Raw genomic sequence first — 49786 nt, forward strand, 5'->3', positions numbered from 1 at the left:
GTTTTCGCCCCGGGTGATCGTGCTGTAGGTGGTGGGGGGGCGCGGGGGGGGGGGGGGCCCCCCTCCGCCGTCTCGGTCCCAGGGGGCTCAGGCGTCGCGGCGGTGCCGTCCGCCGGTGCTCTCCCCGGTCTCGGCGGCCGTCGCGGCCAGGCGCTCCTCCTCGGCCTTCTCGGCCGCCTCCATCTCCGCGAAGACGTCGATCGGCGCCGGGGCCTTCGCCAGGAACACCCAGGTCAGCCAGACGGCCAGCAGGAACGGCGGGATCTTCAGGGCGACCAGCACCCAGCCCAGCTGGGTGGTGTCGGCCCACCAGTACAGCGGGAAGAGGATCGCGCACTTGGCGAGCAGGATCGTGCCCCAGGCGTAACTGGCCTTGGCGTACGCCTTCTTGCGGCCGGGGTTGCGGGTGCGCCAGGAGAGGTTCTCCTTGAACACCGGCCCGAGGATCAGCCCGATCAGGGGGACGCCGCACAGCGTCGTGATGATGTAGGCGAGGGCGAGGCCCAGCGTGTAGAGCATGCCGGGCAGGTAGAAGTCCTTGGCGTTGCCGGTCATCATCGCGAAGACGACACCGAAGGCCACGCCGAAGACACCGCTGAAGGCGTGCTTGACCGTGTCCCGCTTCACCAGGCGCACCACGACGAGCACGACGGACACCGCGAGGGCCGCGAGGGCGGACATGTGCAGGTTCTTGTCGATCGTGTAGATCGTGACGAAGAGCAGGCCCGGCAGGACCGTCTCGATCATGCCGCGCATGCCGCCGAAGGCCTCGAACAGCGCGGCCTCCGTCACCGCGCGGGAGTCGTGCCCGGCGTCAGCGGTGGTGTCTTCGGTCGGCTTGTCGAGCGACGTCACCGGCTACTCCCGTCCGAGGGGTCTCAGTTCGTATTTCGGATTGAACAGCACCCGGCGGCCCCGGCTCATGGCGATCCTGCCGGAGGCGATCAGCCGGCGTCCGGGCTCTATGCCGACTATGGAGCGCCTGCCGAGCCACACCACGTCCAGCGCGGCCGTGCCGTCGAACAGCTCGGCCTCCAGGGCCGGGACTCCGGCGCGCGGCCGCAGGGTGACCGTGCGCAAGGTACCAGTAACCGTCACGATCTGACGGTCCCGGCAGTCACCGATCTTGGTGCATCCGGCGGTCTCGGCGTCCTCACGCAGCTCCTCGGACTCCAGGTCCTCCTGCGACGAGGAGAGCCGGTCGAGCATGCGCCGGAACCGGCCCACCGCCTTTTCCGAACGAGGAACAGCAGTCATGTCTTGAAGCGTACCGGGCCCGGCCTCCCGAACCGATAGCCCGCCCCCGGCTCGGTGACGATGCTCACGGGACGCCGCCGGTACCGCTGGAAGGGCCCGGCGATGCGCTCCTCCGCCGCGTCGGGGACTCCCGGCCCGCGGCCGGACACATGGGCCCGGCCCGGTCGGCGGGGGCGCTGTGGGGCGGGTGAAGCGGCGGCGGCGTCCTTGACGCCACCGCCGCCACCCGTGGGGGGTGGTCAGGCCGGGTTGTCGCCGTGGGTGAGGGTCTCCCAGGCGACGAAGAGGTTGTTGGTACCGGAGGGACGGTTGCGCTCGTTCAGCGCCTCGGTGTTGGTCATGGCGTGGCCGAGCCGGTTGGCGAGGGCGTTGTGCCCGACCTCGGTGACGGGGCCGAGGCCGAGGTGGAGCGATCCGCCGCAGAGCCAGGAGGGCACGGCGGCGCCGAGCTCGTACTTGGCCTGGAGGCCGAGCGCGTGCCGCAGCCGCTCGCCGACGTCGGTGCCGTAGAGGTCCTGGCCCTGGATGCGGCTGGTCTCGGCGACATGGGAGATCGCGGAGATGCCGTATCCGGTGTGGGTGAGATCGCGGCAGGTCTCCTGGGTGAGGCCGTTCACGAAGGTGCCCTGTCCCTGCCAGTAGTCGACGATCTTCTGCCGGGTGTCGAGGTTCTGGCTGGGCACCGTCTTCGGCAGGGCGCCGTCGGAGTCGAGGTAGACGTAGGCGGCGGTGCGGGTGCGGAACTTCGCCATGGCCTTGTCGTAGGACGCCTTGTCCTCCAGGAAGACGGAGATGCCGACGGCGGCCTCCATCATCGACAGCTCCCAGTTCCCGTTGGAGTTCGAGCCGTTGATGATCTCGGGCAGGTAGACGGTGCGCAGCATCGTGGCGAACCGGCCGGAGTTCGCCCAGCTCCCTCCGTAGGTGTACTTGATGATCTCGGCGGCCTTGGGCCAGGAGGAGCCGGCCCAGCCGGTCTGCAGGGGCGCGTTGCTGTTGGTGTGGTCCCTGATCACCGCGGACCAGGCGTCCATGAGCTCGATCGCCTTGCGGGCGTGCCGTTCGTCGCGGGTGATGTACCAGGCGAGGGCCTGGGTGTAGGCGGCGATGGCGTCCTCGCGCTCGTCGGTGCAGCCGTTGTTGGGGTTCGAGTACGACCCGCACTCGACGACGGCACGGGGCTTGGCGGCGCGGTTCAGGTCGGCGTACTTGCTCGCCATCATCCGGTCGTAGGCGCCCTTCCAGGGCTGGGCGCCGGCCTGGACCCGGGAGCGGGCGAAGTCCAACTGGGCCTGGGAGACGGTGACTCCGGGGTGGGCGAAGGTCGCGGGAGCGGCGCCGGCGGGCCGGACGAGGGCCGTGGCGAGGAGGGCGGCGGCGACGGCGAGGAGAGCGGTTCTGCGCATGCGTGGGGGGCCTTCCGTTCTCGTATGTGAACGCGAAGCGCCTTTATGAACAGGCGCGCTGAGCCGAGACGGTAGGTACAGACCAATAAGGCGTCAAGGGTTCACGCATGAGAAGGGATGCGGGCATGCGAAAGGGCCGCACCCCGACGGGGTACGGCCCTCCACCGGCCTCGGACTCAGCGGACCTCGGTGATCTCCGGTCCGCGCTGGAGCTGACCCATGCCGCCGGAGAAGCGGGAACCCGCCTCCTCCTGCTGGACGCCTTCGGCGACCATCTGCGCGTCGTCGGGCAGCTTGAGGACGATCGGGTCGCGCGGGGCCATCGGGCCCTCGCCACGGACCACGACCGTGTCACGGAAGATCTGCTCGAGCAGGCCGGCCGCCTGCGGCTGCACCGCGCCCTGGCCCGAGATCACCCCGCGCAGGAACCAGCGGGGGCCGTCCACACCGACGAACCGCACGACCTGGAAACCGCCCGTGCCGTCCGGCAGCTGCACCGGCACCTGGGCCCGCAGCTCCCAGCCGAGCGGGCCCTCGACCTCGTCGACGATGCCACCCTGCTGGGTGATGCCCGAGCCGATCTCCTCGCGCACCTCGCCCCAGATGCCCTCACGCTTGGGGGCGGCGAACGCCTGGAGCTGGATGGCGCTGTCGCGCAGCACGACGGTCGCCGCGACGATGGCGTCGCCCGCGACCTCCACGCGCAGTTCCATGCCGTCGACGCCCGGTACGAACAGGCCGCCCAGGTCCACCCGGCCCTCGCCGGGGTCCCTCACCTCGGAGCTGTCCCACGGCCCGTCGGGACGCGGTCCCGGCTCGAGCCGTACGCGCTCGCGCGTGCCGTCGTCGTCCGCCTCAGTGTCGATGTCGACGACCTGCTCGGGCTCGCCGGCCGCGTCCTCGGCGGCACCCTTCTTCTTGCGACGTCCGAACACGTCACTGTCCTTCCCGGTCGGATACGACCGAAGCGTATCGATTCCCACCCGTAGCGCCGCCAACGGCGGCCCCATCGCCTGTATCGCTTGTGGCGCTTTCGCCGCCCACCTCGGCATGACCGCCGGTGGACCCGAAGCCCCCCTCGGCCCGTGCCGCATCGGGAAGCTCCGCGACCTCCTGGAAGCGAACCCTCTCGACCTGCTGGACAACCAGTTGGGCAATCCGGTCGAAGCGCTCGAACCGCACGGACTCGCGCGGGTCGAGATTCACCACGATCACCTTGATCTCCCCACGGTACCCGGCATCAACCGTCCCCGGGGCATTCACGAGGGCGACACCGAGGCGGGCGGCCAGCCCCGAGCGGGGGTGCACGAACGCCGCATAGCCCTCGGGCAGGGCGATGGACACCCCGGTGGGCAGCACGGCCCGCTCCCCCGGCTTCAGCTCCCGGCTCTCCGTCGTCCGCAGGTCGGCGCCCGCGTCACCGGGGTACGCATACGCCGGAAGCGGTACGTCCGGATCGACGCGCCGGATGAGGACGTCCAGGGGGGCGCGGCTCACGGGTTCACCTCGAAGGCGCGGGCCCGGCGCACCTGGTCCGGGTCGCTCATGGCCGCCTGGATCTCCTCCGGGCGCCCGTTGTCGATGAAGTGGTCGACCTTCACCTCGATGAAGAGGGCGTCGGCGCGGACCGCCACGGGGCCGTCGGGCCCGCCGATCCGCCCGGTGGCGGTGGAGTAGATCTTGCGGCCCGCGACCGCCGTCACCTCCGCCTCCAGGTACAGGACCGTGCCGACCGGCACCGGCCGCACGAAGTCGGTCTCCAGGCGTCCGGTCACGGCGATCGTGCGCAGCAGCCAGTTCAGCGAACCAAGGGTCTCGTCGAGGGCGGTGGCGAGCACGCCGCCGTGTGCGAGGCCCGGGGCGCCCTGGTGGGCGGGCTGCACGGTGAACTCGGCGGTGATGCTGACGCCGTCCCCCGCCCGTGCCTGCAGGTGCAGCCCGTGCGGCTGCTCGTCGCCGCAGCCGAAACACTCGCCGTAGTGCGCGCCCAAGAGCTCGCCGGGCGCGGGAGCCTCCGGGTGCCGTACGGGTTCCACGGCGTCGGCCGGAGGCTGAAGAGCTGGGGAAGTACCTCTCACAGGCGCAGACCTTACCCGCGCGTCGGCCGAGTCCCGACACCGTGCCAAGCTTGGATCCATGCAGCTCTCCGCCACCCCGTACGAAGAACGTCTCACCGCCCCGCGCTCGTGGTGGCTGGTCTCGTTCCTGGTGGGGCTCTCAATGGCCCTGGTCCTGCTGCCGTTCGGCACCCTGCCGATGCTCGCCGGCCTGGTCGGCGGCACCGCCGCGGCGGCGGTCGTCGCCAGCTCCTACGGCTCGGTCCGCATCCGCGTGGTGGGCGACGCGCTGATCGCGGGCGACGCCCGGATCCCGGTGCGGGCGCTGGGCGAGGCGCAGATCCTGGACCGCGAGGAGGCGCGCGCCTGGCGGACGTACAAGGCCGACACCCGCGCCTTCCTGCTGCTGCGGGCCTACATCCCGACGGCCCTGCGCGTGGAGGTCACCGACCCGGAGGACCCGACGCCGTACCTGTATCTGTCGACTCGGGAGCCGGAGCGGCTGGCCGACGCGATCCGGTCGGCCCGGGCCGCGGCCTGATCTTTGCCTGCGGCAGGCGGAACTTTGACCGGCCGGTGACGGCCCGGCCGCGGCGGGGGCTCAGTGCGGGCCGCCCAGCCCCTTGTGGCCGCGCTCGGGCAGGATCTCGTCCAGGTCCAGGGGCTGCTCCGGCCGCTCCAGCGGCGGCAACTGCGGCAACTCCTCCCAGGGCACCCGCACCTTGCGCAGGTCGGTGCGGATGCGCGCCGCGAGCTTTCTGGTGTCCCGGCGGTTCATGACCGCGCCCACTGCGGCGCCGACCATGAAGGGCATCAGGTTCGGCAGGTTGCGCACCATGCGCTTCATGATCTGCTGGCGCAGTTCGCGTTTCATCTGGCCGCCCAGCGCCGCGTTGATCGTGACGGGCTTGAGGGGGTCGATGCCGCGTTCCTCGGTCCACGAGGACAGATAGGCGGTGCTGCGCTCCCGGAGGTTCCCGGGCGGGCGTACGCCGTACACCTCGTGCAGTTCGGCGATCAGCTTCAGCTCGATCGCGGCCACGCCGGTGATCTCGGCGGCCAGTTCGGTGGGCATCGCGGGCGGCACCGGGAGCATCGCCGCGGCTCCTACGCCCGCCCCGACGGTGGAGCTGGCGTTCGCGGCGCCCGCCACGAGCTTGTCCGCGATCTCCTCGGGCCCGAGGCCCGGGAACTGGCGGCGCAGCGTCGCGAGGTCGCGTACGGGGATGCGCGGGGCGTACTCGATGAGGCGGTCGGCGAGGTACCCGAGGCCGGCTCTGGCGCGGCTGCCGCCCTTGCGGACGCCTTGCGCGGCCCTTTCCCGCATCACCGCCGCCCGGCGCCGGGTCGCGGGAGCCTGCGCCGGGGCGGGCACAGCCATGGCGGACGCCGGATCGAGCGAGGCTCCCTCGTCGGGTGAGCCCCGCTCGTCGTCACGCGCGCCGTGCGGGCCGTCGGACGGCCCGGGGTCCGCTCCCCGCAGGAAGCGGCGCTTCCGAGGAGGGGTCGAGCCGGTCATGCCCGACCCGCCCTCAGTCGCAGTCGCGGCAGATCGGCTGGCCGTTCTTCTCGCGGGCCAGCTGGCTGCGGTGGTGCACCAGGAAGCAGCTCATGCAGGTGAACTCGTCCTGCTGCTTGGGCAGCACCCGGACGGCCAGCTCCTCGTTCGAGAGGTCCGCGCCGGGCAGCTCCAGGCCTTCTGCGGCCTCGAACTCGTCGACGTCCACTGCGGAGGTCGACTTGTCGTTACGCCTGGCCTTGAGCTCCTCAAGGCTGTCCGAATCGACGTCGTCGTCGGTCTTGCGTGGGGTGTCGTAATCCGTTGCCATGTCGCTCTCCCCCTCTGGGTGTCTGCGGTGTCTCCAGCGCACGTAACGCGTGAGAGGCCGGACTTGTGCCCGACCCGAGGCGGAGATTTTGCCTCACATCAAGGTCTGTTACTCAATCGACACCCAACCGGACTCCTCAAGAGTGATCGGCTTGGATGGCGAACGGGACCGTACACGGTCCGAATGCCGCTGTTCAAAGGCATCTCACCGTGTACTTCCCGTGATCAGGACCCCCGAAAACCCGGATTTTCCCGGCTTTCCGACCGGTCGCATGATCACGCACAGTAGATGGCCGGAAAACCGTCCCTGTGATCGATCACACACGGGTTCCCTTCCGGAGCGGTGTGAAAATTCCGCGCAAAGCGAACAAGCCCACGGAGTGCCGTGTGTCGGGCCGTGTCGGTGCACATGCTCTCAGACCGGGAACGTCACCCGCATCACGAGACCACCTCCCTCCCGCGGCTCCGCCGCGATGTGCCCGCCGTGCGCCCGGGCCACGGACCGCACGATGGACAGTCCGAGACCCACGCCCTTGTCGCTGCCGGTGCGCTCGGTGCGCAGCCGCCGGAAGGGCTCGAAGAGGTTGTCGATCTCGTACGCCGGCACGACCGGCCCGGTGTTCGTCACGACCAGCACCGCCTGCCCGTGCTGGACGTCCGTGGTGACCTCCACCCAGCCGCCCGCCGGCACGTTGTACCGGACGGCGTTCTGCACGAGGTTCAGCGCGATCCGCTCCAGCAGTACGCCGTTGCCCTGTATGACCGCGGGTTTCCGCTCGCCCTGGATCGTCACGCCCTTGGCGTCGGCCTCCGCGCGGACCTGGTCGACGGCCTGCTCGGCCACCTCCGCGAGGTCCACGGGCTTGCGCTCGATGATCTGGTTCTCACTGCGGGCGAGCAGCAGCAGGCCCTCCACGAGCTGTTCGCTGCGCTCGTTGGTGGCCAGCAGCGTCTTGCCGAGCTGCTGGAGCTCCACGGGCGCGCCCGGGTCGGAGAGGTGGACCTCCAGGAGGGTCCGGTTGATGGCGAGCGGGGTGCGCAGCTCGTGCGAGGCGTTGCCGACGAAGCGCTGCTGGGCCGTGAAGGCCCGCTGGAGCCGCTCCAGCATCTCGTCGAAGGTGTCGGCGAGCTCCTTGAGCTCGTCGTCCGGGCCGTCCAGCTCGATACGGCGGGACAGGTCCGAGCCGGCCACCGCGCGCGCGGTGCGGGTGATCCGGCCGAGCGGCGACAGCACCCGGCCGGCCATGGCGTAGCCGAACGCGAAGGCGATCACGGCGAGACCCAGCAGGGCCAGCAGGGAGCGGCTGAGGAGGTTGTCCAGGGCGGCCTTGCGCTCATGGTCCATGCACGCGTTGATCGCGTCGTTGAACTCGGCGAGGGACAGATCGCTGGTGGCGATCCCCGGGCAGTTGTTGCTGGTGACCTTGAGGCTCTGGAACTGGACGATCTTGAACAGCGGTTCGTTGCCGGTGCGCAGCGCCTGGGCGGCCAGCAGATAGATGATCGACAGCAGCAGGATGCCGGCGATCAGGAACATGCCGCCGTACAGCAGGGTGAGCCGTATGCGGATCGTCGGGCGCAGCCAGGGGAACGGCTGGTCCGGCTTGCGCGGGTCCCAGGTCGGCTTGGGCGGCGCGGCGGGCGGCGCGGGTGTCGCTGCCATCGCCGGTCAGATCCGGTAGCCGGAGCCGGGCACGGTGACGATCACCGGCGGCTCGCCGAGCTTGCGGCGCAGGGTCATGACGGTCACCCGCACCACGTTCGTGAACGGGTCGGTGTTCTCGTCCCAGGCCTTCTCCAGCAGTTGCTCGGCGGAGACGACGGCTCCCTCGCTGCGCATCAGCACCTCCAGGACGGCGAACTCCTTCGGGGCGAGCTGCACCTCCTTGCCGTCGCGGAAGACCTCGCGGCGGTTGGGGTCCAGCTTGATGCCGGCGCGCTCCAGGACGGGCGGCAGCGGCACGCTGGTGCGGCGGCCGAGGGCCCGGACGCGTGCGATCAGCTCGCTGAAGGCGAAGGGCTTGGGAAGGTAGTCGTCGGCGCCGATCTCCAGGCCCTCGACGCGGTCGCTGACGTCGCCGGAGGCCGTCAGCATCAGCACGCGCGTGGGCATGCCGAGTTCGACGATCTTGCGGCAGACGTCGTCGCCGTGCACCAGGGGGAGGTCGCGGTCGAGGACGACCACGTCGTAGTCGTTGACGCCGATGCGCTCCAGGGCGGCCGCACCGTCGTACACGACGTCGACGGCCATGGCCTCCCGGCGCAGTCCGGTGGCCACCGCATCGGCGAGCAGTTGCTCGTCCTCGACGACGAGTACGCGCACGTCGCTTGTCCTTCCTGTGTCCACCCGCGTAGCGCGCGGCGGCGCGCGCGGGCAGGGATGTGGGTCGGGTCCGTAGGCCTCCATCCTGCCCTTTTCGGCCATAAGTCGGCGGTAAGACGGGGGGAGGGCGACGAGGACCGGCGCGCAACCCGGGAAGACGGGGGCGCCGGCGCGGGAATGCCAGATTTTTCGCGCGGGTTGAGGTTTCCGAGGAAGACGGCAGGGGGAGGACGGCATGTACACCCCGCGATCACGCTCTGCTTGTGCCGCACCACGTGCGGTACGGGATGATCCGCTTCCGCAGAGTGGTGGTGGGTGTCCGGCACCGTCGCCGCCCGGCTCGGGCAGCGCTGGGCATCCACTGGAGACGTGATCGTCCCTTCCGACGGCACACCCCCGTGCCACCGACCCACGACCCAGGACGAGGGGGCGCAGCATGGACGCTTTCACCGCAGGACTTCTGCAGCGCATAAAGGCGACCGAGTCCGACCTGACGCGGGCTCGCGACGAGGGCGACGAGTTCCTCGTCGAGGTCGAGCAGGGAGAGCTCGACGACCTGCGCCGCCTCGCGGCCGAGCATGGCGTGGAGGTCGGCGCGACCACCGTCTGACCGCCGCAGCGCACACACGAGGGCCCCGGTGAATCCAGCACCGGGGCCCTCGCGCGTGCGGACGGCGGCTCAGTCGTGCCAGGCGCCGAACTCCTCCAGGAGCCGCTGGAGGGGCTCGAAGACGCCGGGGGTGGCCGCCACCGTCAGATCGCGTGAGGGGCGCTCACCGGGGCGGCCACCGGTCACCGCGCCCGCCTCCCGCGCGATGAGGTCGCCCGCCGCGACGTCCCAGGCGTTCAGCCCGCGCTCGTAGTAGCCGTCCAGGCGGCCCGCCGCGAGATCGCACAGGTCGATCGCGGCCGAGCCCGAGCGCCGGATGTCCCGCAGCAGCGGGATGAGCCGCCGGGCCACCTCGGCCTGGTGGGTGCGGACCTCGCTCACGTAGTTGAAGCCGGTCGACACCAGCGCCTGGTCCAGGGGGGCCGTGGGACGGCAGGTGAGCCGGCGCTCCCCCTCCCACGGGCCGGTCGCCCACGCTCCCCCGCCGCGCACCGCGTGACAGGTCTCGCCGCGCATGGGCGCCGCGACCACCCCGGCGACCGTCTCGCCGTCCTGTTCGGCGGCGATGGAGACCGACCAGGTCGGCAGGCCGTAGAGGTAGTTGACCGTGCCGTCCAGGGGGTCGATCACCCAGCGGACGCCGCTGGTGCCCTCGGTGGCGGCGCCCTCCTCGCCGAGGAAGCCGTCCTGCGGGCGGCGGGAGGAGATCACGTCGGTGATCAGCTTCTCCGCCGCGATGTCCATCTCGGTGACCACGTCGATCGGGCTGGACTTGGTCGCCGCGACGGCCAGGTCGGCCGGGCGCCCGTCGCGCAGCAGGTCGCCGGCGCGGCGGGCGGCCTCGCGGGCCAGGGCGAGCAGGTCCGAGGGCTGGGCGTCGGTCACGGGGCTCCTCATGCGTAGGGGCTGTCGGCACCGGCCGCGGCGGGCCTGGGGGTGCGGGCCGGGCAGCAGCCCACCGGGCACAGCTGGTGGCTCGGGCCGAGGGCGCCTAGGGCGCAGGGCCTGACCTCCTCGCCCCGCTCGACGGCGGCCCGCTCCAGGACGAGGTCGCGGACGGCGGCGGCGAAGCGCGGGGCGTCGCCGACGGTGGCGGAGCGCCGCATCGGCAGGCCCAGCTCCTCCGCCTTGGCCCTGGCCTCCGTGTCGAGGTCGTAGAGGACCTCCATGTGGTCGGAGACGAAGCCGATGGGCGCGATCACGACCGCGGGGACGCCGGCCGCGTGCCGCTCCTCCAGGTGGTCGCAGATGTCGGGCTCCAGCCACGGGATGTGCGGGGCGCCGGAGCGGGACTGGTAGACGAGCTGCCAGGGGTGGTCCTCGCCGGTGCGCTCGCGGACCGCGTCGGCGATCGTGCGGGCCACGTCCAGGTGCTGGGTGACGTACGCGCCGCCGTCGCCGTGGGACTCGACCGGGCCGGAGGTGTCGGCCGCGGACAGCGGGATCGAGTGGGTCGAGAAGGCGATGTGGGCGCCCGAGCGGACCTCCTCGGGCAGGTCGGCGAGGGACTCGACCACGCCGTCGATCATCGGCTCCAGGAAGCCGGGATGGTTGAAGTAGTGCCGCAGCTTGTCGATCCGCGGGAGCTCCAGGCCCTCCGCCTCCAGGGCGGCCAGCGCGTCGGCGAGGTTCTCGCGGTACTGGCGGCAGCCCGAGTAGGACGCGTAGGCGCTGGTGGCGAGGACCAGGATCCGGCGGCGGCCGTCGGCCACCATCTCGCGCAGGGTGTCCGTCAGGTACGGCGCCCAGTTGCGGTTGCCCCAGTAGACCGGCAGGTCCAGTCCGTGGTCGGCGAAGTCCTTGCGCAGGGCGTCCAGCAGGGCGCGGTTCTGGGCGTTGATGGGGCTCACACCGCCGAACCCGAAGTAGTGCTCGCCGACCTCCTTCAGACGTTCCCTCGGGATGCCCCGGCCGCGGGTGACGTTCTCCAGGAAGGGGATCACGTCGTCCGGGCCCTCGGGGCCGCCGAAGGAGAGCAGGAGCAGGGCGTCGTAGGGGCTGGCATCACGCGGATCTGGCATGGGTCGATCCTGTCATCCGGCACGGACAGCGGGGCAGCCGACCGGGTGCCCCGCTCAGCCGGACGAGTACATTAGGGTCACCTAACTCGCACGTCGTGCCGGACATCCGTACACGGTGTCGAGCTTTTTCCGTCCGAGCCGCCGCTGTGCGCTGCTGCTCCCGCCCGCCCGGAGTCCGCCGTGCCGAGCCCCTATCGCGCCCTGTTCGCCGCTCCCGGCAGCAAGCGCTTCACCACCGCGGGTCTCCTCGGGCGGATGCCGCTGTCGATGATGGGCATCGGCGTGGTGACGATGGTGTCGCAGCTGACCGGGCGCTACGGCCTGGCCGGCGCCCTGTCGGCGACCATCGCGCTCTCCGCCGCCGTGGCCGGACCCCAGGTCTCCCGGCTGGTCGACCGGCACGGGCAGCGGCGCGTGCTGCGCCCGGCCACGCTGCTCGCGCTCGCCGCCGCCGCCCTGCTGCTGGTCGCCGCCCACTTCGCGTGGCCGGACTGGGTGCTGTTCGCGGCCTGCGTCGGCATCGGCTGCGTGCCCAGCGTCGGGGCGATGGTCCGGGCGCGCTGGGCCGCGCTGTACGGGGGCACGGAGAAGCTGCACACCGCGTACTCGTTCGAGTCGGTGATCGACGAGGTGTGCTTCATCTTCGGGCCGATCCTCTCCATCGGCCTCTCCACGGCATGGTTCCCGGAGGCCGGGCCGCTGCTGGCCGCCTGCTTCCTGGCGGCCGGCGTCTTCTGGCTGACCGCGCAGCGCGCCACCGAGCCCGCCCCGCACCCCCGGCAGCGCCAGGGCGGCCGCACCGCTCTCTCCGCGCCGGGACTCCAGGTGCTCGTGGCCACCTTCGTGGCGACGGGCGCGATCTTCGGCGCCGTCGACGTGGTCACCGTCGCCTTCGCCGAGGAGCAGGGGCACAAGGGCGCGGCGAGCGTGGTGCTCGCGCTGTACGCGGCCGGTTCCTGCGCGGCGGGCCTCGTCTTCGGGCTGCTGCGGTTCGCGGGGGCGCCCGAACCTCGCTGGCTGCTGGGCATATGCGCGATGGCCGTGAGTATGATCCCCCTCCTACTGGTCGGGAACCTGCCGTTTCTGGCCGTGGCGCTGTTCGTCGCCGGCATGGCCGTCGCTCCCACGATGATCACGACCATGTCGCTGATCGAGCAGCACGTACCACGCGCGCAACTGACCGAGGGCATGACCTGGGTGAGCACCGGGCTCGCGGTCGGGGTCGCGCTCGGCTCGTCCGTGGCCGGCTGGGTGATCGACGCGGCCGGAGCGGACGCCGGGTACGTGGTCCCGGCGGTGTCCGGGGCCGCCGCGGTCGCGGTCGGTTTCCTGGGGTACCGCCGGCTCAGCAGGCCGGCGCCACGTCGGGGAGGCACCGTTGGGCAGCACGGCGAGCGCGAAGAACGGCACGTGGCGTAACTGGGGCGGCAATGTGGCGGCGCGCCCCGCGCGGGAGGTCTCTCCGGCGTCGGTGGAGGAGCTGGCCGGGGCGATACGCCGGGCCGCCGAGGACGGCCTGAAGGTGAAGGCGGTCGGCAGCGGCCACTCCTTCACGTCCATCGCGGCCACCGACGGCGTGCTGGTCCGCCCGCAGCTGCTGACCGGCATCCGGAGCATCGATCGCGAGGCCATGACCGTCACGGTGGAGGCCGGCACCCCGCTGAAGCGGCTGAACAGGGCGCTGGCGCGCGAGGGTCTGTCCCTGACCAACATGGGCGACATCATGGAGCAGACGGTCTCCGGCGCCACCAGCACCGGCACCCACGGCACCGGCCGCGAGTCCGGTTCGATCGCCGCCCAGATCAAGGGCCTGGAGCTGGTCACGGCGGACGGCTCGGTCCTCAGCTGCTCCGCCCAGGAGAACCCCGAGGTCTTCGCGGCGGCCCGGATCGGCCTCGGCGCGCTCGGGATCGTCACCGCGATCACGTTCGCAGTCGAGCCGGTCTTCCTCCTCCAGGCCCGCGAGGAACCGATGCCGTTCGACCGGGTGCTCGCCGAGTTCGACGAACTGTGGGCCGAGAACGAGCATTTCGAGTTCTACTGGTTCCCCCACACCGGCAACACCAACACCAAGCGCAACAACCGCAGCGCGGGACCCGAGCAGCCGGTGTCCCGGCTGAAGGGCTGGTTCGAGGACGAGTTCCTCTCCAACGGCGTCTTCCAGGTGGCCCAGTGGACCGGCCGCGCGGCACCCGCCGCGATCCCGGCGATCGCCCGGATCTCCAGCACGGCGCTGTCGGCGCGGACGTACACGGACATTCCCTACAAGGTCTTCACATCGCCGCGCCGGGTCCGCTTCGTGGAGATGGAGTACGCCGTCCCGCGCGCCGCCGTCGTGGACACGCTGCGCGAACTGAAGGCCATGGTCGACGGGTCGGGGCTGCGGATCAGCTTCCCCGTCGAGGTGCGCACGGCCCCCGCCGACGACATCACGCTGTCCACCGCGTCCGGCCGCGACAGCGCGTACATCGCGGTCCACATGGCCAAGGGCACGCCGTACCAGCGGTACTTCACCGCCGCCGAGCGCATCTTCACCGGGCACGAGGGGCGCCCGCACTGGGGCAAGGTGCACACCCGGGACGCCGAGTACCTCGCGAAGGTCTACCCGCGCTTCGGCGAGTTCACCGCGCTGCGGGACCGCCTGGACCCGGACCGCCTCTTCCAGAACGGCTACCTGCGCCGGGTGTTGGGGGCCTGACCGGGGGCACCCGCACGCACGGAAACCATTCGCTCCGTTTCTGCGCATCGCGTGAAGTGCGCCACGTCCATGATCCTCGAAGGGCTCAACGGACGGCCGGGTCACGCTTCTTGCCAGAACTTGGGCGGCGTGCCAATCCACGCACGTGGCCCAAATGGAGTACTGTTGCGAGCCCTGGGTCCGGTCTCCCGCCTGGGCGTCCGTGGCCACCAAGGACCGCCGGGAGGGGGCTAGTTGCACAGGGTGACGGAGTTCGTCACTTAGCGTTGCGAATAGGTAACCGTGCCATAACGGCGATCCAGGGCCCTGGCCCGACACGCCGGGCAACTCGGCAAGGTTGTGGCAGGCTGCACCCGGGCAGGCCACACTCGACTAGCGGAAGCAGCGACGCACGTGACGTCGGCAGGCACCACCCGGGAGGTCCCCATGCCCGAACTGCGTGTCGTGGCCGTCTCCAATGACGGCACACGGCTGGTGCTGAAGGCTGCCGACGCGACGGAGTACACCCTTCCGATCGACGAACGCCTGCGCGCCGCCGTGCGCGGCGACCGTCCCCGCCTCGGCCAGATCGAGATCGAGGTGGAGAGCCATCTCCGCCCCCGCGACATCCAGGCGCGTATACGAGCCGGTGCGACCGCGGAAGAGGTCGCCCAGCTCGCCGGCATCCCCGTCGACCGTGTCCGGCGCTTCGAGGGCCCCGTGCTCGCCGAACGCGCCTTCATGGCCGAACGCGCCCGCAAGACCCCGGTCCGCCGCCCCGGTGAGAACGCGGCGGGGCCCCAGCTCGGCGAGGCCGTCCAGGAGCGGCTGCTGCTGCGCGGCGCCGACAAGGACACCGTGCAGTGGGACTCCTGGCGCCGCGACGACGGCACCTGGGAAGTGCTGCTGGTCTACATGGTGGCGGGCGAACCGCACTCGGCGAGCTGGACGTACGACCCGCCGCGGCGGCTCGTCCAGGCCGTCGACGACGAGGCGCGCTCGCTGATCGGCGAGTCCGACGACCTCGCCGCGCCCGAGCCGAGCTTCCCGTTCGTGCCGCGGATCGCCCGGCTGCCGCGTGAGCGTGCGGAGCGCTCGATGGACCGCGCGTTGGACCGTGCGCTGGAGCGGCCGAGCCTGCCCGCGCAGGCGTCCGAGCCGGCCGAGGAGATGACGGAGGAACGGGACTCGCTGACCAGCCTGCTGGAGGCGGTGCCGAGCTTCCGCGGCGACCTGGTGGTCCCGGAGCGGCCCACCGAGCCCGACCCCGAGGAGCCCGTGGTCGAGCCGGACGCCGAGGAGCCGCCGGCGCCCGCCGCGTCGGCCGGGTCCGCGTACGCGGACGTCCTCATGCCGCGCTCCGTCGGCAGCCACCGCGACCGGCTCATCGGCGCCACGGACCGTCAGGCCGAGGCGGACGGTGTCCGCCCGGGCCGCCGTGCCGCCGTGCCGAGCTGGGACGAGATCGTGTTCGGCACGCGGAGGAAGAAGCAGGAGTAGCGGGCGGGCGGGACTCGTTCACTCGTCGAACGTCTTTGTGTGAGGGCCGCGTCGGACGGGACGCGGCCCTCACTCGTGCGGGTCGCTACTGCGGGTCGGGGCCCACCGCCACCGGCCGCGCGGGGTCCGCCGACCACTCCGACCACGAACCCACGTACAGGGCCGCCGGAACGCCGGCCACCGCGAGCGCCAGCGCCTCGTGGGCCGCCGACACGCCCGAGCCGCAGTACACACCGACCTCGGTTCCCTCGACGGCGCCCAGTTCCTTGAAACGGGCGGCGAGTTCACCGGCGGGCAGGAAACGGCCGTCCGGGCCCACGTTCTCGTTCGTCGGCGCCGACACCGCACCCGGGATGTGCCCGCCGACCGGGTCGATCGGCTCGACCTCACCGCGGTACCGCTCCCCCGCCCGCGCGTCCAGCAGCACGCCCGACCGCGCGAGCGCCGCGGCGCCGTCCGCGTCGAGCAGCCCCGTCGCCGACGGGACCGGCTCGAAGTCGCCCTCCGCCGGGGCCGGTACGGCCGTCTCCAGCGGTCCCTCCCACGCGGGAAGCCCGCCGTCCAGGACCCGGACGTCGGGGTGCCCGGTCCAGCGCAGGAGCCACCAGGCACGGGCCGCCGCCCAGCCCTGCCCGCCGTCGTACACCACCACGGGACGTGTCGAGGACACGCCCGCCCGCCGCATCGCCCGGCCGAACACGGCCAGGTCCGGCAGCGGATGACGGCCGCGCGGGCCCGGCTCGGACGCCAACTCCCGGTCCAGGTCGACGTAGACCGCACCGGGAATGTGCCCGGCCGCGTGCGCCGCGCGGCCGTCGAACGGCGGTTCACCGGACGCCGTGGCGAGCGTCAACTGCCAGCGGACGTCGAGCAGCACCGGCGGGGCGTCGCCCGTCAGCGCGGTGGCCAGTTCTGATGCGGAGATGATGGCGTTCATGCTCCCCATCCTCGCGCACAGGGTGGCCGCGACGGCTCACGCCGGTTAATCTGCCCGCCGGACAGGCCCGATCACGAGGCGTATGGGATCGGGCACAAGGTGTACAGCCGATCGGGATCCGTCGTCCGTCGCACGGGAACGGGCGGTATCGCACACAGGCGTCCACGTCCGCCGGCCGCCGTGCGGCGGCGCGCCCGTCTCCCGCGTGGCCACGGTGGTGCGAGCATCGGCACGGGGGTCCGGACAGCGGAAGCGACACGGCCGGCGCCAGCGGCCGAGGAGAGAGTGACGATGACCGAGGCACGGGGGTCGGCCGGCCCGCACGGCGCGACGCACGCCCGGCACGCACCCGGCACACCCTGCTGGGTGAGCCTGATGGTGCACGCACCGGACGCCACCCAGGAGTTCTACGGAGCCTTGTTCGGCTGGGAGTTCCAGCCCGGCCCCCGGCAACTCGGACCCTATGTGCGTGCGCTGCTCGACGGGCGCGAGGTGGCCGGAATCGGCCAACTGCCGCCCGACCTCCATCTCCCTGTCGCCTGGACGCCGTACCTCGCCTCGCGGGACGTCGACGCGACCGCCGAGACGGTACGGCTGTGCGGCGGCACGGTCGGGGTGGGGCCGCTGGACGCCGGGGAAGCCGGCCGTATGGCGATCTGCTCCGACCCCGCGGGCGCCGTCTTCGGCATCTGGCAGGCCGCCGCCCACCTCGGCAGGGCCGTCTCCGGCGTGTCCGGCACCCCCGCCTGGAACGAACTGCGGACCTTCGAGTCCGAGAACATCGCCAAGTTCTACGCCACGGTGTTCGGTTACGAGGAGGAGATGACCGGCGGCGACGGAGTCGACCACGTCACCCTGCGCGTCGACGGCCGTCCCGTCGCGGACGTCCACGGCCTCGGCAGCGCGCTCCCCCGGGACCGGGGCCCCCACTGGCTGACGTACTTCACCGTGCCGGACACCGACGCGGCGGTGGACCGGGTCGTCGCACTCGGGGGGCGGTCACTGATCGCGTCCCACGAGACCGAGCACGGGCGGGTCGCGACGGTGGCCGACCCGGAGGGGGCGCGGTTCGCGCTGGTGAGCAAGTCCGGCCCCGCCAACGGAGCGTGGTGAGGGCGGGGCCGGGCCGGGGGCGGGCGGCAGGTCGCGGACGCCGCGGATGCCGACGTACTGGAAGACGACGGTGAAGACGCCGAGGATCGGGGCCATGACGACCTCTCAGACGACGTCGAACTCGTTGCCCTCGGGGTCCTGCATGGCGACGGCGTAGAACCCGGCGTCCGGCTCGTCCTTGATCCGCAGCACGGTGGCGCCGGCCTTGCCCAGCCGCTCCACCGTGTCCTTGACCCGCTGGGTGCGGACGCCCAGCGGGACGTCACGGCCCCCGCCGGCCTTCAGGTCGAAGTGCCACCGGTTCTTGACGACCTTCGCCTCCGGGACCTGCTGGAACCAGACCCTCGGCCCCCGCCCCGCCGGATGGACGATCGACTCCGGAACGTCCCCGGCACCGTCCGGCAGTTCCTCCTCGGGCACACCCATGGCAGCCCAGTACGCACGCCAGGTCGCGTGCCCGTCCGGCGGCGGCTCCGGCACATAGCCCAGGGCCTCGGACCAGAAGGCCACCATCCGCTGCGGATCGGAACAGTCGATCGTCAACTGCACGGTCATCTCCATGCCGGGAGGATGGCAGGAGGGTCTGACAACGGGCCGTCGCCCCAGGTGGGTGCGCCTAGGCCGAAGGCGCCTCAGCACGGCTGTCGTAGGTGGCGCGGGCGGCCTCGATGTCGTTCAGGTAGCGGGTGCTCCACTCCAGCAGGGGTGCCGTGGCCTCGCGCAGGGTGGCTCCCATCGGGGTGAGCTCGTAACTGACGTGCGGGGGCATGACGTTGTGGACCGTGCGGGTGAGGATGCCGTCGCGTTCCGTGTGAACGGGAGGTAGAGCCGGGTGCGCTCGGTGAGCTGGATAGTTGCAGTCTGGCCGGTGACGGAAGTGTCGGCCACCTCCACATCGACCTGCGCTTTGGTATAGCCGCCGTCGACTTCCTGGTACCGCTGTCCCTTCTGCACCAGTGCGGCGAGATCATCCTGCACCTGCGCGGTCATGGAGCGCGTGGCACGGACGTGGGCAGTCGCGGCTCTGGCCGTCGGACGAGTCGTCGTCAGCATGTCGGCCCGCTGCTGCAGATAGCCTTCGGCAAGTCGAGTGAGAGCGATGGAGTCGGTGTTCGCCGCCGAAGCCGCTGCCGGAGAGGCAGGCTGGGCGTTCGCCGGGGTGCCGGTGAGCACAAGCATCGCCGCCGTGGCCGAAGTCGCGGCTCCGACGAGTACACGTCTGTGATGCGCCATGCGCATGAAACCCCCTTGATCACGGCTGACTGGTCGGGTCAGCCTGCAGATCAAGAGGGTCCAGCCGAGCGCTGGGTTCCTACTGGCGCGTTCCAGACCCCGGAATGTCTGATTGCTGGTCAGTGAAGGGGCTGCTTGTGGCCGGCCGGCAAGACAGACGCCTTCAGGTGGCCGTGACCGGCAGTACGTCCGGTGACAGGGCCGCCGCCCGGGCCGTCGCCGCCGTCATGCGGCGGCGGTGGTGGCGGCGGCACAGGACCTCGTAGCCGATCGTGTCGGACTGGTCGACGTCTCCGACGACGACCTGGGCGCCCTCGACGACCATCTCGCCGCCTATCGTGCGGGCGTTGTGGGTGGCGCGGGCGCCGCACCAGCACAGGGCCTCGACCTGCAGGACCTCGACGCGGTCGGCCAGTTCCACCAGGCGCTGGGAGCCGGGGAAGAGCTTGGTGCGGAAGTCGGTGGTGATGCCGAAGGCGAAGACGTCGAGGCTCAGCTCGTCGACGACGCGGGCGAGTTGGTCGATCTGTTCCGGGGCGAGGAACTGCGCCTCGTCGGCGATGACGTAGTCGGCGCGGCCGCCCCGGGAGAGGTGGTCGACCACATAGGCGTACAGGTCGGCGCCGTCCTCGACCTCCACCGCGTCGGTGACCAGCCCGAGCCGGGAGGACAGCTTGCCCTCGCCCGCGCGGTCGTCGCGCGTGAAGATGATGCCGGCCAGGCCGCGCGCGGACCGGTTGTGCTCGATCTGGAGAGCCAGCGTCGACTTCCCGCAGTCCATGGTTCCGGAGAAGAACACCAGCTCGGGCATGGGGGGTCGAGCGCCTTTCGGAGAGGGGAAGCGGAGAGGACGAGGAGCGTCAGGAGCGTACTTCGAGCAACGGGACCAGCTGCTCGGCGGGGGTCATCGAGCCGTGGTTGCCGACCATGGCCGACTCCTTCGGTTCCCGTTCGGTCGCGATGATCAGGACGTCGTCCCGCGCGGCCGCGATCACGTCACCGAGGCGGCCGTACACCCGCTCGTCGATGTGCGGGCCGAACCAGCCCGCCTCGATCGCCTCGTCCCGGGACGCCACCCAGAACTGCTCGCCCAGCACCTCGCGCCAGCAGGTCAGGACGTCCTGCGCGGCACCGGGCACCGCGTACACGTGCCGGGCGCGGCCCTCGCCGCCCAGCAGGGCGACCCCGGCGCGCAGCTCCCAGTCCTCGTCGAAGTCGATGCGGTGCTCCTCGTCGAAGGGCACGTCGATCATGCCGTGGTCGGCGGTGACGTAGAGCGCGGTGCGCGGCGGGAGCTGTTCGGCCAGGCGCTGGACGAGCCGGTCGACGTACATCAGCTGCCCGCGCCAGGTGTCGGAGTCGACGCCGTAGCGGTGCCCGGCGCCGTCGAGTTCGGCGTAGTACGTGTAGACGAGGGCGCGGTCGCCCGCCGCGAGCTGCTCGGCGGCCAGGTCGACGCGCTCCTCGCCGGCCAGCCGCCCGAGGAAGCTGCCGCCGCTGAGGGCGACCTTGGTGAGCGGGGTGTTCTCGAAGGTGGGGGACGAGACCTGCGCGGCGTGCACCCCCGCGCGGTGGGCCAGCTCGAAGACGGTGGGGTACGGCTGCCAGACGTGCGGCGGGGTCCACGGGTTCCAGCGGAGCTGGTTCATCAGTTCGCCGGTGTCGGGGTTGCGCACGGTGTAGCCGGGCAGGCCGTGCGCGCCGGGCGGCCGGCCGGTGCCGACGGAGGCGAGGGAGGTCGCCGTGGTGGCCGGGAAGCCCGCGGTGATGGGGTGCCCGCTGCCGCCGCGGGAGCCGGCGAGGAGCGACGTCATGAACGGCGCCTCGTCGGGGTGCGCCCGGAGCTGCTCCCAGCCGAGGCCGTCGATCAGGAACACGCAGTTGCGGTCGGCGGCGGACAGCTCGGTGATCGCGGCCGTCATGTCGGGTACGCCCATGCCCGCGGCCAGCGTGGGCAGCAGGTCGGCGAGGGATCCGCCGCCGTACTGGGGGACGGGGGCGGAGGCGACGGCGAGGGGTTCCGGGTGGGCGTCCCAGGCGGCGGTCTGGACCATCAGCGGGCGACGTCCGCGGTCGCCTCGGAGAGGGACTGGGCGAAGAGGAGGGCCTGGCGGACGGTCTCCGGGCCGTCACCGGCCTCGCTGACGCGCAGGCTGAGGTCGTCCGCCGTCGAGCTGCCCGTGTAGCCGTGGTCGGCCTCGCAGTTGGGGTCGCCGCAGGCGGCGGGCTCCAGGTCGATGCGGGAGACGGCGCCCCAGCCGATGGTGAGGACGATCTCGCGGGGCAGGGTGCCCGGGGTGTACTGCTCCGGGTTGGCGACGACGCGGCTGACGACGACCGACGAGATCCGGCCGAGCTTGACCGACTCGGTGGACGTCGTGGCGTACGGCGTCGGGGAGGTGCTGTCGGCGGCCTGCTCGTCGGTGTGGCTGACGATGAAGCGGTTGTGCGTGAGGACCAGCACGGTCACGTGCCGGCGCACCTCGTTCTGGTCGAACGTCGTCTCCTGGTGGACCAGGTACGACCGGATGGGCTCGCCGCCCACGGCGGCCTCCACCGCCTCGGCCACGAGGGCCGGGTAGTAGCCGCTGCGCTCGATCGCCGCACGCAGCCCCTGGGTCGTCGTACTGGTCTTGGCCATGACGCCATCCTACGGGGGTGCACCGACTGCGAGGCACCGGTCACCGTCGTCTCAGTAGGCAGGCAGGGTCCGGGGCCCGAGGTCGTCGCGGGCGGGCGGCGGGGCCAGGCGCACGGAGGCCCCGAGCACGCTCAGGCCGTGCGCGGCGACGACCACCGGCTCCAGGGTGACGGCGACGACCTCGGGGTGGTCGTGGACCAGACGTGACACCCGCAGCAGCAGCTCCTCCAAGGCAGGGGTGTCCACGGGTGCGGAGCCCCGCCAGCCGAACAGCAGCGGGGCGGTGCGGATGGCGCGGACGAGCGAGGCGGCGTCGCGGTCGGTGACCGGGACCAGGCGGTGCGCCATGTCCCCGAGCAGCTGGGAGGCGGCGCCGGCGAGCCCGAAGGACAGCACGGCGCCGGCCGCCGGGTCGATCACGGCCCGTACGACGGTGTCCACACCGCGTGGCGCCATGCGCTGCACGACCGGCCTCAGCTCCTCCGGCTTGCCGAACAGCTCGGCCAACTCGGTGTACGCCCGCCGCAGTTGCTCCTCGTCCGCGAGGTCGAGGCGGACTCCGCCGAGGTCGGCGCGGTGCCGCAGATGGGGCGCGGTGGCCTTGAGGGCGACGGGGTAGCCGAGCGCCTCGGCGGCTCCCACGGCCGCGTCGGCGGTGGGGGCGTGCAGGGCGCGGTGCACGTGGACGCCGTACATGCCGAGCAGCTCGCAGGTGTCGTCGGTGTCGAGTGTGAGTCCCTGGCCACGCGCGAGCAGCCGGTCGATCAGCCTCGCGGCGCCCTTCTCGTCGATGTCGTCGTACTCGGGGACGCGGCCCGGCTCGGCGGCCTCGCGCCGCCACTGGGCGTACTTGACGGCCTCGCCGAGCGCGCGGACGGCCCGTTCGGCGGCCGGGTAGGCGGGGATCAGGCGGGGTGGGCCGCCGGGGTCGCCGTCCGGTCCGGACTGCGGTTCCTCTGGGAAGTCCAGGGGGCGGACGGGGTGCGGGCGGGGCACGGTGCCGCGGGGCGTGATGCCGGTCCGGGGCGCGGTGCTGGCCGCCGCCGACAGGGCCTCGGCCAGTCCGCCCAGCTCCACGTGGACCACCAGGACCGGCTTGCCCGGCACCCGCTCGGCCGCCGACCGCAGGGCTTCGGCGAGCTCGGCGTCCCCGGTGGAGGCGTCGCCGATCGCCGGGATCGCGGTGACGACGACGGCGTCGCAGGTGTCGTCGGCGAGCGCGTGCGACAGGGCGGCGTGGAAGTCGGCGGCCGACGCCTGGGTCGTCAGGTCGAGCGGCGGCAGGGGCCGCAGGCCCTCGGCGAGGCAGGCGTCGTAGGTGAGCAGGCCGAGCGACTCCGAGTTGCCGAGGATCGCCACGCGGGGTCCGGCGGGCAGCGGCTGGCGGGCCAGCAGCAGGCCCGCGTCGACCAGCTCGGTGATGGTGTCGACGCGGATGACGCCGGCCTGGCGCAGCAGCGCGGACACGGTGGCGTGGGGCAGCCGGGTGACGCGGACGGTGTGGCCCTGCGGGGCCGCGCCGCCGTGCCGGGCGCCCTGGACCACGACCAGGGGCTTGGCCGCCGCCGTGCGCCGGGCGAGGCGGGTGAACTTGCGGGGGTTGCCGATGGACTCCAGGTACATGAGGGCGACGTCGGTGTCGGGGTCGTCGTACCAGTACTGGAGGACGTCGTTGCCGCTGACGTCGGCGCGGTTGCCGGAGGAGACGAACGTGGACACGCCGGTGACTCCGGTGACGCCGCCGCCGCGGCGGTGCAGCCGGGACAGCAGCGCGATGCCGATGGCGCCGGACTGCGCGAACAGCCCGATCCGGCCCGGGCGGGGCATCTCGGGAGCGAGGGAGGCGTTGAGGCGGACGTCCTGGGAGGTGTTGACGACGCCGAAGGCGTTGGGGCCGATGATCCGCATGCCGTAGCTGCGCGCCTGCCGTACGAGGGCGCGCTGCCGCTCGCGTCCCTCGGGGCCGCTCTCGGCGTATCCGGCGGCGAGGACGACCAGTCCCTGGACGCCGTGCGCGCCGCACTCGGCGACGACCTCGGGCACGTGCTCGGCGGGGACGGCGACGACCGCGAGGTCGACCTGCTCCTCGATCTCGCGCACGGACCGGTGCGCGGGCACCCCGTCGATCTCCTCCAGGTCCTTCGGGAACGCCTTGTTCACCGCGTACACCCGGCCGGTGAACCCGGCGTCCGTGATGTTGCCGAGGACGCCGCGGCCGACGCCGCCGGGGGTGCGGCCGACTCCGACTACGGCGACGGAGCCGGGCACCAGGAGGCGCTGCACGGACCGGGCCTCGGCGCGCTGCTCGCGCGCGTACTGCACGGCGAGCGAGCGGTCGGTGGGCTCCAGGTCGAACTCCAGGTGGACGACGCCGTCCTCGAAGCTGCGCTTCTGGGTGTACCCGGCGTCGGTGAACACCTTGATCATCTTGGTGTTGGCGGGCAGCACCTCGGCGGCGAACCGGCGTATGCCGCGCTCCCGGGCGACCGCCGCGATGTGCTCGAGCAGGGCGGAGGCGACGCCGCGTCCCTGGTGGGCGTCCTGGACGAGGAAGGCGACCTCGGCCTCGTCGGCGGGGGCGGACGCGGGCGCCCCGTCGGCGCCGATGCGGTCGTACCGCACGGTGGCGATGAAGTCGCCGCCGATCGTGGCCGCGAGTCCCACCCGGTCCACGAAGTCGTGGTGGGTGAAGCGGCGGACGTCCTTGGCGGACAGACGCGGGTAGGGCGCGAAGAAGCGGTAGTACTTCGACTCGTCCGACACCTGCTCGTAGAAGCTGACCAGGCGCTCGGCGTCGTCGACGGTGATGGGCCGGATGCGCGCGGTGCCGCCGTCGCGCAGCACCACGTCGGCTTCCCAGTGGGCGGGGTACACGTGCCGGTCCGAGGCGCTCTGCATGGGGCCAGGTTACGGCTCGCGTACGACACCGGCGCGAGGCAGGCTGTTCCCGACGTCCCGCGGGGTGCGGCGGTCGTCGAGGCAGGGGCGCCCGGGCCGTTCCGCCGGGCGCCCCCGATGTGTGAAACTGGTCTAGACAACCCTGAACACCGAAGGGCAGCAACACATGGCTGAGCGCCGCGTCAACGTCGGCTGGGCCGAGGGTCTCCACGCCCGCCCCGCCTCCATCTTCGTCCGGGCCGCCACGGCCACAGGCGTCCCGGTGACCATCGCCAAGGCCGACGGCAACCCCGTCAACGCGGCCTCGATGCTGGCGGTCCTGGGCCTGGGCGCCCAGGGCGGCGAGGAGATCGTCCTGGCCTCCGACGCCGAGGGTGCGGACGCCGCCCTCGACCGTCTGGCCAAGCTCGTCGCCGAGGGCCTCGAGGAACTGCCCGAGACGGTCTGAGCGGCCCGGGCGAGTCTCCCGCACGGCACCTTAAGCCGCGTCCGCCTTTCCGGCGGGCGCGGCTTCGCCTTTCCCGGCCGGGCTCGCGTGGAATTTCACGGCGTCGGCACCTGGATTACCCCGGACAGCCGGAAAAGGGCAGCGTGAATTCACTGCCCCAAAATTGCTCTTCTTTGTATACGGTGCCTGTGTTAATTCCGCAGGCTCGGCATGTTTACGGCATGTTGCGAATTCCTCACACGCTCCGCGCGGTCGCCCCGGGAGCCGAAGCGCAGCCGGTGCGCGGAGAGCCCGTGCTCGGTGTGCAGGGCGGTGAGCGCGCGGGCGCGTTCGCCGTCGCCGCGCGCCACCGCGTCCACGATCGCGCCGTGCTCCGCCCAGGACTCCACGGGGTCGGCGGACGCCTCCACGGCGTACATCCAGGCGATCTTGTGGCGCAGCTGGGTCAGCGTCGAGGTCAGGGCGGTACTGCCGGACGCCTGGGCCAGCGTCTCGTGGAACCAGCCGCCCAGCGAGCGCAGATCCTCGCTGTTGCCCCGCCTGGCCCGCTCCTGACCCAGCCTGACCAGGCCGCGCAGCACCTTCAGATGGGCCTCGGTGCGTCGCTGGGCGGCCCGGGCGGCGCCGAGCGGCTCCAGCAGCGTGCGCATCTCCAGGACGTCGGCCGCCTCCTGCTCGGTGGGCTCGGCCACGCACGCGCCCGCGTGCCGGCGGGTCACGACGAAGCCCTCCGCCTCCAGGGTGCGCAGCGCCTCGCGCACGGGGACACGGGAGACGCCGTACCGGCGGGCGAGGACTTCCTCCGTGAGCCGGCCGCCGCGCTCCAGGACACCGGCGACGATGTCGTCCCGGATCGCGGTGCACACCGAGTGCGCCGGAATACGCATGCCGACCTCCGCCTTAATGCCCGTGAAACGTCGACGAATGACGTGTGTTCAGCGACTCTATGGCAAGAAGCGTGAATTTCCGACGGCGGGCCGGAATCCATGGATATTTTTTGGACAGTCGTTGTCCAGAAAGACCGAAAGCCCCGGCTCGGAAGCCGGGGCCGCGGTAAGGCGGACGAAGACGCCGGAGGTCTCAGCCGGAGGTCTCAGAGGTCGACGCCGTGCGAGCGGAGGTAGGCCACCGGGTCGATGTCGGAGCCGTACTCGGCGGTGGTGCGCGCCTCGAAGTGCAGATGCGGTCCGGTGACGTTGCCGGTGGCGCCGGACAGGCCGATCTGCTGACCGGGGGTGACCGCCTGGCCCACCGAGACGCCGATCGACGACAGGTGCCCGTACTGGGTGTAGGTGCCGTCGTTCATCTTGATCACGACGTTGTTGCCGTAGGCCCCGCCCCAGCCGGCCTCGACGACGGTGCCGGCGCCGACCGCGTGGACCGAGGTGCCGCTGGCGGCGTGGAAGTCGATGCCGGTGTGGCTGCCGGAGGACCAGAGACCACCGCCCGACTGGTAGGAGGTGGACACGTACGACCCGGCGATCGGGGCGACGTAGGACAGCAGGCGCTTGCGCTCAGCCTCCCGCGCGGCGCGCTCCTTGGCCTCCCGCTCCTGCTTGGCCTTCTCGGCGGCCTTGTGGCGCGCGGCCTCCCGGGCGGCCTGCTCGAGGGCCGCGGCCTCGGCGGCGGCCCGCTCCTGGGCGGCGGCCTGCGCGTCGATCTGGGTGGCGATGGAGTCCTCGACGGCGACGACCGGGATGAGGCCGGTCTGCTCCGCTGCGGGCTCGGCGGCCAGCGCGGGGGCGGCGAGGGTGCCCACGACGCCGGTGGCGGTGAGGGCGGCGACACCGGCCGCACGGGCCGTGGTGCGCTCGAACCGGCCGGGCTTGCGGTGCTTCCCGGAGGGGCGGTTCTTCCCCGTGGCGCAACTGAACGCCATGTGGTGGCTGGTCCTTTCCTTCCCTCTCGCCTACCGGGTTAGCTGACGGGTTCGGAGCAGGAAGGTCTCCTACGGACCCCCTCGCGGCTGCGCGGGCGTCCGATTCACCCCAGGGACTGCGATGGGTCCCCGGCTCCCCTGGCTCGCGCCATGCGGGGACTCGGCGATGACTGTCCGGTGCCGCGGGCGCGGCGCACTGCCTGACGAACAGCCCGGATGACGCTAAGCGGGACAGTGTTCAATTCCCAAACGGAACGCGGCTTTTGTAGCGCATCCCACAGGGCAGACAGGCAACCTCCGCCCCAATTCGGGCATAAGGGAGCCCTGGTGACGTTGCCGTCACCAGGGCTCCCGCGCGCGCAGGGCCGGCCGGTGCTCTAGTCGGCCGTCACGACGGTGACTTCGCCGATGCCGAGGGCCTCGACGGGCTCCCGGATCGCCGAGGCGTCGCCGACGAGGACCGTGACGAGACGGTCCGCCGGGAAGGCGCTCACGACCGCGGCGGTGGCCTCGACGGTGCCGGTGGCGGCGAGCTGCTGGTACAGCGTCGCCTGGAAGTCGTCGGGGAGGTGCTGCTCGACCTGGTCGGCCAGCGTGCTCGCCACGGCGGCGGCCGTCTCGTACTTCAGCGGCGCCACCCCGACGAGGTTCTGCACGGCGAAGTCCCGCTCGGCGTCGGTGAGTCCGTCGGCGGCGATCCCGCGCAGGACGGTCCACAGGTCGTCCAGCGCGGGGCCGGTGTTGGGCGTGTCGACGGAGCCCGTGATGGCGAGCATCGAGGCGCCGGTGCCGTCCGGCGCGGAGCGCAGGACCTGACCGAACGCCCGCACGCCGTACGTGTAGCCCTTCTCCTCGCGCAGGACCTTGTCCAGACGGGAGGTGAGCGTGCCGCCGAGGCAGTACGTGCCGAGGACCTGCGCCGGCCACACGCGGTCGTGCCGGTCGGGGCCGACCCGGCCGATCAGCAGCTGCGTCTGCACGGCTCCGGGGCGGTCCACGATGACGACCCGGCCGGTGTCGTCCGCCGTGACCGGCGGGACGGGGCGGGGCTCGGCCTGCGAACCGGTCCAGGCGCCCAGGCTGTCGCCGAGCAGGGCGTCGAGGTCGACGCCGGTGAGATCGCCGACGACCACGACCGTGGAGGTCGCGGGGCGCACATGCCGCTCGAAGAAGGCGCGTACGGCCGCGGAGTCGATGCCGGCGACGGTCTCCTCGGTGCCCTGGCGCGGGCGGGACATGCGCGAGGACGCCGGGAACAGCTGCCGGGCCAGCTCCTTGGCGGCCCGCCGCGAGGGGTTCGCCAGCTCGTGCGGGATCTCGTCCAGGCGGTTGCGCACCAGGCGCTCCACCTCGGCGTCGGCGAACAGCGGGGCCCTGAGCGCGTCGGCGAGCAGGTCCAGCGCCTTAGGCAGCCGGGAGACCGGCACCTCCAGGCTGACGCGGACGCCGGGGTGGTCGGCGTAGGCGTCCAGGGTGGCACCGCAGCGCTCCAGCTCGGCGGCGTACTCCTCGGCGGTGTGCTTGTCGGTGCCCTCGGACAGGGCGCGCGCCATGATCGTGGCGATGCCGTCGAGGCCCTTGGGCTCGGCGTCGAGCGGGGTGTCGAGGAGGACCTCGACGGCGACGACCTGCTGGCCGGGGCGGTGGCAGCGCAGCACCGTCAGGCCGTTGTCCAGCGTGCCGCGCTCGGGGGCCGGGAACGCCCAGGGCCGGGGCGCGCCGGCCTGGGGCTGCGGGTGGAACTCCATACTGGCGAGCTCGGTCACTGCGCCGACTCCTCGTTCTCGTCGGTGGTCTCGTCGGCCTCGGCGGCGGTCGGCTCGTACACGAGCACCGCGCGGTTGTCGGGGCGCAGCCGGGCCTGGGCGACCGCCTGCACCTCCTCGGCGGTGACGTCGAGCACGCGCTGGACGGCGGTGAAGGCGAGCTGCGGGTCGCCGAACAGGACGGCGTACCGGCACAGTTCGTCCGCGCGGCCCGCGCAGGTGCCGAGCCGGTCCAGCCACTCGCGCTCCAGCTGGGCCTGCGCGCGCTCCATCTCCTCGGCGGTGGGGCCCTCCGCGGCGAAGCGGGCGAGCTCCTCGTCGACGGCCGCCTCGATGACGGGCACCTCGACGTCACCGGAGGTCTTCACGTCCAGCCAGCCCAGGGAGGGCGCGCCGGCCAGGCGCAGCAGGCCGAAGCCGGCCGCCACGGCCGTACGGTCGCGCCGCACGAGGCGGTTGTAGAGACGGGAAGATTCGCCGCCGCCGAGGACCGTCAGCGCCAGGTCGGCCGCGTCGCACTCGCGCGTGCCGTCGCTCGGCAGACGGTAGGCGGCCATCATCGCGCGCGCGGGGACGTTCTCCTCGACGACCTCGCGCAGCTCCTCGCCGATGACGTCGGGCAGCGAGCCGTCACGCGGGGGCTGCTTGCCGTCGTGGGACGGGATGGAGCCGAAGTACTTCTCGACCCAGGCCAGCGTCTGCTCCGGGTCGATGTCGCCGACGATGGACAGCACGGCGTTGTTCGGCGCGTAGTAGGTGCGGAAGAACGCGCGCGCGTCCTCCAGGCTCGCCGCGTCGAGGTCGGCCATGGAGCCGATCGGCGTGTGGTGGTAGGGGTGCCCGTCGGGGTACGACATCGCGGTCAGGCGCTCGAAGGCGGTGCCGTACGGGACGTTGTCGTAGCGCTGGCGCCGCTCGTTCTTCACGACGTCGCGCTGGTTCTCCAGGCCCTCCTCGTCGAGCGCCACCAGGAGGCTGCCCATGCGGTCGGCCTCCAGCCAGAGCGCGAGCTCCAGCTGGTGGGCGGGCATGGTCTCGAAGTAGTTGGTGCGCTCGAAGCTGGTGGTGCCGTTCGGTGAGCCGCCCGCGCCCTGGACGAGTTCGAAGTGGCCCGTGCCCTTCACGCTGTTCGACCCCTGGAACATCAGGTGCTCGAAGAGGTGGGCGAGTCCGGTACGGCCCTTGACCTCGTGGCGGGAGCCGACGTCGTACCAGAGGCAGACCGCGGCGACCGGCGTGAGGTGGTCCTCGGAGAGCACCACGCGCAGGCCGTTGGCCAGGCGGTGCTCGGTCGCGGTGAGGCCGCCGGATTGTGCCTCCGGTGTGGCCGTGTGACCCATGGGCGAGATGTCCTTCCGGTCGCGTGCGCTGCGTTGTGTCGAGCGGATCCTGCTCAGCTCCTGCCACTGTATGCAGCGTCCGGAGGCTCGGCGAAGTTCCCGGTGAGGACGCCGTGCCGGTCCGGCCCCGGCCGCGGCCTCCGGCGGCGCCCGCCCGGCCCCTGAGGGCCTGTTCTCCCGGCCTGACGGGGCGGTCGCGGCGCGGCCGGGCGGTCCGGGACCCGGGCCGCCGCCCGGCGGCTCGACCTGGCATGCTTCCCGTCGATCACCCCTGAGGGTGAACGGTCGCGCGGCACCGGCTTGCCGCCGGCGCCGTGCGCGGTCCCGAGCGGGCCGGCCGGTGTCCTTCGCGCCACCGCGGTCGCGGGAGAAGACCGGCGTCGGCGACACTTCACCTCGCCGGGCGGGAGCCCAACATCGGGTCCTGGTCGGTGGTTGTCAGTGCCGCGGTCCACAATGGTCCGCGTCAGACCCGTCACACGCTTGCGCCACAGCACACAGAAGGAGCCGGCAGCGATGGCCCGCCGCAGCACGAAGACCCCGCCGCCCGACGACTCGTTCGAGGAGCGGATCCTCGACATCGACGTCGTCGACGAGATGCAGGGCTCCTTCCTCGAGTACGCCTACTCGGTCATCTACTCGCGTGCCCTGCCGGACGCCCGTGACGGCCTGAAGCCGGTGCACCGCCGGATCGTGTACCAGATGAACGAGATGGGCCTGCGCCCCGACCGCGGCTATGTGAAGTGCGCCCGTGTCGTCGGCGAGGTCATGGGCAAGCTGCACCCGCACGGCGACGCGTCGATCTACGACGCGCTGGTGCGCATGGCACAGCCCTTCTCGATGCGCGTGCCGCTGGTGGACGGCCACGGCAACTTCGGCTCCCTGGGCAACGACGACCCGCCGGCCGCCATGCGGTACACCGAGTGCCGGCAGGCGCAGGCGACGAGCCTGATGACGGAGTCGATCGACGAGGACACGGTCGACTTCGCCCCGAACTACGACGGCCAGGAGCAGGAGCCGGTCGCCCTGCCGGCCGCCTTCCCGAACCTGCTGGTCAACGGCGCGTCCGGCATCGCCGTCGGCATGGCGACGAACATGCCGCCGCACAACCTCTCCGAGGTCATCGCGGCCGCTCGGCACCTGATCCGCCACCCCAACGCGGATCTGGACACGCTGATGAAGCACGTCCCCGGCCCCGACCTGCCGACCGGCGGCCGGATCGTCGGCCTCTCCGGCATCCGGGACGCCTACGCGACCGGCCGCGGCACCTTCAAGATCCGCGCGACGGTCGAGATCGAGACGGTCACCGCCCGCCGCAAGGGCCTCGTCGTCACCGAGCTGCCCTTCGCGGTGGGCCCGGAGAAGGTCATCGCGAAGATCAAGGACCTGGTCGGCTCGAAGAAGCTCCAGGGCATCGCGGACGTCAAGGACCTCACCGACCGCGAGCACGGGCTGCGGCTGGTCATCGAGATCAAGAACGGCTTCGTGCCGGAGGCGGTCCTGGAGCAGCTGTACAAGCTGACGCCCATGGAGGAGTCCTTCGGCATCAACAACGTCGCGCTGGTCGACGGGCAGCCCCTCACCCTGGGCCTGAAGGAGCTGCTGGAGGTCTACCTCGACCACCGCTTCGAGGTCGTACGGCGCCGCAGCGAGTTCCGGCGCGGCAAGCGGCGGGACCGGCTGCACCTGGTCGAGGGCCTGCTCACGGCGCTCATCGACATCGACGAGGTCATCCGCCTGATCCGCTCCAGCGAGAACGGCGCGCAGGCCAAGGAGCGCCTGATGGAGCGCTTCTCGCTGTCCGACGTGCAGACGCAGTACATCCTCGACACGCCGCTGCGCCGGCTCACCAAGTTCGACCGCATCGAGCTGGAGGCGGAGAAGGACCGGCTGGGCCGGGAGATCGAGGAACTGACCCGGATCCTGGAGTCGGACGCGGAGCTGCGCAAGCTGGTCTCCGCGGAACTGGCGGCGGTGGCGAAGAAGTTCGGCACCGAGCGGCGCACGGTCCTGCTGGAGTCGTCCGGCACCCAGGTGTCCGCCGTACCGCTGCAGGTCGCGGACGACCCGTGCCGGGTGCTGCTGTCCTCGACGGGTCTGCTGGCCCGCACGGCGAACGGCGACCCCTTCGCGGACGGCGGCGACGCCAAGCGGTCCAAGCACGACGTGATCGTCTCGGCGGTGCCGGCCACGGCACGCGGCGAGGTGGGCGCGGTGACGTCGGCGGGCCGGCTGCTGCGGATCAGCGTGGTCGATCTGCCGCAGCTCCCGGAGACCGCGTCGCGGCCCAACCTGGCGGGCGGCGCACCGCTGTCGGAGTTCCTCTCCCTGGACGACGGCGAGCGGGTGGTCTGCCTGACGACGCTCGACGAGTCCTCCCCCGGCCTGGCGCTGGGCACCGAGCAGGGCGTGGTCAAGCGGGTCGTGCCGGACTACCCGTCCAACAAGGAGGAGCTGGAGGTCATCACCCTGAAGGAGGGTGACCGCATCGTCGGCGCGGTCGAGCTGCGCACCGGCGAGGAGGACCTCGTCTTCATCACGGACGACGCCCAGCTGCTGCGTTACCAGGCGTCCCTGGTCCGCCCGCAGGGCCGTCCGGCGGGCGGTGTGACCGGCATCAAGCTCGCGGAGGGCGCGAAGGTCATCTCCTTCACGGCGGTGGACCCGGCGTCCGACGCGGTGGTCTTCACGGTCGCGGGCTCGCGCGGCACCCTGGACGACTCGGTCCAGACGACGGCCAAGATGACCCCGTTCGACCAGTACCCGCGCAAGGGCCGGGCCACGGGCGGCGTGCGCTGCCAGCGGTTCCTGAAGGGCGAGGACTGCCTGTCCCTGGCCTGGGCCGGAGCCGCCCCGGCACGGGCCGCCCAGAAGAACGGCACCCCGGCCGAGCTGCCCGAGATCGACCCGCGCCGGGACGGCTCGGGCGTGTCCCTGCCGAAGACGGTCGCGGTGGTGGCGGGGCCGTTCTAGGGCGTATCTCGGGAGACGAGGGAGGCCGCGCGCTCAGGCGGCCTCCTCCGGACCGGTGTCCGGCCCTTCGCTGCCGTCGTCCGGGTCCCGCACATAACGGAGGACGCCCCACATGCCGTGCTCGTCCGCGGTGTGCGGGGCGTCGCTCGTGCACGCCCGCAGGTCCTTCTCCAGGGCGGCCGTGTCGATGCCGGAGCCGATGAGGACGAGCTGGGTGCGGCGGGGCGCCCCGGCGGGCCAGCGCTCCGGGTAGAAGCGCAGGAACGGCCCGACGGCGTGCACGGCGTAGCGGTTCGCCGGGTCGTACGCCCCGAAGTCCACATGCCCCTTGATCCGGTACAGCCCCTCGGACCTGGCGTCGAGGAAGGCGATCAGCCGGCGCGGGTCCAGGGGGACGTCGGAGGTGAAGGACAGGCTGTCGTAGCCGGTGTGCAGATGCCCGTCGTGGTCCTCTCCGGCCTGGTCGTCGTGCTGGTGCAGATCGTCGAACGACAGCTGCCCGACGCGCTCCTCGCCCGGCCGGCAGTCGAAGAGGAACCCGGGGTCGATCCGGCCGTAGGTGGCGGGGACGACGGCGGCGTGTTCGGCCAGCTCACGCACGAGACCGAGCACGCGCTCGCGGTCCGCGGCCCGGTCGAGTTTGTTGACGACGGCGAGATCGGCGAGGGCGAGATGCCGGTCGATCTCGGGGTGCTTGGTCCGGGTGGCGTCGAACTCGGCGGCGTCGACGACCTCGACGAGCCCGCCGTACACGATGCCCGGCAGCTCGCTGGCGAGCAGCATCCGGACCAGTTCCTGCGGTTCGGCGAGGCCGCTGGCCTCGATGACGATGACGTCGATCCCGGTGCCGGGCCGGGCGAGCCGCTCCAGATAGCCGTCGAGCTCACTGGAGTCGACCGCGCAGCACAGGCAGCCGTTGCCCAGGGACACGGTGGAGTCGCCGAGCGCCCCGGCGACGGCGAGCGCGTCGATCTCGATGGCGCCGAAGTCGTTGACGATCGCGCCGATCCGGGTGCCTCCGCTGTGATGGAGGAGGTGGTTGAGCAGAGTCGTCTTGCCGGAACCGAGGAATCCGGCGAGGACGACGACCGGGATCTGGTGCTGGCCCTGGCTCGGCTGAGTCACCGTGCGACCTCTCTCACGCCGACGGGTGCACCGGCTCGTGGGCCGGCGCACGGATGAGGATTGAATGCCGGACCAGGATACGAGCGGTGAGAATCGCCGCGAAGTGAACGATTGTTAGCAGCACTTGCCGGGCAGACGTCTGGCATGGCGCAGGAGTGTGCGACCCTCGCTTCCCTCCGTGCGCCTCCTCTCCGCCTCCCCGCCGATCAGAGCCGCTCGGCACTCTGGGAGACGGCAAGCGCCGCCCACCGCTCGCCGGTCCCCTCCAGTCGACCCACATCCCGACGACCGGCGGACGGCCGCCGCCTGATTCGGGGGTTGACATGGCCACAAAGAAGAGTGCCGCGAGGAGGTTGGGCTCCGTCGCGGCCGGTCTCGCACTCGCCACGGCGGGGATGACACTGGCCGCACGCCGCAGCCTGGAAGCGGAGAAGCTGCAATTGAGGCGCCTGGAACTGGAGGAACTGACCTCCCGGCGCCGGGCTCTGGCCCATCAACAGCGCATGCACTGGGAACTGTTGTCGAGGGCGATCGACGATCCGACGCTTGCCGCCGTGATCGACACCTATGCTCCAGGTACGTCGGTGGCGAAGCGCCGCCAGTACTTCTATGCGAACGCGTGGTACGTCAACCTCTACCACCTCTACCGAGCGGGACTCATCGACCTGGAGGAGTTCCACGGGCACGCGCGCGAGCTCATGCACAACCCCCTGATGCGCGAGTACTGGGAGGCCTCCAAGGCACTGCGCGCGACCCTCGCCGACTCGTCCGACGAGGCCCAGCTGGGCCGCATCGTCGACCAACTGGTCAAGGACCTCGACGAAGCCGACACGGATGAGTGGTGGGTGGTCGGCGACGCACCGACGAATCCCACGGACGGCAGCTGAAGTACCGTATGCCATCAGGGTCAACACATCGCTACGACTCGGGTTCTTTGTGAGTCAGACGTCAGGAATCCCAGTAACGTTCTGCCGTCCACTAACCCTCCGTAGTGATCGGAAGCACCTTGAAGATCAAGCGCCGCATTGGTGTGCCACCAAGTGCCCGAGGCAGTGCCTCGGGTGGCAACTGCCCGGACGTGTTCGAACTGAGCGACGGGAACTTCGCCGTGATCGGCACCGAGGCCACTGAGGCGCTTGAGCGAGAACTCCCCGCCGACGCGTCGCGCGCCGACTACGAGCGCATCGTCATCGTCAGCCGCGAGACCCTCATCCGCGCCAAGGCGGACATCCCGGACGCCTGAGGCCCCTCGCACCGGTACGCTCCCACCCGGACCCGTGCCGTCACGCCCCGGCCGCCGCGACAGGCGAGCGAGCCAGGCATCCGACCCGGCGAGCAGCCCGTATCCCGCCCCTGCTCGATCTTCACCGATGAGGCCTGGAGCCAGAACGGCACCAGGCCACACGTATGCCCGGACCTCCCTCGGACGGCAGGGCTCAGGCCGCCACCGGCACCGCCACCGGCGCCCCCGGTCCCACGTACCGCGCCGCCGGGCGGATGATCTTCGAGTCCTCCGCCTGTTCCAGCAGGTTGGCGCTCCAGCCGACGACGCGGGCCGCCGCGAACGTTGGGGTGAACATCTCGCGGGGCAGACCGCACAGTTCCATGACCACGCCCGCGTAGAACTCGACGTTCGTGTGCAGTTCACGGCCCGGCTTCAGCTCGGCCAGGATCGACTCCACCCGCCGTTCGACCTCCACCGCGAAGTCGACGCGCGGCCCGCCGAACGACCGGGCGATCTCCCGGAGCATCCGGGACCGGGGGTCCTCCGTGCGGTAGACCGGGTGCCCGAAGCCCATGATGCGGTCACCGGCGAGGACGCGTTCACGGATCCACGGGTCGATTCGGTCCGGAGTCCCGATGGCGTCCAGCGTGTCCAGCGCACGACTCGGAGCACCCCCGTGCAGCGGCCCCGACAGCGCGCCCACGGCCCCCACCAGACAGGCCGCGACGTCCGCCCCCGTGGAGGCGATCACCCGCGCCGTGAAGGTTGACGCATTGAATCCATGGTCAATGGTGGAGATCAAGTATTGCTCGACGGCCCGCGCCCGCTCCTGCTCGGGCTCCGCCCCCGTCACCATGTACAGGTAGTTCGCCGCGTAGGACAGGTCGTCACGCGGCTCCACGGGATCGAGCCCCTTCCCCAGCCGATGCAGCGCCGCAAGCAGCGTCGGTACGGCCGCCGCCGCGACCAGCGTGTCGCGTCGGCGCCGACCCGCGTCGAGGTCGTACACCGGCCGGAACCCCTTCGCCGCGCCCAGCAGGGACAGCGCGGTACGCAGTCCGGCCAGCGGACCGGAGCGACCGCTGCCCGCGGCGATCGCCGGCAGCACCGCCCGCACCTCGTCGGGGAGCCGCCTCAGCGCGACGGTCTCGGCGCGGAACGCGGCGGACTGCGCGGCGTCCGGCAGCTCGCCGTGGACGAGGAGGTGCCAGACGTCCTCGAAGGGCCGGGTCCGCGCCAGCTCGACGGCGGAGTACTGGCGGTAGTGGTAGAAGCCCTCGCGCCCCCGGACGTCGCCGACCTCGGTGTCGGTCACGACGACCCCCGCGAGCCCGCGCGGGACGTCGACGAGTGTGGTTGCTGACCTGTTGACGGACATGGTTGCCTCCCTGGACTTGATTCGACTGTCCATGCTTGACTGTTTGTCTGTCAATATTGATTCAGTCAATACAAGGATCCATGTACGGCAGGCTGGATACGGTGACCCCATGCGCGATCAAGAACCCGGCCCTCAGGGGCGGCGGCTGACCACCCAGGAGGCCGCCGCACTGCTCGGCGTGAAGCCCGAGACGGTGTACGCGTACGTCAGCCGCGGCCACCTCAGCAGCCGCCGCGTGCCCGGCGGGCGGGGCAGCACCTTCGACGCGAAGGAGGTCGAGGCGCTCGCCCGGCGCAACAGACGGGAGAGCACGCCCGGTTCGGGTTCCACCGCCGACCTGTCCGTACGGACGGCCCTCACCCTCATCGACTCCGACCGCTACTACTTCCGTGGCGTGGACGCGACCGAGCTGGCCGCACGGCACTCCTACGAGGAGGTCGCCGAGTGGCTGTGGACGGGCCGGCTGCGCCCGGGCGTGACCTTCACCGCGCCCGCGGCCTCCGTCGCCGCCGCCCGCCGGGCCGCCGGCGCCCTGCCCGAACACGCCGGCCCCGTCGACCGCCTGCGCGTCGCCGCGGTCGCCGCCGCGGCCGCCGACCCGCTGCGCTTCGACCTGACGGAGGAGGCCGTGCTCGCCACCGCGCGCAGCCTGATCCCGACGCTCGTGGCGGCCCTCGGCCCCGCCGACCCCGCCGACCGCGAGGAGGGCCCGCTGGCCCGCCGGCTATGGGGACGGCTCAGCGGGCGCCCCGCCGACGAGGCCACGCTGCGCGTGCTGGACACGGCGCTCGCCCTCCTCGTCGATCACGACCTGGCCGCCTCGACCCTGGCCGTACGGGTCGCCGCGTCGGCCCGCGCGCACGCCTACGCGGCCGTCTCCGCGGGTCTCGGCGTCCTCGAGGGCCCGCTGCACGGCGCGGCCAGCGGCCTCGCCCACCGGCTCCTCGTAGAGGTGCTCGACCGCGGCGACGCGGGTCCCGTCATCGCGGAGGAACTCCGGGCGGGCCGGCGCATCCCCGGTCTCGGGCACCGGCTCTACACCGGCGAGGACCCCCGCGCGCGTCTGCTGTTCACGCTGCTCGCGGACCTGCCGCGCTGCGAACCCGCCCTCGCCGCCGCCCACGACATCGTCGCGACGGCCGCCCGCCACACCTCGCTGCACGCCAACGTGGATCTGGCGCTCGCCGTGTTCACGGCGTCCTACGCGATGCCCGCGACGGCGGGCGAGACGATCTTCGCGGTGGGCCGGACGGCGGGCTGGATCGCCCACGCCCTGGAGGAGTACGGCGAACGCCCGCTGCGCATGCGGCCGACGGGTCAGTACACCGGTCCCGAGCCGCCGCGACCGCTGCCGCAGCCGATGCCCGAGTAGGCCGAGGCCCGTGCGGCCGCCGTGTCGTACGGGCCTGGGAGAGCCGCCCGCGCCGACCCAGGTTAGGCTCACCTCTGTGAGTACGTGCACGACCGTCTCGCAGGACCTCGACGAGCCCATCGCGGGGACCGCGGCGACCGCGACGACCTGGCTGCTGCTGGAGCAGCCCGGACCGTGGGGTGCCAAGGCACTCACCCAGAGCCACCTGGATCCCGCCCTCGGCCGCGCGCTGGAGACCGCCGCGCAGGGCACGGGCGTCCGGATCGCGCTGATCCGCCGGCCCGGCCGGCACGCCGACAGCGGGCTCCCCACCGAGCGCAGGGTCTACGCCGCCCACACGGTGCCCGGCGCCGTATGGCTGCGCACCGCCACCGTCCGCGACCCACGCCAGTTGCTCGACCTGGATCTCGCCTCCCTCGGCCGGGGCGACCACCGCACCTTCGACACCGCGCTCGGCGGTCGGGCCCACACCGGGGACCCACTGGCGCTGGTGTGCACCAACGGCAAGCGCGACCGCTGCTGCGCCCTGCTCGGCCGGCCGCTCGCCGCCGAACTGGCCGCCTCCGGCGTGGACGGCGTCTGGGAGGTCACGCACCTCGGCGGCCACCGCTTCTCGCCGACGCTGCTCGTGCTGCCGTACGGCTACGCCTACGGGCGGGCCGAGGCGGACGTCGTGCGCAGGGTCCTGGACGGGGTCCGGGAGGGCCGGATCGTCGGCGAGGGCTGCCGGGGCAACTCGGCCTGGGAGCGGCCGGGCCAGGCCGCCGAGCTGGCGGTGCGCAGGACCACCGGTGAGACGGCCGCCGAGGCGCTGAGCGTCGTACGGACGGAGGGTGCCGCTCCGCGCTGGGCGGTGACCGTGGCCCATGGGGACGGGCGGCGGTGGCGGGTCGACGTGGCGCAGGGTGCCGCCCAGCCGCCGCGCCCCGAGAAGTGCGGCACGTCGGTGCTGGGCTCGCCCGCGCGCATGGACGTCCTCGCCGTGCGCGAACTCAGGACGGCGGCGACGGTGCTCGCGGGCTGACCCGTCCTCGGCACCCCGCACGAGATCCCCGCCACATCCGTCCTCGCCACCCCGCACGAGATCCCCGCCACATCCCCCTACGGCCCGGCCCGCACCGCCGCGTACGGTCTGGGGCATGAGCCCCGCCTCCCTCACCCGTCGTCTGCGCCTGGGGCTGCCCCGGCGCATGTTCGCGCAGGTGCTGCTGATGCAGGTGGCGATCGCCGCGGGCGTGGCGGTGCTGGCGACCGGGCTGTTCCTGGCGCCGCTCAGCGACCAGCTGGACGACCAGGCGATGCGCCGCGCGTTGTCCATCGCCCAGACCACGGCCGCCCAGCCGCAGATCGCCGAGGACCTGGTCCGGACCCCGGCGACGGCCGGCGGCCCGGTGCAGCGGGAGGCGGAGCGGATCCGCGCGGCGACCCGGGCCGAGTACGTCGTCGTGATGGACCGGCGGGGCGTGCGCTGGTCCCATCCGACGGCGCGCGAGATCGGGCGGCTCGTCTCGACCGATCCGGGGCAGGCGCTGGCGGGCCACGAGGTCATGCAGATCGACGACGGCACGTTGGGCCGCACCGCGCGCGGCAAGGTGCCGTTGCGCGACGGCGACGGCCGGATCGTCGGCGCGGTCTCGGTCGGCATCGCCTACGACAATGTGCGGGCCAGGCTGCTGCACGCCATCCCGGGGCTGTTCGCGTACGCGGGCGGCGCCCTGGCGGTGGGGGCGCTGGCGGCCTGGCTGATCTCCCGGCGGCTCCAGCGGCAGACCCGTGACCTGGCCTTCTCCGACATCTCGGCACTGCTGGCCGAGCGCGAGGCGATGCTGCACGGCATCCGGGAGGGCGTCGTCGCACTGGACCGCACGGGGCGTATCCGCCTCCTCAACGACGAGGCGCGGCGGCTCCTCGGCCTCGGGGACGAGGCTGTCGGCCACTCCCTCGACGAGGCGCTCGGCACGGGCCGTACCGCCGATGTGCTGGCCGGACGGGTCACCGGCACCGACCTGCTCACCGTGCGCGGACAGCGTGTCCTCGTCGCCAACCGCATGCCCACCGACGACGGCGGCGCCGTCGCCACCCTGCGCGACCGCACCGAGCTGGAGCAGCTCGGCCGGGAGCTCGATTCGACCCGGGGCCTGATCGACGCGCTGCGCGCCCAGGACCACGAGCACGCCAACCGCATGCACACGCTCCTCGGGCTGCTGGAGCTGGAGATGTACGACGACGCCGTGGAGTTCGTCGGGGAGGTCGTCGGTGATCACCGGGCCACCGCGGAGGAGGTCGCCGGGAAGATCCAGGACCCGCTGCTGGCGGCCCTGCTGGTCGGCAAGGCGACCGTGGCGGCCGAACGGGGCGTCGCGCTGCGCCTGTCGGAGCGCACCGGGCTCCCGGACCGGCTGGTCGATCCCCAGGGGCTGGTGACCGTCGTGGGGAACCTCGTGGACAACGCCCTGGACGCCGTCGCCGGCACCGCGCACGCGCGCGTGGAGGTCGAACTGCGTGCCGACGGGCGCGCGGCGACCTTGACGGTCCGCGACACCGGGCCGGGAATCCCGGTGGAACAGCGCGAGTTGATCTTCACCGAGGGCTGGTCGACGAAGCAGCGCCCGGCCCATCGGGAGCGCGGGATCGGGCTGTCGCTGGTGCGGCGCCTGGCCGAACGGCAGGGCGGTACGGCCCGGGTGGGCGAGGCCGCCGGGGGCGGAGCCGAGTTCACGGTCGTCCTGCCCGATGCGCTGGCCCGGCCGGAGCCGGCCCTCAGTACACGTGGTGGCGCGCACACCGGCGCCGAGGAGGAGTCGCGATGATCGAGGTCCTGGTCGTGGACGACGACACGCGCGTGGCGCGCGTCAACGCCGCGTACGTCGAGAAGGTGCCCGGCTTCCATGTGGCCGGTGAGGCGCACACGGCCGCCGAAGCCTTGCGGCAGGTGACCGGACTGCCGCGCCTCGACCTGGTCCTCATGGATCACTACCTGCCGGACGACACGGGTCTGGCGGTGGTCCGGGAGATGCGACGGCGCGGCCACCAGACCGACGTGATCATGGTGACGGCGGCCCGGGACGTGACGACCGTGCAGGCGGCGATGCGGCTCGGGGCGCTGCAGTACCTGGTGAAGCCGTTCGCCTTCGCGGGGCTGCGCGCCAAGCTGGAGGCGTACGCGGAGCTGCGCCGCACCCTCGACGGCGGCGGCGAGGCGGAGCAGGCCGAGGTGGACCGCATCTTCGGTGCCCTGTCCGCGCCGTCGGAGCCGCACCTGCCCAAGGGGCACTCCCCCACCACGGCCGAGTCGGTGCGCCGGGCCCTGATGGACGCCTCGGGGCCGCTGTCGGCCCAGGAGATCGCCGAACGCACCGGGGTGAGCCGTCAGACCGCCCAGCGCTATCTGAAGCTCCTGGAGCGCACCGGACGGGCCCGCCTGACCCTCAAGTACGGGGACGCGGGCCGCCCTGAGCACCGGTATGTGTGGGCGACCCGCGCCTGAGGCACGGCCCGTGGGGGCGGGGGAAGGAACCGTGCCGCCCTCTCATACGGACGGAACGTCCCCTGACTCTCAAGGTGACGGTCATGGACCGCCACGGTCCTAGACCGCCCCCGCCCCCGTCAGCGACCGGACCTCCGTCTCGGCGTGCTTGGCCTCGTCGGGGGCTTCGGGTGAGGTGACCGTGCCCAGCCAGCCGGCGACGAAGCCCAGCGGGATCGAGACGATGCCGGGGTTGTCCAGCGGGAAGTACTGGAAGTCGACGCCGGGGAACAGTGACTGCGGACCGCCCGACACCACGGGTGACAGGGCGACGAGCACCATGGCCGGGATCAGGCCGCCGTACACGGACCAGACGGCGCCCCGGGTGGTGAAGTCGCGCCAGAACAGGGAGTAGAGCAGCACGGGCAGGTTCGCGGAGGCCGCGACGGCGAAGGCGAGGCCCACGAGGAAGGCGACGTTCAGGTCGCGGGCGAGCAGTCCGAGGCCGATGGCGACGACACCGATGCCCACGGCGGCGAGGCGGGCGACGGTGACCTCGCTGCGGGCCTTGCCGCCCCGGCGTCGCAGGGACGCGTACAGGTCGTGGGCGACCGAGGCGGAGGAGGCGAGCGTGATGCCGGCGACCACGGCGAGGATCGTGGCGAAGGCGACGGCCGCCACGACCGCGAACAGCACGGTGCCCGCGGTGGAGTCGGCGCCGCCGCCGAGGTCGAGGGCGAGCAGCGGTACGGCCGTGTTGCCGGCGGCGTTCGAGGCGCGCACCTCCGCGGTCCCCACGATCGCGGCGGCGCCGAAGCCGAGGACGATGGTCATCAGGTAGAAGCCGCCGATGAGGCCGATCGCCCAGACCACCGAGCGGCGTGCGGCGCGCGCGGTGGGCACGGTGTAGAAGCGGGACAGGATGTGCGGCAGCCCGGCGGTGCCCAGGACCAGGGCGAGGCCGAGGCTGATGAAGTCGAACCGGGACGTCCAGTCCCCGCCGTACCGGAGGCCGGGGGCCAGGAACGCCTGCCCGTGGCCGCTGTGCTCGGCGGCGCTGAGCAGCAGCCGGTCGATGTCGCCATGGAAGCGCAGCAGGACGAGCACGGTCAGCGCGATGGTGCCGCCGAGCAGCAGGACCGACTTGACGATCTGGATCCAGGTGGTGGCCCGCATCCCTCCGAACGACACGTAGATCACCATGAGCGCGCCGACGCCGATGACGGTCCAGGTCTGCGCCGCCCCTCCGTCACCGCCGAGCAGCAGCGCGACGAGGGTGCCCGCGCCCACCATCTGCGCCACCAGGTACAGGACGGAGACGGTGACCGAGGACGTTCCCACCGCGATACGGACGGGGCGCTCCCGCATCCGTGCCGCGACGACGTCGGCGAGGGTGAACCGGCCGCAGTTGCGGACCAGTTCCGCGACCAGTAAGAGCACGACCAGCCAGGCCACGAGGAAGCCCACCGAGTACAGCATCCCGTCGTAGCCGAACAGGGCGATCAGCCCGGAGATGCCGAGGAAGGAGGCGGCGGACATGTAGTCGCCCGCGATGGCGAATCCATTCTCCATCGGCGAGAAGAGCCGTCCGCCCGCGTAGAACTCCTCCGCCGAACCACGGCGGTTGCGTCCCGCCCAGGTCGTGATCGCCAGCGTGATGGCGATGAAGACGCTGAACAGCAGCAGGGCCAGAGCGCGGTGATCCTGGGTCATGCGACGCCCCCCTTGGTGCCGCGCGTCAGCTCCTGGGTGTCCCAGCGCAGTTCGAGGGCGGCCCGGTCGCGGCGCAGACGCGCGTGGCGGGCGTAGGCCCAGGTGAGCAGGAACGTGGTGAGGAACTGCCCGAGCCCGGCGAGCATCGCGACGTTCACGGCTCCGGCCACGGGCCGGGCCATCAGGTCGGGCGCGGTGGTGGCGGTCACGACGTAGGCGACGTACCAGGACAGGAACCCGGCGGCGGCCGGCACGACGAACCTCCGGTACCGGCTGCGCACTTCCTGGAAGGCGGCGCTGCGCTGCACCTCGAGGTACACGTCGGCGGCGGCCGGCGGAGCGGTGTCAGGGGCCTCCGTGACGTCCGACTCGCCCCATCCGGAGGCGAGGGCGTCGTACCAGGGATCGTCGTACCGCGGGGTTCTGGCGTCGCGGGGACGACCGTCGCTTGAGCACATGCCCAAGCATGGACAGAACGGAAAGACCGCCGACCGGGCTTCTCGGAGCGTTTCACCCCATCAGGTGATTCACCAGGCAAAGCCGCATACCAGCAGGACTCCCCAGGAGTCGCGTCCACCCGGGAAGGGGCCTGGAACGGCGGGACCGGCCGGGGCTCACGCCCCGACCGGTCCCCCGGGCAGCGGCCTGCTGCTAGGTCGTGTCCGCAAAGTCCTGCCTGCCGCCCGGCGCCCGGCACGCACTCTCGGCGCACCGGCCGGCCACCCGCGTACAACCAGTACGCGGGAGCCCGCCCGGCACACCGAGAGCACGCACCGGACACCGCGCGGCCCGCCCTACGGGCGAACGACGGGACTTTGCGGACACGACCTAGGTGTCGATGCGCGACCGGTCGAGCGTCGCGGCCGAGCTGGAGATGAACTCCTTGCGCGGTGCCACGTCGTTGCCCATCAGGAGGTCGAAGACCCGCTCGGCCGCCTCGAGGTCGGTGAGGCTGATCCGCCGCAGGGTGCGGTGGCGCGGGTCCATGGTCGTCTCCGCGAGCTGGTCGGCGTCCATCTCACCGAGGCCCTTGTAGCGCTGGATGGAGTCCTTGTAGCGCACGCCCTTGCTCTCGAACTCCATGAGCTTGTCGCGCAGCTCGCGGTCCGAGTACGTGTACACGTACTTGTCCTGGCCCTTCTTGGGCTGGACCAGCTCGATCCGGTGCAGCGGGGGCACGGCGGCGAACACCCGGCCCGCCTCGATCATCGGGCGCATGTACCGCTGGAAGAGCGTCAGCAGCAGCGTGCGGATGTGGGAGCCGTCGACATCGGCGTCGGTCATCATGATGATCTTGCCGTAGCGCGCCGCGTCGATGTCGAAGGTACGGCCCGACCCCGCCCCTATGACCTGGATGATCGCCCCGCACTCGGCGTTCTTGAGCATGTCGGTCACGGACGACTTCTGGACATTGAGGATTTTGCCGCGGATGGGCAGCAGCGCCTGGAACTCGGAGTTCCGGGCGAGCTTGGCGGTGCCCAGCGCGGAGTCCCCCTCGACGATGAAGAGCTCGCTGCGGTCGACGTCGTCGCTGCGGCAGTCCGCGAGCTTCGCGGGCAGCGAGGAGGACTCCAGGGCCGTCTTGCGGCGCTGCGCGTCCTTGTGCTGGCGGGCCGCGATGCGGGTGCGGGCGGCGGCGACGGCCTTCTCCAGGACCACGCGCGCCTGTGCCGCCGCGTCCCGCTTGGTGGACGTCAGGAACGCCTTGAGCTCCTTGACGATCACGGCGTTCACGATGCGGCGGGCCGCCGAGGTGCCGAGGACCTCCTTGGTCTGTCCCTCGAACTGCGGCTCGGCGAGACGGACAGTGACGACCGCGGTCAGGCCCTCCAGGGCGTCGTCCTTGACGATGTCGTCCTCGGCGACGCGGAGCATCTTCTTGGCGCGCAGCACCTCGTTGAGGGTGCTCGCCACGGCGGTCTCGAAGCCCGCGACGTGGGTGCCGCCCTTGGGGGTGGCGATGATGTTCACGAACGACTTCAGGGTCGTGTCGTAGCCGGTGCCCCAGCGCATGGCGACGTCGACGCCGAGTTCCCGGGTGACCTGGGTGGGGGTCATCTGGCCGTGCTCGTCCAGGACCGGGACGGTCTCCCTGAAGGTGCCCTGTCCGGTGAAGCGGAGGACGTCGCAGACCGGCTTGTCGGTGGCCAGGTACTCGCAGAACTCGCTGATGCCGCCGTCGAAGCGGAAGGACTCCTCGCCCTTGCTGCCGCCCGCGCCGAGACCGACCTCGTCCCGGACGACGATGGTCAGGCCGGGCACCAGGAAGGCGGTCTGGCGGGCGCGCTGGTGCAGCGTCTCCAGGTCGAGCTTGGCGTCCTTGAGGAAGATCTGGCGGTCGGCCCAGTACCGCACGCGCGTGCCCTCACGCGCCTTGGGGATCTTCTTCGTCTTACGCAGGCCGCTCTTGGCCTCGAACTTCGCCGCCGGGCCGTCACCGGCGAAGGCACCGGGCACCCCGCGCCGGAAGCTGATCGCGTGGGTGTGGCCGCCCCGGTCGACCTCGACGTCCAGGCGGGCGGACAGGGCGTTCACCACGGAGGCGCCGACGCCGTGCAGACCGCCGGAGGCGGCGTACGAGCCGCCGCCGAACTTTCCGCCGGCGTGCAGCTTGGTCATGACGACCTCGACGCCGGAGAGGCCGGTCTTGGGCTCGACGTCGACCGGGATGCCCCGGCCGTTGTCCCGCACCTCGACGGAGCCGTCGTCGTGGAGGATCACCTCGATGTGGTCGCAGTAGCCACCGAGGGCCTCGTCCACGGAGTTGTCGATGATCTCCCAGAGGCAGTGCATCAGACCGCGGCTGTCGGTCGACCCGATGTACATGCCGGGACGCTTGCGCACGGCTTCGAGGCCCTCGAGGACGAGCAGGTGCCGCGCGGTGTAGTTGGAACCGTCCCGGTCTGCTCCTGCCAGCAGCGCTGTGGACGGCACGGACGTATCGGCGGTCACGCGGTTCGCTCCTCGCTGAATTTCACTGGGCGCCCTTGTGGGTACGGGCGTGGCTTCGGTTGCCGCTCAGAGGGTACCGAGGCCTGGTAGAGCCGTTGTAACGCCACCCTCGTCGGAAGTCACCCTAGTCCAGACTCGCATGGATGTTCGATCCCTCGGAGGAGTGAAGCACATATCACGTTCCCTTCCAGGCATGAACCATTTAGGCTCCGGGCACGTCCTCATGAACAAACCGGCAACCCGGCCGGGGAGGACCGACCATGACCGAGAGCGCGAAACCGTAAGCACGACAGCACGCAATACGGCACATTCGCCGCCACACCGGCAGCAGCCCACCACCCCCGAAAAAATTTCTCTCTGGGAGAAGCCACGAGCGGGAACGTTTTGGGGCTGGTTGGATGTTGACCCTGGTACGACAGCTCGTCGAGCTAGAGAAGAGGCGACGTGACTACTGTTCTGACCCCCGCGAGCCCCCTGACGGCCGCTGACCGCTGCGACCGTTGCGGCGCCCAGGCGTACGTGCGCGTCGTCCTGCTCAGCGGCGGAGAACTGCTCTTCTGCGCCCACCACGGTCGCAAGTTCGAGCCGGAACTCAAGAAGATCGCCGCCGAGATACAGGATGAGACGGAGCGTCTCACGGCTGCTCCCGGTACGGCGACCGACGAAGAGCGCTGACACCTCGCATCACGACGAGCCAGCATCGGCACAGGCCGGTAGACGGGCGGTCCCCCCTGAATCCTCAGGGGGGACCGCCCGCGCTCTTCTCAGCGGCGCTCAGCCGCTTCCCGCACCCTCCCGCGCCGCGGAGCGCCAGCCCGCGGCCCGGATGACGTCGGACACCCGCGTGTAGACACCGGGGCTCCCCGCACGGCCGCAGCCGTTGCCCCACGACACCAGTCCGATCAGCTTCCCCTGCGCGACCAGGGGCCCTCCGCTGTCCCCCTGGCAGGCGTCCCGGCCTCCCTCGCGCTCCCCCGCGCACACCATGCTGTCCGCCAGATACCGCCCCTCACCACCGCCCGGATACGCCTCCTCGCACAGCGCGTCCGGCAGCACCTGCACCCGCGCGGCCCGCAGCCCCCGCGGATAGTCCCCCGCTCCCGTGACATCACCCCAGCCGTAGACCAGGGCCGGGGTCCCCGGCACGTAGGCGGGGTCGCCTGCGCCCGCCATCCGGATGACCGCGGCGGCGGGCAGTGCCTCGGCGAGCGAGAGCACGGCGAAGTCACCGTCGTTGGTGTCGCCGTCGTAGTCCGGGTTCACCCAGGCGCCGCTGACGGGGATCTCCTTGCCGCGCGTGGACGTCAGATCGGTGCGCCCCGCGATCACTCTGAGGTCGCTCACCTCGTCCGGTGGGGAGCCCAGGACCTCCGGGCTGAGGCAGTGGGCGGCCGTGAGCACGGTGGAGCGCCCCACGGCGACGCCCACGCAGAACTGTCCCGCCCGGGTACCCCCGAACCGGTCACGACTGGACAGCGCCACCGTCCAGGGACTCTGGGACACATCGACGGGGAACCCGCCCACGACGACACGGTCGGCGGCCGCCGGGGCGGCCGTGACCAGCGGTATGGCGACCGCCGCGGCCGCCAGAACCAGCGGCCGGGCCAGCGCCCGGGCAACGGTACGACGCATGACGCTCCTCACTCTCGGGTGGTCATGGCACACCCAGAGTGATCCAGCAGGTCCGGCCCCGCACCCGCGCGGACCGACACGAAGGCCCGGCGCCCCTGAGGGGTGCCGGGCCTTCCTGATGCGTCGGGGCGACCTAGTCGAGGTAGTCGCGCAGGACCTGCGAGCGCGACGGGTGGCGCAGCTTCGACATCGTCTTCGACTCGATCTGACGGATGCGCTCACGCGTCACGCCGTAGACCTTGCCGATCTCGTCGAGGGTCTTCGGCTGCCCGTCGGTGAGACCGAAGCGCATGGAGACGACGCCGGCCTCGCGCTCGGACAGGGTGTCGAGCACGGAGTGCAGCTGCTCCTGCAGAAGCGTGAAGCTGACCGCGTCGGCCGGGACGACGGCCTCGGAGTCCTCGATGAGGTCACCGAACTCGCTGTCGCCGTCCTCGCCCAGCGGGGTGTGCAGGGAGATGGGCTCGCGGCCGTACTTCTGGACCTCGATGACCTTCTCGGGGGTCATGTCGAGCTCCTTGGCCAGCTCCTCCGGGGTGGGCTCGCGGCCCAGGTCCTGGAGCATCTGGCGCTGCACACGCGCGAGCTTGTTGATGACCTCGACCATGTGCACCGGGATACGGATGGTGCGGGCCTGGTCGGCCATGGCGCGGGTGATCGCCTGACGGATCCACCAGGTGGCGTACGTGGAGAACTTGTAGCCCTTGGTGTAGTCGAACTTCTCGACCGCGCGGATCAGACCGAGGTTGCCCTCCTGGATCAGGTCCAGGAAGAGCATGCCGCGGCCGGTGTAGCGCTTGGCCAGGGAGACCACGAGACGGAGGTTGGCCTCCAGCAGGTGGTTCTTGGCGCGGCGGCCGTCCTCGGCGATGATCTCCAGCTCGCGCTTGAGCTTGGGCGCCAGCTTGTCGGCGTTGGCCAGCTTGTCCTCGGCGAACAGACCGGCCTCGATGCGCTTGGCGAGCTCGACCTCCTGCTCGGCGTTGAGCAGGGGGACCTTGCCGATCTGCTTCAGGTAGTCCTTGACGGGGTCGGCGGTGGCGCCGGCCGCGGCGACCTGCTGCGCGGGCGCGTCGTCCTCGTCCTCGTCGGAGAGCACGAAACCGGCGGCCTCGGTGCCCTCGGGCTCGTCGCCGGGCTTCGCCTCTTCGATGACCTCTTCCTCGACGAGCTCGGCGTCGTCCTTCTTGGCGGAGGTCTTCTTGGCCGTCGTCTTCTTGGCGGCGGCGGTCGTCTTCTTCGCCGCGGCCTTCTTGGCCGTCGTCTTCTTGGCGGCCGCCTTCTTGGCGGGGGCCTCGTCCTCGACGGCGGGTTCCGCGGAGGGCGCCGCGGGCGTGGCGGTGGCGGTGGCCTTCTTGGCGGTCACCGTCTTCGCCGCGACCGTCTTGGTGGCGGTGCGCTTGGCCGGACTCTTCGCTGCGACGCTCTTTCGGGTGCGCTTGGGCTCCGCGGCACTGACCATCAGCGTCACACCCTCTTCCTCGAGGATCTGGTTGAGGCTGCGCAGTACGTTCTTCCACTGAGTGGCCGGGATCTGGTCAGCTTCGAAGGCCCGACGCACATCGTCGCCGGCGATCTGCCCCTCGGCCTTTCCCCGCTCGATGAGAGCCATGACAGAGACGGACTCGGCGATCTCCGGCGGGAGCGTACGGGATGTGCTGGCCGACACGAACAACCTCTCGGAACGTTGGAAAGCGGCTTCCGGCCCCGTCCGGTGCGGACAGGAGCCGACCACCGGCCTGGGGATTGGACCGACGGTGCGGGCGGGGGCCGGGAAGATACACAGCGCCTCTTACGGCGTCCGTATTCCCTTCCTCGGCTGTCACCTCTTAGGTCATCGCGCTGTTTCCCCGAGCGTTACGCCCATTCTGCGTGGCCCGAGTCACATCCCGTAACCGATCAAAAGCAGACATAGCGCACCATAAGAGGTCAGCCTGGGGCCCGATCCGGCACGGTCACGGCAGTCGAGTCCCCTCTTCGCACCGTCGGACCCGCAGGATCCGTCGTGGATCCTGC

The 49786-nt window shown here is 71.9% G+C and carries 44 protein-coding genes, 1 pseudogene and 1 riboswitch; of the genes and pseudogenes, 15 read left to right on the forward strand and 30 right to left on the reverse strand.

Going from position 1 to position 49786, the window contains the following annotated elements; all coding sequences use genetic code 11:
• Positions 1-87: 87 nt before the first annotated feature.
• From ACFV46_RS32435 to ACFV46_RS32460, 6 genes are all read right to left on the reverse strand, one after another.
• Positions 88-855: a DUF3159 domain-containing protein gene (locus ACFV46_RS32435; protein ID WP_361927574.1), complete on the reverse strand. Its 768-nt coding sequence runs from the start codon at positions 853-855 to the stop codon at positions 88-90.
• Positions 856-858: 3 nt separating this feature from the next.
• Complete coding sequence (locus ACFV46_RS32440; RefSeq protein ID WP_361346528.1) at positions 859-1257, reverse strand: OB-fold nucleic acid binding domain-containing protein; 399 nt, start codon at positions 1255-1257, stop codon at positions 859-861.
• A gap of 239 nt (positions 1258-1496) precedes the next feature.
• Entirely contained in the window at positions 1497-2663 is a 1167-nt protein-coding gene (locus tag ACFV46_RS32445; RefSeq protein WP_361927571.1) for an alginate lyase family protein, read from the reverse strand.
• A gap of 176 nt (positions 2664-2839) precedes the next feature.
• A complete protein-coding gene (locus ACFV46_RS32450) occupies positions 2840-3598 on the reverse strand; it encodes a DUF3710 domain-containing protein (protein ID WP_151786314.1) in 759 nt (252 codons plus the stop codon).
• Position 3599: 1 nt separating this feature from the next.
• Positions 3600-4160: a dUTP diphosphatase gene (gene dut / locus ACFV46_RS32455; protein ID WP_376729035.1), complete on the reverse strand. Its 561-nt coding sequence runs from the start codon at positions 4158-4160 to the stop codon at positions 3600-3602.
• Positions 4157-4741, reverse strand: coding sequence for a PaaI family thioesterase (locus tag ACFV46_RS32460; RefSeq protein ID WP_361927565.1), 585 nt, complete (start codon positions 4739-4741; stop codon positions 4157-4159). Before ACFV46_RS32460 ends, dut begins: the two co-directional genes overlap by 4 nt.
• Before the next feature lie 58 nt (positions 4742-4799).
• On the opposite strand from ACFV46_RS32460, the gene ACFV46_RS32465 reads away from it, so the two are divergent.
• Entirely contained in the window at positions 4800-5261 is a 462-nt protein-coding gene (locus ACFV46_RS32465) for a DUF3093 domain-containing protein (RefSeq protein ID WP_385500827.1), read from the forward strand.
• A gap of 60 nt (positions 5262-5321) precedes the next feature.
• Here ACFV46_RS32465 and ACFV46_RS32470 read toward each other — a convergent pair whose 3' ends face one another.
• The 4 genes from ACFV46_RS32470 to ACFV46_RS32485 all read right to left on the reverse strand — a co-directional run bounded on the left by ACFV46_RS32470 (position 5322) and on the right by ACFV46_RS32485 (position 8871).
• Entirely contained in the window at positions 5322-6239 is a 918-nt protein-coding gene (locus tag ACFV46_RS32470; RefSeq protein WP_361927559.1) for a hypothetical protein, read from the reverse strand.
• A 13-nt stretch (positions 6240-6252) separates the two neighbouring features.
• A complete protein-coding gene (locus ACFV46_RS32475) occupies positions 6253-6549 on the reverse strand; it encodes a DUF4193 domain-containing protein (protein ID WP_005481602.1) in 297 nt (98 codons plus the stop codon).
• A 414-nt stretch (positions 6550-6963) separates the two neighbouring features.
• Positions 6964-8211 carry a HAMP domain-containing sensor histidine kinase gene (locus ACFV46_RS32480; RefSeq protein ID WP_361927557.1) on the reverse strand — a complete coding sequence of 416 codons (1248 nt, stop codon included), beginning with the start codon at positions 8209-8211 and terminating at the stop codon, positions 6964-6966.
• A gap of 6 nt (positions 8212-8217) precedes the next feature.
• Positions 8218-8871 (reverse strand): response regulator transcription factor, encoded by a 654-nt coding sequence (locus ACFV46_RS32485; protein ID WP_003993508.1) that lies wholly within the window; start codon positions 8869-8871, stop codon positions 8218-8220.
• A gap of 436 nt (positions 8872-9307) precedes the next feature.
• Between ACFV46_RS32485 and ACFV46_RS32490 the strand changes: the two genes are divergently transcribed.
• Entirely contained in the window at positions 9308-9481 is a 174-nt protein-coding gene (locus ACFV46_RS32490) for a hypothetical protein (RefSeq protein ID WP_192806237.1), read from the forward strand.
• Positions 9482-9550: 69 nt separating this feature from the next.
• Here ACFV46_RS32490 and ACFV46_RS32495 read toward each other — a convergent pair whose 3' ends face one another.
• Positions 9551-10366 carry an inositol monophosphatase family protein gene (locus ACFV46_RS32495; protein ID WP_361927554.1) on the reverse strand — a complete coding sequence of 272 codons (816 nt, stop codon included), beginning with the start codon at positions 10364-10366 and terminating at the stop codon, positions 9551-9553.
• Positions 10367-10374: 8 nt separating this feature from the next.
• Entirely contained in the window at positions 10375-11502 is a 1128-nt protein-coding gene (locus tag ACFV46_RS32500) for a ferrochelatase (protein WP_385500828.1), read from the reverse strand.
• A 180-nt stretch (positions 11503-11682) separates the two neighbouring features.
• Between ACFV46_RS32500 and ACFV46_RS32505 the strand changes: the two genes are divergently transcribed.
• The 3 genes from ACFV46_RS32505 (at position 11683) to sepH (ending at position 15679) form a co-directional block, all read left to right on the forward strand.
• The gene (locus tag ACFV46_RS32505; protein ID WP_385500829.1) at positions 11683-12921 is read left to right on the forward strand and encodes an MFS transporter; all 1239 of its coding nucleotides are present in this window, start codon (positions 11683-11685) and stop codon (positions 12919-12921) included.
• A complete protein-coding gene (locus ACFV46_RS32510) occupies positions 12881-14200 on the forward strand; it encodes a D-arabinono-1,4-lactone oxidase (RefSeq protein WP_385500830.1) in 1320 nt (439 codons plus the stop codon). The genes ACFV46_RS32505 and ACFV46_RS32510 overlap by 41 nt, the downstream gene beginning before the upstream one ends.
• Before the next feature lie 426 nt (positions 14201-14626).
• Positions 14627-15679, forward strand: coding sequence for a septation protein SepH (gene sepH / locus ACFV46_RS32515; protein WP_361927547.1), 1053 nt, complete (start codon positions 14627-14629; stop codon positions 15677-15679).
• Between the two features lie 85 nt (positions 15680-15764).
• On the opposite strand, the gene ACFV46_RS32520 is transcribed toward sepH, so the two are convergent.
• The gene (locus ACFV46_RS32520) at positions 15765-16616 is read right to left on the reverse strand and encodes a sulfurtransferase (protein ID WP_376729040.1); all 852 of its coding nucleotides are present in this window, start codon (positions 16614-16616) and stop codon (positions 15765-15767) included.
• Between the two features lie 291 nt (positions 16617-16907).
• Between ACFV46_RS32520 and ACFV46_RS32525 the strand changes: the two genes are divergently transcribed.
• Positions 16908-17729 (forward strand): VOC family protein, encoded by an 822-nt coding sequence (locus ACFV46_RS32525; RefSeq protein ID WP_385500831.1) that lies wholly within the window; start codon positions 16908-16910, stop codon positions 17727-17729.
• A gap of 105 nt (positions 17730-17834) precedes the next feature.
• Here ACFV46_RS32525 and ACFV46_RS32530 read toward each other — a convergent pair whose 3' ends face one another.
• The 6 genes and pseudogenes from ACFV46_RS32530 to ACFV46_RS32555 all read right to left on the reverse strand — a co-directional run bounded on the left by ACFV46_RS32530 (position 17835) and on the right by ACFV46_RS32555 (position 24501).
• A complete protein-coding gene (locus tag ACFV46_RS32530) occupies positions 17835-18290 on the reverse strand; it encodes a VOC family protein (protein WP_385500832.1) in 456 nt (151 codons plus the stop codon).
• Between the two features lie 55 nt (positions 18291-18345).
• A pseudogene (locus ACFV46_RS32535) lies at positions 18346-18537 on the reverse strand (winged helix-turn-helix transcriptional regulator); the annotation flags it as partial.
• 588 nt (positions 18538-19125) lie between these two features.
• A complete protein-coding gene (locus ACFV46_RS32540) occupies positions 19126-19773 on the reverse strand; it encodes a thymidine kinase (protein WP_361927532.1) in 648 nt (215 codons plus the stop codon).
• 49 nt (positions 19774-19822) lie between these two features.
• On the reverse strand, positions 19823-21016 hold the full coding sequence (locus ACFV46_RS32545; RefSeq protein ID WP_361927529.1) for a nucleotide pyrophosphatase/phosphodiesterase family protein: 1194 nt from the start codon (positions 21014-21016) through the stop codon (positions 19823-19825).
• Positions 21016-21603 (reverse strand): DUF5998 family protein, encoded by a 588-nt coding sequence (locus tag ACFV46_RS32550; RefSeq protein ID WP_055622092.1) that lies wholly within the window; start codon positions 21601-21603, stop codon positions 21016-21018. The genes ACFV46_RS32545 and ACFV46_RS32550 overlap by 1 nt, the downstream gene beginning before the upstream one ends.
• A gap of 51 nt (positions 21604-21654) precedes the next feature.
• On the reverse strand, positions 21655-24501 hold the full coding sequence (locus ACFV46_RS32555) for a GNAT family N-acetyltransferase (RefSeq protein ID WP_385500833.1): 2847 nt from the start codon (positions 24499-24501) through the stop codon (positions 21655-21657).
• A 166-nt stretch (positions 24502-24667) separates the two neighbouring features.
• On the opposite strand from ACFV46_RS32555, the gene ACFV46_RS32560 reads away from it, so the two are divergent.
• On the forward strand, positions 24668-24949 hold the full coding sequence (locus tag ACFV46_RS32560) for an HPr family phosphocarrier protein (RefSeq protein ID WP_029382363.1): 282 nt from the start codon (positions 24668-24670) through the stop codon (positions 24947-24949).
• A gap of 191 nt (positions 24950-25140) precedes the next feature.
• Here ACFV46_RS32560 and ACFV46_RS32565 read toward each other — a convergent pair whose 3' ends face one another.
• The 4 genes from ACFV46_RS32565 to ACFV46_RS32580 form a co-directional block, all read right to left on the reverse strand.
• Positions 25141-25836 (reverse strand): GntR family transcriptional regulator, encoded by a 696-nt coding sequence (locus ACFV46_RS32565; protein WP_376729049.1) that lies wholly within the window; start codon positions 25834-25836, stop codon positions 25141-25143.
• Between the two features lie 206 nt (positions 25837-26042).
• The gene (locus ACFV46_RS32570; protein ID WP_361927520.1) at positions 26043-26828 is read right to left on the reverse strand and encodes a M23 family metallopeptidase; all 786 of its coding nucleotides are present in this window, start codon (positions 26826-26828) and stop codon (positions 26043-26045) included.
• Between the two features lie 12 nt (positions 26829-26840).
• Positions 26841-27004, reverse strand: a riboswitch (cyclic di-AMP (ydaO/yuaA leader).
• A gap of 201 nt (positions 27005-27205) precedes the next feature.
• On the reverse strand, positions 27206-28594 hold the full coding sequence (locus tag ACFV46_RS32575) for a pitrilysin family protein (protein ID WP_361927517.1): 1389 nt from the start codon (positions 28592-28594) through the stop codon (positions 27206-27208).
• Positions 28591-29934 carry a pitrilysin family protein gene (locus ACFV46_RS32580; protein ID WP_361927514.1) on the reverse strand — a complete coding sequence of 448 codons (1344 nt, stop codon included), beginning with the start codon at positions 29932-29934 and terminating at the stop codon, positions 28591-28593. Before ACFV46_RS32580 ends, ACFV46_RS32575 begins: the two co-directional genes overlap by 4 nt.
• 516 nt (positions 29935-30450) lie before the next feature.
• Between ACFV46_RS32580 and ACFV46_RS32585 the strand changes: the two genes are divergently transcribed.
• Entirely contained in the window at positions 30451-32907 is a 2457-nt protein-coding gene (locus ACFV46_RS32585; RefSeq protein ID WP_361927511.1) for a DNA topoisomerase IV subunit A, read from the forward strand.
• Between the two features lie 33 nt (positions 32908-32940).
• On the opposite strand, the gene ACFV46_RS32590 is transcribed toward ACFV46_RS32585, so the two are convergent.
• The gene (locus tag ACFV46_RS32590) at positions 32941-34032 is read right to left on the reverse strand and encodes a CobW family GTP-binding protein (RefSeq protein ID WP_385500834.1); all 1092 of its coding nucleotides are present in this window, start codon (positions 34030-34032) and stop codon (positions 32941-32943) included.
• A gap of 323 nt (positions 34033-34355) precedes the next feature.
• Between ACFV46_RS32590 and ACFV46_RS32595 the strand changes: the two genes are divergently transcribed.
• Both ACFV46_RS32595 and ACFV46_RS32600 read left to right on the forward strand, forming a co-directional pair.
• The gene (locus ACFV46_RS32595) at positions 34356-34919 is read left to right on the forward strand and encodes a DUF6082 family protein (RefSeq protein ID WP_385500835.1); all 564 of its coding nucleotides are present in this window, start codon (positions 34356-34358) and stop codon (positions 34917-34919) included.
• A gap of 119 nt (positions 34920-35038) precedes the next feature.
• The gene (locus ACFV46_RS32600) at positions 35039-35275 is read left to right on the forward strand and encodes a hypothetical protein (RefSeq protein WP_385500844.1); all 237 of its coding nucleotides are present in this window, start codon (positions 35039-35041) and stop codon (positions 35273-35275) included.
• Positions 35276-35468: 193 nt separating this feature from the next.
• Here ACFV46_RS32600 and ACFV46_RS32605 read toward each other — a convergent pair whose 3' ends face one another.
• On the reverse strand, positions 35469-36635 hold the full coding sequence (locus ACFV46_RS32605) for a citrate synthase (protein WP_385500836.1): 1167 nt from the start codon (positions 36633-36635) through the stop codon (positions 35469-35471).
• A 109-nt stretch (positions 36636-36744) separates the two neighbouring features.
• Here ACFV46_RS32605 and ACFV46_RS32610 point away from each other — a divergent pair, with 109 nt between their 5' ends.
• From ACFV46_RS32610 to ACFV46_RS32625, 4 genes are all read left to right on the forward strand, one after another.
• Positions 36745-38007 (forward strand): citrate synthase, encoded by a 1263-nt coding sequence (locus tag ACFV46_RS32610; RefSeq protein WP_385500837.1) that lies wholly within the window; start codon positions 36745-36747, stop codon positions 38005-38007.
• Positions 38008-38083: 76 nt separating this feature from the next.
• On the forward strand, positions 38084-39031 hold the full coding sequence (locus ACFV46_RS32615; RefSeq protein ID WP_385500838.1) for a sucrase ferredoxin: 948 nt from the start codon (positions 38084-38086) through the stop codon (positions 39029-39031).
• Positions 39032-39146: 115 nt separating this feature from the next.
• Complete coding sequence (locus tag ACFV46_RS32620) at positions 39147-40817, forward strand: ATP-binding protein (RefSeq protein ID WP_385500839.1); 1671 nt, start codon at positions 39147-39149, stop codon at positions 40815-40817.
• Complete coding sequence (locus ACFV46_RS32625; protein ID WP_385500840.1) at positions 40814-41494, forward strand: response regulator; 681 nt, start codon at positions 40814-40816, stop codon at positions 41492-41494. The genes ACFV46_RS32620 and ACFV46_RS32625 overlap by 4 nt, the downstream gene beginning before the upstream one ends.
• Before the next feature lie 99 nt (positions 41495-41593).
• Here ACFV46_RS32625 and ACFV46_RS32630 read toward each other — a convergent pair whose 3' ends face one another.
• The 3 genes from ACFV46_RS32630 to ACFV46_RS32640 all read right to left on the reverse strand — a co-directional run bounded on the left by ACFV46_RS32630 (position 41594) and on the right by ACFV46_RS32640 (position 46138).
• Positions 41594-43186 carry a cation acetate symporter gene (locus tag ACFV46_RS32630; protein WP_385500841.1) on the reverse strand — a complete coding sequence of 531 codons (1593 nt, stop codon included), beginning with the start codon at positions 43184-43186 and terminating at the stop codon, positions 41594-41596.
• Positions 43183-43644, reverse strand: a complete 462-nt coding sequence (locus tag ACFV46_RS32635; protein ID WP_361927487.1) for a DUF485 domain-containing protein — start codon at positions 43642-43644, stop codon at positions 43183-43185. Before ACFV46_RS32635 ends, ACFV46_RS32630 begins: the two co-directional genes overlap by 4 nt.
• A 370-nt stretch (positions 43645-44014) precedes the next feature.
• Entirely contained in the window at positions 44015-46138 is a 2124-nt protein-coding gene (locus ACFV46_RS32640) for a DNA topoisomerase IV subunit B (RefSeq protein ID WP_361927485.1), read from the reverse strand.
• A 444-nt stretch (positions 46139-46582) separates the two neighbouring features.
• Here ACFV46_RS32640 and ACFV46_RS32645 point away from each other — a divergent pair, with 444 nt between their 5' ends.
• Positions 46583-46813, forward strand: a complete 231-nt coding sequence (locus tag ACFV46_RS32645; RefSeq protein ID WP_151786279.1) for a hypothetical protein — start codon at positions 46583-46585, stop codon at positions 46811-46813.
• 99 nt (positions 46814-46912) lie between these two features.
• Here ACFV46_RS32645 and ACFV46_RS32650 read toward each other — a convergent pair whose 3' ends face one another.
• Complete coding sequence (locus ACFV46_RS32650) at positions 46913-47770, reverse strand: serine protease (RefSeq protein WP_385500843.1); 858 nt, start codon at positions 47768-47770, stop codon at positions 46913-46915.
• 133 nt (positions 47771-47903) lie between these two features.
• Positions 47904-49439: an RNA polymerase sigma factor gene (locus tag ACFV46_RS32655; RefSeq protein WP_361927476.1), complete on the reverse strand. Its 1536-nt coding sequence runs from the start codon at positions 49437-49439 to the stop codon at positions 47904-47906.
• Positions 49440-49786: the final 347 nt, after the last annotated feature.

Source organism: Streptomyces sp. NPDC059852, from assembly GCF_042731455.1.
Taxonomy (GTDB): domain Bacteria; phylum Actinomycetota; class Actinomycetes; order Streptomycetales; family Streptomycetaceae; genus Streptomyces.

Bases quoted from the DNA above. Each gene is read 5' to 3' on its own strand.
- ACFV46_RS32565 (WP_376729049.1), bottom strand. From the start codon at position 25,836: ATGCGTATTCCGGCGCACTCGGTGTGCACCGCGATCCGGGACGACATC.
- ACFV46_RS32520 (WP_376729040.1), bottom strand. From the start codon at position 16,616: ATGAACGCCATCATCTCCGCATCAGAACTGGCCACCGCGCTGACGGGC.
- ACFV46_RS32630 (WP_385500841.1), bottom strand. From the start codon at position 43,186: ATGACCCAGGATCACCGCGCTCTGGCCCTGCTGCTGTTCAGCGTCTTC.
- ACFV46_RS32625 (WP_385500840.1), top strand. From the start codon at position 40,814: ATGATCGAGGTCCTGGTCGTGGACGACGACACGCGCGTGGCGCGCGTC.
- ACFV46_RS32500 (WP_385500828.1), bottom strand. From the start codon at position 11,502: ATGCCAGATCCGCGTGATGCCAGCCCCTACGACGCCCTGCTCCTGCTC.
- ACFV46_RS32440 (WP_361346528.1), bottom strand. From the start codon at position 1,257: ATGACTGCTGTTCCTCGTTCGGAAAAGGCGGTGGGCCGGTTCCGGCGC.
- ACFV46_RS32635 (WP_361927487.1), bottom strand. From the start codon at position 43,644: ATGTGCTCAAGCGACGGTCGTCCCCGCGACGCCAGAACCCCGCGGTAC.
- ACFV46_RS32545 (WP_361927529.1), bottom strand. From the start codon at position 21,016: ATGGTCCAGACCGCCGCCTGGGACGCCCACCCGGAACCCCTCGCCGTC.
- ACFV46_RS32620 (WP_385500839.1), top strand. From the start codon at position 39,147: ATGAGCCCCGCCTCCCTCACCCGTCGTCTGCGCCTGGGGCTGCCCCGG.
- ACFV46_RS32445 (WP_361927571.1), bottom strand. From the start codon at position 2,663: ATGCGCAGAACCGCTCTCCTCGCCGTCGCCGCCGCCCTCCTCGCCACG.
- ACFV46_RS32465 (WP_385500827.1), top strand. From the start codon at position 4,800: ATGCAGCTCTCCGCCACCCCGTACGAAGAACGTCTCACCGCCCCGCGC.
- ACFV46_RS32580 (WP_361927514.1), bottom strand. From the start codon at position 29,934: ATGGGTCACACGGCCACACCGGAGGCACAATCCGGCGGCCTCACCGCG.
- ACFV46_RS32595 (WP_385500835.1), top strand. From the start codon at position 34,356: ATGGCCACAAAGAAGAGTGCCGCGAGGAGGTTGGGCTCCGTCGCGGCC.
- ACFV46_RS32490 (WP_192806237.1), top strand. From the start codon at position 9,308: ATGGACGCTTTCACCGCAGGACTTCTGCAGCGCATAAAGGCGACCGAG.
- ACFV46_RS32480 (WP_361927557.1), bottom strand. From the start codon at position 8,211: ATGGCAGCGACACCCGCGCCGCCCGCCGCGCCGCCCAAGCCGACCTGG.
- ACFV46_RS32560 (WP_029382363.1), top strand. From the start codon at position 24,668: ATGGCTGAGCGCCGCGTCAACGTCGGCTGGGCCGAGGGTCTCCACGCC.
- ACFV46_RS32585 (WP_361927511.1), top strand. From the start codon at position 30,451: ATGGCCCGCCGCAGCACGAAGACCCCGCCGCCCGACGACTCGTTCGAG.
- ACFV46_RS32555 (WP_385500833.1), bottom strand. From the start codon at position 24,501: ATGCAGAGCGCCTCGGACCGGCACGTGTACCCCGCCCACTGGGAAGCC.
- ACFV46_RS32470 (WP_361927559.1), bottom strand. From the start codon at position 6,239: ATGACCGGCTCGACCCCTCCTCGGAAGCGCCGCTTCCTGCGGGGAGCG.
- ACFV46_RS32550 (WP_055622092.1), bottom strand. From the start codon at position 21,603: ATGGCCAAGACCAGTACGACGACCCAGGGGCTGCGTGCGGCGATCGAG.
- ACFV46_RS32525 (WP_385500831.1), top strand. From the start codon at position 16,908: ATGACCGAGGCACGGGGGTCGGCCGGCCCGCACGGCGCGACGCACGCC.
- ACFV46_RS32570 (WP_361927520.1), bottom strand. From the start codon at position 26,828: ATGGCGTTCAGTTGCGCCACGGGGAAGAACCGCCCCTCCGGGAAGCAC.
- ACFV46_RS32605 (WP_385500836.1), bottom strand. From the start codon at position 36,635: ATGTCCGTCAACAGGTCAGCAACCACACTCGTCGACGTCCCGCGCGGG.
- ACFV46_RS32475 (WP_005481602.1), bottom strand. From the start codon at position 6,549: ATGGCAACGGATTACGACACCCCACGCAAGACCGACGACGACGTCGAT.
- ACFV46_RS32610 (WP_385500837.1), top strand. From the start codon at position 36,745: ATGCGCGATCAAGAACCCGGCCCTCAGGGGCGGCGGCTGACCACCCAG.
- ACFV46_RS32540 (WP_361927532.1), bottom strand. From the start codon at position 19,773: ATGCCCGAGCTGGTGTTCTTCTCCGGAACCATGGACTGCGGGAAGTCG.
- ACFV46_RS32530 (WP_385500832.1), bottom strand. From the start codon at position 18,290: ATGGAGATGACCGTGCAGTTGACGATCGACTGTTCCGATCCGCAGCGG.
- ACFV46_RS32650 (WP_385500843.1), bottom strand. From the start codon at position 47,770: ATGCGTCGTACCGTTGCCCGGGCGCTGGCCCGGCCGCTGGTTCTGGCG.
- sepH (WP_361927547.1), top strand. From the start codon at position 14,627: ATGCCCGAACTGCGTGTCGTGGCCGTCTCCAATGACGGCACACGGCTG.